This is a genomic window from Neobacillus sp. DZ-9 (genome assembly GCF_059587065.1).
This window is the reverse complement of the sequence record NZ_JCAIOL010000003.1, coordinates 634,048-691,718: the sequence shown is the minus strand read 5'-3', so window position 1 is coordinate 691,718 and position 57,671 is coordinate 634,048. Positions and strand designations below refer to the sequence as shown.

The window sequence follows — 57,671 nt, the reverse complement described above, 5'->3', positions numbered from 1 at the left end:
CGATTGCTAATGTTGAACTGGCAGCAAGACTGGCTCTGTCAGCGGGATATGTGTGTTTTCCGATGACAAGTTGTATGGGTGAGGAAAATGGCGGGCGATTCTTCATTTCGTATGAAACGACAGACGAGGCCAGTAATCAAACCAGTTGGGAACTTGCCGAGTTTGAGGGCACTCCGGCACTTCGTATACGTGCCCATGCCGACAAAATCGTTGCAGAGGCCCGGGAATTGATTCATGAATGGTTTCCATCAACTGGTGGAGAACAAGATACATGGACACAGCGATTTAATGCACTTAAAAGTTTGAATAAAGACATCAGCTCCAGGGCTCAGCTGGGGATGCAAGCTTTTGTTGAATCAAAATTCAGAAAAGTCAATCGGTTTAATATCTCTGAGAATTTAGCCTATCCTTCTGAGCTGTGGAATCGGTATTTAACTGAAAAGGGAAGCGGGTCTCCTTCCGTTACTTTATCCGTTACAGAAGATCAACCCATTTGGACCGCCCAATGGGAGGATTCAGGGGAATTGGCGGATATGGAAGCCTATTTGTTGGAAAACCTTGGACAACTCGATCACGAAGACAAGCGCCTGTCTATTGAAATCACGACAACGGTAAGTCGAGATAGTTTCCATAAGTGGAGTCATCAGTTAAAAACCATCCTTAACAACCGTTTGGGAATTCGAGCAGAGTTTATTTTTCGGGATGCCAATAAATCCGGCTTGCATTGGGCGATGGAAGAGGTACTTCATAAGCTAAAACAAGAAAAAGAGATTCATAGTATTGAAATCCAGGCCAGGGCCTTTCAGCCGGAGAAAAAGCACCTTGATCTTGTTCACCGATTTTTACAAGAGCTGTATCCGTTTGATGCGATTTTGTCTGCGGAATTGTCTTTGCCGTTAGAGAGAATTCAGCTGCACTTGAACGATGAGCGCTCAGCGCCAATGTTTCAAGTGGTTGCTAGAGACAAGCAAGGACGGGAACTGATTTCGTCTAGCTGGGAAGGGTGGGTGGAGAGCTGCCTTTATATGCTGAATCAGCCTGAACGTGGAAATGTGATGGTTCCTTTTGCTGGATGCCGGATCTATCAAAAAGAAGAGGACAAAATACTTGCCGGTCAATCCTTCCAAACCAATCCTTATCGATTCTGGATATGGTACCAGGAGAGTGTACTGCCGCAGTTAATCAAGAAAATTGGGAATCAAGAAGGGGTTCCTAAATTTTCCCGTCTTGAGTGCCACGTCGAAATGGATGCGGTAGATGTAAGGCTTCCGCACCTTGAAGAAGTTAGCTCGGTTTTGGAAGCGTTACATGAAGACATTTATTTCTTCACTCTCCATGCGTTACATGACCATGGGAAACGGGTAAGAGATCCAGGGTGGGATGCGCCTGGGGGCATTTTTCCCTTCATGCATGAAAAAATTGGCGGGAAGCCGAAAGCGGAGATTGCTTTATACGCAATGCCCGTTGAACATAAAGCGGTGCTTGTTTACGAAAATGGAGAACAACAGACGATCCAGCCGTATCCTCCGGATATTATGCAACAGGGGAGAGTTACGGCGGTAACGAAGTCTAGGGGAAAATTGTCCTTTTTATTTAGTGGATTACCCGATGCCGGGTTGGAAAAATCGTGTGGAGAGTGGCTGTCTCATGCAGTGCCGGGCTTTCAAAAGTCTACGAGATCTGCAGAAAGCTTGAACGAAAAGTCGCTCGACACCGATGTATTTGTGAACGAAGATATTGAAAAATGGCTAGAGGCACGGAAATCGCGGCTGCCTGGACAAGCTGTCCCGATTGATTTTTCATTTAATGGGCAATGGATTTGGCTTGTCGAGCTGTTTGCGAAGGGTAGAACAGGGGAAACGATCTCCTCCTTCCAAAAGCACAGTCTGTACAAACCGACATTTTTCCTTAATGCTAGGCACCATGCCAATGAGGTTTCAAGCACGAATGCCGCACTTCAATTCATTGAGCAACTGGCAGATGACCCAAAGCTATTAAACCGAATCAACCTTGTCGTTGTTCCGCTTGAAAATGTCGATGGAGCCGCGTTACATGCTGATATGGCAGCCGAGCATCCTTATTGGAAGCTGCATGCCGCCCGATATAATGCGTGCGGATTGGAGTATGCAAAGTATCGCTTCCAGCCGGATGCCCCGTTTGGCGAAGCAAGAGTTTATCCAATCGTATGGCAGCGCTGGGCGCCGGATGTTGTGCTCGACGACCATGGGATTCCATCCCATGAATGGATCCAGCCATTCAGCGGCTATAATAGCCCGCCAAGGTTTCCGGTCTCCTATTGGATTCCAATCAGTAGGATGTATACAATTTGGCGTGAATTGACGGACGCAGCCCCTCATCACCGTGAGGCCCATGCTTCTCTTCGTTCATTCGTAACGAAAAGACTGGATGAAGACCAAACCGTGGCAGAGGACAATGCCATGTGGGTAAGTACGTACAGACGTTGGGGGAACGATTTCGATGCTGTCCATTTCCCTGTGGAATTATCACATGGAAGTATTGCGTATACACGAGAAAGCCATTCAAATCAGGAATCGTATGATTTCATTGAACGATTCAGTCAGTGGGTAACTGCGGATTTAATGACTGAAGTGAATGACGAAACGGTATATGACAAAGAATTGGCTGCATGCAAGCATGCCCACCATGTCGTTCATCAGGCAATCCTTGACTGGATGAACGAAAGAGCGGTCACCATTCAGCTCCGAACTGAGCCATTAAAAAATGGAACAATCCGAATCGGGCTTGAACGAATTCGCCCGCTTTAGAGCCTATAGCAAGGAAAATAGTTTTAACAACAAGAAAAAATAATGCAGAGGAGTTGGAAAGATGGTTTTAATTGGAGTTGTCATCGTTATTATTGGTTTTATTATCCGTTTAAATCCTTTATTAGTTGTTACACTGGCAGGCCTTGTTACAGGCCTCGTTGCCCATCAGTCCCTTTATTCGATTATTACGCAATTTGGTCAGGCGTTTACGACCAATCGCTATATGGCAGTCTTTATTGTGACGCTTCCGATTATCGGGTTGTTGGAACGTAATGGTTTGCGTGATCAAGCTGAACATGTTGTGGCCAAAATAAAAGCAGCCACGACAGGACGCATTTTGACCGTTTACTTTATTATTCGTGAAGTGGCTGCAGCCGTTGGTCTTACTTCGATTGGCGGTCATGCTCAAATGGTTCGTCCGCTAGTTGCGCCAATGGCAGAAGGTGCTGCAGAGGCTAAATATGGAAAGGTTCCTGATGAAGTAAGGGACAAAATACGTGCCCATTCTGCAGCAGTAGACAATATCGGTGTCTTTTTCGGGGAAGATGTGTTTGTCGCCGTCGGTGCCATTTTATTGATGCAAGGATTCTTTGAACAAAACCATATTCATTCAGATCCATTGAAGATGGCCTTATGGGCGATCCCAACAGCGATTGCCGCATTAATCGTCCATGCCATTCGGTTATATCTATTGGATCGCTCACTCGATCGCACTCTTGGTAATAAAGCAAGCAAAAATACTCCGAAGAAAAAGGAGGCGTAATCCATGTTTATTTCTCTTGAAGATGTTTATATTTTTCTAGGAATCATCACAATCGCAGGAAGTATTTATACTTTTTTGGACCGTAAAAATTCCCGTCGTATCACATCAGGACTTTTCTATTGCCTATATGGGGTAACGCTGCTATTTGGAAAGGTCATTCCACCTTTTTATATGGGGCTCCTTGCAATCGGGCTTGTTTTAATTGCGGGCTTCGGCGGGTTAAAGATTGGCAGTTATAATGAGGCTAGTGTGGAAGAAAGACAGAATAACCGTAAACGCTTAGGCAATAAGCTCTTTATTCCTGCCCTATTAATTCCAATTTTAACGGTGGCGGGATCAGTAGGTTTAAAAGGAGTCAAAATAGGCGGCACATTTGTGCTTGATCAAACGAGTCTGACCCTTGTATCGTTAGGGGTTGCTGCTTTCATTGCGCTCATTGTCGGCTTGGTGATGACAAAAAGCAAACCTGGCACTGCTATTAAGGAGTCTAGGAGATTGATGGAGTCGATTGGCTGGGCTGCTGTACTTCCGCAATTGCTGGCTACGTTAGGAACTGTGTTTACAACGGCTGGTGTGGGAACCGTTGTTTCAAAGCTGGTAGGCAATGTGATTCCAACCCATTCTCTTTTCTGGGTCGTGTTTGCATATTGTATTGGAATGGCCTTGTTTACCATGATTATGGGGAACGCCTTTGCCGCCTTCCCGGTCATGACAGCCGGAATTGCCGTACCTCTACTGATCAATCAGTTTGGCGTGAACGCCAACCATGTGGCAGCAATCGGAATGTTTGCCGGTTATTGTGGAACCTTGATGACACCGATGGGTGCAAACTTTAATATTGTTCCGGCCGCCTTACTGGATTTAAAGGATAAATATCAAGTCATTAAGGTACAAGTTCCAACTGCACTGATTATTTTAGGAGTTAATATTCTGTTAATGTATTTATTCTCGCTATAATAAAATGAGATCGATTAAATAGAGGAGTAAGGGATGCAAAACAAAAATATAACAGTTGTGAAATCGATGGATGTGTTGAATCTTTTTTTACAACATTCGGAACTGTCATTAAATGAAATGGTCGACCTTTTGGGAGTGCCCAAAACATCTGTACATCGGATGGCCGGGTCGTTCGAAACGATGGGGTTTTTGCAAAAAAACAATGAGGGCAAATATTTGCTTGGGCTGCAATTTTTACAGTTTGGCCAATTAGTTGCCGATCGATTGGATATCCGGCAGCTCGCCCTGCCCATCATGAAAGAACTTAGGGATACGGAAAAAGAGGCTGTTAACTTGATTATCAAGGATGGAAATGATGCCATCTATATCGAAAAATTGGACACGCCGCATCCTGTCCGGCTGTATACAAAGGTTGGCCGAAGATCTCCGTTGTATGCAGGGGCTTGTTCGAGAATTATCCTTGCCTTTTTAACCGAAGAAGAACAAGAACACTATTTACAAGAAACGGAACTGGCGGCAATCGCCAATGGGACGATTACGGATATGGAACGAATGAAGCAGGTTTTGGCAGAAGCAAGAGAATCTGGGTATACCATCAGTTATTCGGAATTGGAAAATGATACGGTTTCCATAGCGGCACCGATTTTTGATCATACCGGCTTTCTTGCAGCCGGACTCAGCATTGCTGGTCCTGATTCACGCTTTGGGGCCGATCGCCTACCGGAATTAATTGACTCAATCAAGAATGCTGCAAGGGAAATATCTTCTCAATTGGGCTACCGGGAAGGAAACCAATAATCCTGCAATCAACAAAGAAAGAGGGAGAAGGATGAAAAGGGTATTAGTTACTGGCTTTGATCCGTTTGGTGGTGAAACTGTCAATCCAGCGTTAGAAGCTGTTAAAGAATTGGCAGGAACCGTTACGGAAAAATATGAAATATTAGTCTCTGAAATTCCTACGGTTTTCTATAAATCGCTTGATCATTTAGCAAGAACAATCGCAGAAACAAAGCCTGACATCGTCATTTGTGTCGGGCAAGCGGGTGGACGATCCGATATTACGGTCGAACGGGTGGCGATCAATGTCGATGACGCCCGCATTCCGGACAATGAAGGCAACCAGCCCCTTGGTACAGCGATCGTGGAGGATGGACCCGTTGGGTATTGGTCTACTTTACCGATCAATGCAATGGTAAAAGAGATGAAGGATAAAGGGATTCCTGCTTCCGTATCGCAAACAGCTGGAACGTTTGTGTGCAATCATTTGTTTTATGGGTTAATGCATCAGCTTGCCTCATTAAATCATGCCATTATTGGAGGATTCATTCACATACCGTTCCTTCCTGAGCAGGCGGTGAAATATCCGGGGCAGCCAAGTATGGCGTTAGAAACCATTGTAAATGGTTTAAAGGTAGCAATCGAGACAGCTGTAACTTTTGAAAAAGACATCGTTGCTCTTGGCGGTCAAATCAGCTAATAAATGAGGGGGATGCAAAAATCCTCTTTTTTTAGTTCATTCTATGCAACAGGACAAAGGAGGGGAATTGGATGGCTTTCGACCCATTTTGTCCGCTTGGAGATTCGGGAATTGTTGTCACGCTGGGCGATGGTATTGACAGTAGGACACATGAAAAAGTAATGGCATTATCAGGTTATTTAAAGGAACATCCTTTTGAGGGGCTGGTTGAAATTGTCCCCGGCTTTACGACGGTGGCCGTTTTTTATGACCCCATCCGGTTGTTTCACTTAGGGGTCTCGTTTCCGTATGAATGGGTCCTTGGAAAATTGAAGGAGATGGTCTCGCAATTCGCGGGCAGGAAGGCAGGAGAAGCGAGAAGGGTGGAGATTCCGGTTTGCTATGGTGGAGATTTCGGCCCGGATTTGGTGGAAGTCGCCAAACATAATGGTCTAACACCAGACGAAGTGATCCGCATTCATTCCGAGGCTGAATACCTTGTCTATATGATCGGCTTTGCTCCCGGATTCCCTTATTTAGGAGGCATGGACAAACGGATCAGTACACCCCGCCGTCGTTCGCCACGCTTAGCCATTCCTGAAGGAAGTGTGGGAATAGGCGGGGAACAGACAGGGATTTATCCCATTGAAAGTCCTGGCGGCTGGCAGCTAATCGGGAGAACCCCGTTGGGCCTATTTCAGCCAGATGAGAATCCGCCAAGCTTACTACGCGCCGGAGACATTGTTCGTTTCAGGCCGGTTACACGGGAAGAATACGTTGCATTGGGAGGGGCAGATTGATGAGTGTGGAAGTACTTCAATCAGGACTAATTACTACCGTTCAAGATGTGGGGAGATTCGGTCATCAACAGCATGGTGTCATCGTGAGCGGAGCGATGGACACACTGGCATTAAGGATTGCTAACCGCCTTGTCGGTAATCCTGAGAACGACGCTGCCCTGGAAATCACGCTTCTTGGACCGAAATTAAAATTTTATGAAGACCAGCTGATTGCCATATGCGGTGGGGTATTCTCCCCAACAATTGATGGAAAACCGGTCCCATCCTGGCGTCCTGTCTGGGTGAGAGGAGGAAGTGTCCTCGAGTTCGGTCAAGCGAAAAAAGGTTGTCGCGCCTATATTAGCTTTGCAGGCGGTATTGATGTTCCCCAAGTCCTTGGAAGCAGGAGCACGTATTTACGGGCAGAAATTGGCGGGTATAAAGGGCGTCCACTAAAAAAAGGCGATCACCTGCAAATGAACCAGCCTAATGACAACAGCATGCAGCTTATTGGGCTGCTAGCAAATAAACGTGACAGGATCCCGTTTGTGGCTGCAGACTGGTACATTGGTGAGACCCTGCTTCCTTCTTATGAAAAATCAACCGTTCGTGTCATTCGAGGACCACAGTTCGATCAATTCTCACAAGAAAGCAGACGCGCCTTTTTTGAACAAGAATTTCAAATTACACCGCAATCTGATCGAATGGGCTACAGGTTATCCGGCTCCAGGCTGGAATTGGAGCAGCCGATCGAACTCCTTTCTGAGGCTGTAACTGCAGGAACGATTCAGGTCCCGTCCGATGGCCAGCCAATCATCCTCATGGCAGACAGGCAAACCACGGGTGGTTATCCAAAGCTGGGTTTCGTTGCATCTGTTGATTTACCGATTTTAGCTCAGCGAAAACCTGGAACAACCATCAGATTTAAGGAAATTTCTTTGATGGAAGCACAACAAGAGATGCTGAAAGTAGAGGGAATGATTAAAACGTTCTCCCGTGGAATCGATTTGATCACCCGCAATGCGACTCGCTCGTGAATAGGAGACGCATTTTTGTATTTTAAGGCAGGCTTGGTGATTTTATTAAAGTATCAAGGCAGGGGGAAATAAAGATGTTTGTTGATTTAAATTGTGATCTGGGTGAAAGTTTTGGTACGTATCAAAAAGGAAATGACAAAGAAATTTTAAATTATGTAACGTCCGCCAACATTGCTTGCGGTTTTCATGCCGGAGACCCGTCAACGATGAGAGAGACGGTTAAGATGGCATTGGAAAAAGGCGTTGCGCTTGGTGCTCATCCTGGACTGCAGGATTTAATAGGATTTGGCCGCAGGAACATGGATATTTCTCCACAGGAAGCTTATGATATCGTTCTCTACCAAATCGGAGCTCTCCATGCTTTTGCCCGTGCAGAAGGGGGAAGCTTACGGCATGTCAAACCGCATGGGGCATTGTACAATATGGCAGCCAAAAATACGGAGCTAGCGGCGGCGATTGCTGAAGCTGTTTACAAGGCAGATCCAAGTTTAATCTTGTTTGGCCTTGCAGGTAGTGAGCTTGTCAAAGCCGGAGAAAAACTGGGGCTGCACACCTCCCATGAAGTATTTGCAGACAGGACGTACCAACCAGATGGGACATTGACGCCGAGAAGACAAGCCAATGCTTTACTGACCAATGACGAAGAGTCTGTCCAACAAATTATCCGTATGGTAAAAGAAGGCCTCGTCCGCTCAGTGCAAGGGGATGACGTCAAAGTACAAGCAGATACGATTTGCATTCATGGGGATGGACTGCATGCCCTTGAATTTGCCCGCAAAATACGTTCAGCACTCGTAACAGAGGGTATTGAAGTTCGTGCCCGGCAATCCTCGATGTATGTCGAAGGTTGATAGTTATTCTATGGAAATGTTGCTGAGTTAGAATTCTATCTTAATAAGAACAAGTAGGTAATCCTAGACAAATAAATAAATTAAAAACGTGACCATTTTTTCGAAAATGGTCTTTTTTATTAGATAATAAAGAATAATTGTATATTAAAAACTGACAAGAAAAATGCCTCTAGATATTATATAATTATGTAATGGTAAAAAACGTGGAGTTCCATGTTCATCCGTCTTCACCAATACATAGGCGTTTAATTAATCTTTATACAAAAAAGGAGGTACCGCCTTGGTATCATCGAAAGACGTCGCAAAACACGCAGGCGTATCCCAAACAACTGTTTCTCGTGTATTAAACACGCCAGAATTTGTTAAAAAACCTACCCTTGATAAAGTTATGAAAGCAATAGACGAGTTGAACTATATTCCTAATGCTCATGCGCGATCACTTGTCCAAAATAAAACAAATACAATTGCTCTTTTATCCGGACCTTTGCACAACCCATTTTTTGTTGATACAACATCCGCAATTATAAATTATGCTAATGAAATGGGGTACCGGGTAAACGTACAGTACGTAAACGATCATAAATTGCCTGAAGCATATGCGACTGCTTTTGAAAATAAAGTGGATGGTATCATTCTATCGTGTATTTTGATTGATGATCCAATATTCGAAAAGCTTAAACAAATGGATATTCCTTTCATTACATACAATCGAAAGCATAAAAAAAATGAAAACTTTGTTGAAATTGACAATTTTCAAGCTGGATATTTATCCGCAAAACACATGATTGAGCTAGGTCATAAAACCATTGCATGGGTTGGCGGACCTTTGACAGTCAGTTCATTTAACAACCGTTATTCTGGATTTCTTCAAGCAATCAAAGATTATAAACTACCATTGTCCGAACAATATATCTTCAACACTGATACTTCTAAACAAGAAATTTCAACTGCTTTTCACCGCTTAATGAAACTGGAGCATCGTCCTACCGCCATTTGTACTGGTGCGGATTCTTTGGCATTAATTTTAATAGACGATGCCATTCGTGAAGATTTCAAAGTACCGGATGACTTAAGTATTATTGGGATTGATAACGTAGACATTAGCCAGCATGGATTGATCCAACTGACGACTGTAGGCAGTATCTCACAGCAAAATCTAGGACTCTTGGCCATCTCTGAATTAATTGAAATGATAGAAAATAAAAAAAATTATTGCATTAAAATAACTGAACCTGTTAAAATATTCAACAGAAGAACAACTAGAAAAATAGAAAATGAACAATAAGGTTTGATTTTCTATTTTGCTTCAAAATGAATACGTAACCATTTTAAATGGTACATAACCTAATACTCTTTCAACCTTTCACTAAGGAGGAAAGATTGAAAGAATGAATTTACTTTTCTCAAAAATGGTTACGTATTCATAAGTGAATTTACAAAAGGGGTAGTATATTCACAGAGATTTGAAAGGGGTTACAACCAAAAGGGGGAGAAATGATTTATGAAATGGAAAAATCGTCGACATGGTGAAGAGTCACCATACATGGCAGCAGGTCCTTTTAAAATTAGGCTGCCTTTTATTCATTACCGGTTTGAATGGCCAGACTATGTTCAAGGTCTATTAATGTGTGCAGTTGACTTGGGAGCTATTACTCTATTAGGCCAATATTTACACATGCCATTTGAAGTAGCTTTAGCGGTTGTTGTATTAAACGGCCTGCTTTATTTATTTCACCATATATTGGGTGATCCCGTTATTCCAGGATGGATTACACCAGCGATTCCGCTGATTGTCTTGTTTGTTACTCAATTTCCTGAGGGACCGGATCGGGTATATGCCCTGATTGCGTTTCAGTTAACTTTAGGAATTTTATCTATTATTCTAGGAATAACGGGCTTAGCCAGTAAAGTAGTTTATATGGTTCCAAATGCAATTAAAACAGGAATCATTCTTGGAGCTGGTATTGGAGCCATTACTTCCGTTTTTGGTACAGGGGGACAATTTGAAAAATTCCCGTACACCATTTCAATCTGTATTGGATTTGCCTTTTTCCTTACATTTTCAAAGGCATTTGAACAACTTAGAAAAAAGAATAAAGGATTTTTATTTACGCTATTAGGAAATCTTGGCATTCTTCCAGCGATTTTTCTCGCAGTGATTGTTGCTCCGTTATTTGGTGAAGCAAACTGGCCTGATATTCAATGGGGATTTAGTAAACCAGATTTTGCGACCCTGTTTGCGAAGTACACTGTTTTCGGATTAGGATTTCCAGCGGTAGCCTTTTTTCTAAAAGCAATCCCTGCCGTGCTGGCTACATATCTAGTGGTATTCGGTGATGTTCTTAAAACGAAAGCATTACTTTCTGAATCTGATGCAGTTAGAACCGATGAAAAAGTGGATTACAATCCAAACCGGGCCCATTTAATTTTTGGTGGTAGAAACACACTGATGAGTATGATTGGTCCTGATATTACCATGTGTGGTCCAATGTGGGCCGCAATGCAGGTTGTCGCGATTGAACGCTTTAAAGAAGGAAAAAAAGCAATGCATTCCTTTTTTGGGGGAATTGGATCTTTCCGTTGGGGTACAAATACTGCCCTTTTGTTATTGCCAATCGTCAGCTTAGTTCAACCGATTCTAGGTGTAGCTTTAGCTTTGACATTGCTTGTCCAAGGTTATGTAAGTGTCCGGATTGGGATCATGCAGGCACGGAGTCAGCGTGACTTAGGAATCGCTGGAATTGTGGCTGCCCTCCTTGTCATCAAAGGTGCTTCATGGGCATTTGCAGTTGGTATCCTGCTTTGCTTCTTAATTTATGGTAAAGACTTCTTCAAAGGAGAAGTTGATGCTACATTCGTCAAAGATTCCTTGGATTCATCTAAAAAAGAAGAAATGAAAGAGGTAAGTTAAATGAAAAAGCAATATTACGTAAACGGTGATTGGAAGACTGCTGAGAAATTTGCAGATCTCCACTCCCCATACTCTAAAGAAGTAATTGCTCAAATTCCACAAGCAACACGTGAGGAAGTTGACCAAGCAATTGACATCGCCTACAACACGAGAAAACAAATGGAAGAACTGACTGCCTATGAGCGTGCAGCGATTTTAGAACATATTGCCCAACTATTCATTGAAAATCGACAAAGGGCCGCTGAAATTATCTCGTTAGAAGCAGCAAAACCGATGAAATTCGCCTTAGGGGAAATCGATAGGACAATTGAAACCTATAAATTTGCGGCAGAAGAAGCAAAACGGTTAACGGGAGAAATGATTCCAATGGATGCAGCGAAAAACGGGGCAAACCGCTTCGGTTACACGATCGAGCAGCCACTTGGAGTCATTGGGGCGATCACACCATTTAACTTTCCGCAAAACCTGGTGGCACATAAGGTGGGGCCTGCGATTGCAGCAGGAAATACGATTGTTCTTAAGCCTGCGTCACAAACACCTCTTTCAGCCCTGTTTTTAGCTGAATTAATTGATCAAACGGCTTTGCCTAAAGGTGCCTTTAACGTGATTACGGGTAGTGGCAGAACCGTGGGTGATACCTTGGTTACCAGTGACAAAGTAAAAATGATCACATTCACAGGCAGTCCTTCTGTTGGGATCGGGATCCGCAACAAAGCTGGCTTGAAAAAAGTGGCTCTTGAACTGGGTTCGAACGCAGGGGTAATTATCGACAAAAATGTTGATTTGTCCCAAATCGTTCCTAAATGTGTTGCTGGAGCTTTTTCAAACCAAGGTCAGGTTTGTATTTCATTGCAACGTACCTATGTAATGGATGAATTATTTGATGAATTTATTGAACAATTTACAGCTGCAGCGAAGCAGTTAGTCATGGGCAGCCCGCTTGCAGAAACAACGGATATTTCTGCCATGATCAATCCCGATGAACAAGAAAGGGCACTAAGCTGGGTACAAGAAGCTTCCCAGAACGGTGCTGAAATCGTAACAGGCGGCGAAATTGAAAATGGAGTCTTCCTGCCAACCATCTTAACGAACGTGGACGCCACTCTAAAAGTATCTTGCCAGGAAGTTTTTGCGCCAATTGTAGTGGTAAATCGTATCTCCTCTATTGAAGAAGGGATCGCAGCGATTAATGATTCGAATTATGGGCTGCAAGCAGGGATCTTCACAAATGACATTCAAACAGCATTCAAAGCTTCAAAAGAGTTTGAAGTAGGCGGTGTCATGATTAACGATATTCCAACTTACCGTGTAGACCAAATGCCGTACGGAGGCGTAAAAGAAAGCGGCACGGGTAAAGAAGGTTTAAAATATGCAATCCATGAAATGACAGAAACGAAACTTGTCGTTTGGAATCAAAATTAAGGAGTGACCAAAATTGTCCGAAAAAATTACCTTTACACCACTTAGTTATACTGGATGGGATTCTCTTCCTCACCTTTTAGATGAAGTAAAACGCTTTGATGTGAAAAAAATTCTTGTCATTACTGACCCGTTCCTATTTGATATCGGATTAACAAATAAAGTTGTCGATCCGCTTGAAGAGGCAGGTTATGTAACAGAAATTTATACCGATGTTGTACCCGAGCCTCCATTGGCAATCGGTGAAAAATTGGTTGCCTACACACGTGATCATCAATTCGACATGGTCATCGGAGTGGGTGGGGGAAGTGCGTTAGATTTAACGAAGCTTGCAGGAGTAATAGCTTCACATGAAGGTAAAGTAGAAGACTATTTAAACTTAACTGGTACGAAAAAGATTACAAAAAAAGGTCTTCCTAAAATCTTAATACCTACAACTTCAGGAACCGGTTCAGAAGTGACGAATATTTCCGTTTTATCACTAGAAACGACTAAAGATGTTGTAACGCATGACTACTTATTAGCTGATGTAGCGATTGTGGACCCTGCTTTAACGATTTCATTACCACCAAAAGTAACTGCTGCAACAGGCGTTGATGCACTTACACATGCGGTGGAAGCTTATATTTCTAAAAATGCGAGCGTTGTTTCTGATGCATTAGCATTGCAAGCGATCCGCCTAATCAGCAACTCGATTCGTACAGCTGTATCGAACGGTCAAGACAAACAAGCTCGTACGGATATGAGCTATGGAAGTTATCTTGCAGGTCTTGCCTTCTTCAATGCAGGGGTTGCTGGTGTTCACGCATTAGCGTACCCTCTCGGAGGCCAATTCCACATTGCACATGGTGACTCAAATGCCGTATTGCTTCCATATGTATTTGGCTATATTCGCCAAAGTTGCGAAAAACGGATGAAAGATATATACGATGCAATGGGCTTTAGTTCTGCAAATCTTTCACAAGAGGAAGCATCATATAGATGTGTAGCCGAATTAAAACGATTAGTAGAAGATGTAAATATTCCATCTTCTTTAAAAGGATTTAACATTTCTGAGGATGCACTTGAAAGTTTAACGAATGATGCGGTTGAGCAAAAACGTATTTTAGCTCGTAGTCCAATGCCTTTATTAAAAGAAGATATCTATACCATTTATAAAGCTGCATTTGATGGCGTAGTTGTTGAAAAATCGAGAGATAGTAAGATCGCAGTCCATAATTGAAGACTAGTGTGTCAAATCCACCAAATTCTTGAAAGAAGGGTGGATTTTTTTAAGGATGGAGAAGTCTTTGAGCAATTTATGAAAGGTTATACTAAGGGACTTGCAAATGAAAATCTTAAATAGCTAATTAGGAATTAAAAACACGACAAGGGATTAACTTGTCGTGTTTTTTGTTTAACTTAGTTTTTAAGAGTAGCTTCCCAATCTGCAGCAAATTTTTCGATACCTTGATTAGTAAGTGGATGTTTTGAAATTTGCTCAATGACTGAAAATGGAATCGTTGCAATATGTGCACCTGCCATTGCTACACGAGTTACATGATCCGGGTGACGAACAGATGCTGCAATAATTTGTGAGTCAAAATTATGAATGCGGAACAGTTCAGCTATTTTTGATACTAATTGTACGCCATCTTCGGAAATATCATCTAAGCGTCCTAAAAATGGCGATACATAAGTTGCACCTGCACGAGCTGCTAATAGTGCTTGGTTTACTGTAAAGATAAGTGTGACATTTGTTTTAACACCTTTATCGGCAAGATAACGGCAAGCCTCTAAACCGTCTAAAGTCATAGGAAGCTTGATTGTAATTTTCTCATCTCCGCCGTTAATTTTAATTAGCTCTTCAGCTTGAGCAATCATTTCATCAGCTGTAACGGCATCTGGAGTTACTTCAGCGGAAACCGATTCTACCCGTGGAACTGCCTGGCAGATTTCTGCAATTCGGTCTTCGAATTTTACGCCTTCTTTCGCAACTAGCGAAGGATTTGTTGTAACACCAGATAAGACGCCGATTCTATAAGCCTTTTTAATATCAACAAGATTAGCAGTATCAATAAATAATTTCATCGTATATTTCCTCCATTTTAAGATTATAGTAGACTTTTAGCCGTCCGAACCACATTTTCCGCCGTAAATCCAAAAAGCTCCATAACTGCAGCGCCCGTTCCTGAAGCACCGAATGTTTCGATGGATAATACTTTGCCTTCTAATCCTACATAGCGTTCCCATCCAAGGGAGATACCCATTTCTAGTGCCACACGGTTCTTAACAGAAGCAGGCAGAACAAGCTCTTTATACTCCTTCGGTTGGCGATCGAACAGTTCCCAGCTTGGCATAGCGACAACACGAACAGATACATTTTCTTTTTCGAGTTCAACTTTTGCGTTAATGGCTAATGACACTTCCGAACCGGTAGCGATCAAGATAACCTCTGGTTGGTCATTTGTTTGCGTTAATACGTAAGCTCCTTTAGAAAGGTTGTCTAAATTGGCTTGTGTTTCTTGGAATACAGGCAGGTTTTGACGGCTCAACACCAGGGCAACCGGACCATCTGTTTGTTTTAGTGCGTAAGCCCAAGCACTTGCCGTTTCGTTTGCATCTGATGGACGAATCACTGTTAGCCCTGGAATCGCACGAAGAGATGCTAACTGCTCAATTGGCTCATGAGTTGGACCATCTTCTCCAACCGCAATCGAATCATGGGTAAATACATATGTGACTGGAAGCTTTTGCAAGGCTGCCAGACGAATTGACGGTCTGAGATAATCATTGAAAACAAAGAATGTGCTAACAAATGGCTTTACCCCTCCATGAAGAGCCAAACCATTGCCAGCCGCTCCCATTGCGTGTTCCCGAACACCAAAGTAGATATTTCGTCCGCTAAATGATTCTACTGCGAATCCTGCGTCTTCCTTTATATCTGTCATTGTGGAGTGAGAAAGATCCGCACTTCCCCCAAAAATAGAAGGAACTGATTTTACAAAATGGTTAATGGCTTCTCCGCTGGCTACACGAGTTGAAATTGTTTTACCTGTATCAAATGTCAGGATGCCTTCCGTATTGATTAAAACTTCACCCGTGATGGCATTTTGCAGTTCCTTCGCTAATTCAGGATTTGTCTCTTGATAAGACTGAATTAATGCATTCCATTGTTGTTCATGACTAATACCTCTTTGTTTTAGCTCTTCAAAATGGGCTTTCACTTCTTCCGGTACAAAGAAATCCTCTTCATAGTGCCAGTCATATACCTGCTTTGTTGCACGAGCTTCTTCTGCACCAAGGGGATTTCCATGTGCCTTGTTTGTTCCTGCAACTTTGGGACTTCCATAGCCGATAGTGGTTCTAATTTCAATCAAGGTTGGTTGGTTTGTATTTTGTTTTGCTAATGTAATAGCTTTTGAGATTTCAGCTACATCATTGCCATCTTCTACTCGTAAATATTGCCAATGAGCAGATTCTGTTCGTTTTTGAACGTCCTCTGAAAATGAAAGATTTAATTCACCGTCCAAGGAAATATCATTTGAGTCATATAAAGCAATTAATTTTCCTAGTTTCATATGACCGGCCATAGACATGGCTTCATAAGATATGCCTTCCATTAAATCTCCATCGCCAACCAAAGCATATGTATAATGGTCAATTACTGGGTATCCATCCCGATTGAATTTTGCAGCTAAATGCGCTTCAGCCATCGCCATTCCTACTGCATTTGCAATTCCTTGCCCTAAAGGCCCAGTGGTTGCTTCAACACCATCTGTGTGACCAAATTCTGGATGACCAGGTGTTTTGCTATTTAGCTTTCTAAAACTTTTTAAATCTTCTAGAGATACATTGTACCCAGCTAAGTGAAGCAAACTATACAACAAGCTAGAGCCATGTCCGGCAGAAAGAATAAATCGATCTCGATTAAACCATTTTGCATTTGCAGAATTATGATTTAGATGATGCGCCCAGAGTGCATAAGCCATTGGAGCAGCCCCCATTGGAAGGCCTGGATGACCGGAATTAGCACTATTGATTGCGTCAATTGATAAGGTGCGAATCGTATTTACAGCAAGTGTTTCAATACTATGATTCATCTTTTTTTCCTCCTCTTTATTCATATCATATTAAATTAGTTTGGTTTCTTGCCTCGTATAATTTCTTGTTTTTGCATTTTAAAGCAAGTTTTTTCGTGTTTTGAGTATATTTTATCTTTATAAATAAGAAAAAACAAGAATAATTTTGCCGGTTTTTATAAAAAATTGGTGAATTTAAGAAAAAATAATATAATATAAGAAAAAACATGCAAAAACACGGAGGCTGATCATTGTTATGCTAAGAAAAGAACGACAAAGCATAATTTTACAAATACTAGAGAAAGAAGGGAAAGTCGTTGCTAAAGAATTAAGCATAAAATGGGATGTTTCCGAGGACACAATTAGACGGGATTTAAGGGAAATGGATTCATTAGGACTGCTCAAAAGAGTACACGGCGGGGCATTTCCTATTTCTGCGAGCGCTTTAACCTTTTCTGAAAGAACGGAAGAAAATATAGATGCAAAAAAAGAATTGGCATTAAAAGCAGTGAAAATAATTAAAGATGGACAAGTCCTTTTAATAGATGGAAGTACAACAAATCTTTTTCTGGCTCAAGAAATTCCAATGGAGTTTAAAGGGACTATTATTACGAATAGTCCCTCTATTAGTTTGGCATTATCAAAACATCCAAATACAGATATCATTCTTTTGGGCGGAACCTTCTTCAAGGAATCTTTTGTGACTGTCGGATTGGATGTAATTGAAGTGCTTAAAAATATTAGAGCAGATCTTTGTTTTTTAGGAGTGTATTCCCTGCACCCTGACTTTGGTATCAGCATCCCTCATATAGAAGAGTCTCATGTTAAACGTCAGATGATTAAAAGTTCAAATAAAATCGCAACCCTTGTAACAAGAAGTAAACTTAATACCATTTCCAATTACTTGGTTGGTCCCGTTTCAGAACTTGATTACTTAATTACGGAAGACGGTCCACTAAGTCATAATTTTAACAAGTATATGGAATTCGATATTGAAATCATTTGACTATAGTTTAAGCCTCCAATTGTTTTTAATGGATTTCTAGTGGAAGGGGGATGGAAAAACTGAAAAAACTAATTTCGTTTACACCCCCTTATGGCTCATCCACATTAGAAATATCGCTCAACATCCGCTTGATTAATATTTTAATCTTGAATAATCAATAATAAGCCATAGTCCCAAACTCAGGGGCTTTGGCTTTTATTAATTATTCAACTAATAAAATAATTTTAAATATATTGACAATTCTGAATTGTGTTTATAAAATACTCTTAAGTTATCATATCATATGAAGAGTTAAGGACGGATGGAAAACATGGTAATAAAACGTAAATCCCTAGTCGATGATGTGGTTGATGTCTTTTTAAAAGATGTGGAAAACGGAGTGTATACATATGGTGATAAATTGCCTTCTCAGAAGGAATTGGCAAGCCGTTATCAGGTCAGCTTAATCGTTATTAGAGAAGCACTGACCAAATTATCTGCAGTAGGGATTATTAGTTTTCATCAAGGAAAAGGTACTTACCTAAATAAATCGGAAGAAGGAACATTTGTTGCTCCTGAATTTTCATCATTAATTTTCCATAATATCAATAACCTTCTTGAAATAGTGGAAGCGAGACAAATCGTTGAGAGTGAAACAAGCTCATTAGCGGCGAAACGAAGAACAAATAACAATCTTTTAGAAATTGAAAAAACGATCGATGGAATGAAGGAAAGCTTAAACGATTATGAACATTTTGCTAAGTGGGATGTTGAATTTCACATTGCTGTAGCAAAGGCTTCAAATAATCAAGTACTGCAAAAAATTACTACGCTTCTTATTGATAGTTATCGTTCGGAAATATCAAAATTTTTTCAAGTTCCAGGTGTAATTGAAAAGATATTAATGGAGCATGAAAGCATCTATTATCAAATATTAAATGGAGATAGCAGGCAGGCTTCTTTAATTATGCGTAACCATCTTGAATTACCAGAAAAGGTCTTTTCCGCAAAAATAGATGAATCTGAAAATTAATATGGATTTGTCCTCAATCCAATCCTTTTGTGTAAGCGCTTTATTTTAGTTTGATTGGATCATGTCACACTCATTTAAATGAAAGATTATATCAATTAATAAGAGGTGGAAAATATGACTAACTATCAGATTGCTGTTATCCCTGGGGATGGAATCGGCCCGGAGGTAGTGAATGAAGCAGTTAAAGTACTTGAACTGCTCAAAAAGATGGACCCTTCATTGCAAATCGAAATTGATACATTTGATTGGAGCAGTGAGTATTATCTTAGGAATGGAAAAATGATGCCCGAAGACGCACTTGATACATTAAAAAAATATGATGCTATTTTATTCGGAGCGATAGGTGATAAGAGGGTGCCTGATGATGTGACGGTATGGGAGCTAATCATGCCAATACGGAAAAATTTCAACCAGTACATTAATTTACGCCCGGTTAAATTATTGAAGGGAGTGCCGAGCCGGTATACAGGTGAAAGTATCGATTTTGTCATTGTCAGGGAAAACGCTGAAGGTGAGTACTCCAATAGCGGCGGCAGATTGTATTTAGGCACGGAACAGGAGATTGCCGTCCAAAATACTATTATTACGCGCACAGGTACGAAAAAAGTTGCAAGATTTGCTTTTGAATATGCTGAAAAACTTGGTAAAAGGACGGTTACAAGCGCGACAAAATCGAATGCGATCATCCATTCCATGAAACTGTGGGATGAAGCTGTAAATGAGGTGGGCCAAGACTTTCCGGCTATTAATCTGCAAAGCTATTATATTGATGCTCTAGCAGCCTATTTTGTTTCTAGGCCGGAGGATTTCGAAGTAGTTGTTGCTTCCAATTTGTTTGGGGATATTTTAAGTGATTTAGGCTCCGCAGTTGTTGGAGGGCTTGGGCTTTCCCCTTCTGCAAACTTAAATCCGGAAGGAGACTTCCCTTCCATGTTTGAGCCGGTTCATGGCTCTGCTCCTGATATTGCGGGCGAAGGGATCGCCAATCCAATTGCACAAATTTGGTCGGCAGCACTGATGCTTGAGCATTTGGGGAGGAAGGACTTAGCGGCAGTCATTTTGGAATCAATTGAACTGGTACTTGTACAAAAAGAAGTACAAACACCTGATTTAGGCGGCCATTCAACAACCAGTGAGATGGGCTCAGCGATACGGGATGCTATACAACAATTACTTTTTGTTAAAGAGGGGCGATAAAGTTGAGATTGGAAAATGAAGTGTTTGTTGTTACAGGTGCACAGGGAGGCATGGGGAAAGAAACTGTTAAACGATTTTTAGAAGAAGGAGCGTTTGTTGTCGCTGTTGATCTAAATGTGGACGGAGTAGAGGAAAGCGCTCATCTACTGCCGATTGCTGCGGATTTAACAAAGGAAGAGGAAGTGGCGAATGTATTTTCATCTGCATTTGAGAAATTTGAGCGTATTGACGGTCTTGTTAATATTGCAGGTATCGCCCAGCCAGCAACACCGATTGAAGAAGTGAGCTTAGCAGATTGGGAGAAAATTATGCGTGTAAACGCAACTGCTCCCTTTTTAACTTGCCGTGCTGCTGTACCTTATATGAAAAACAATGGTGCTGGAGTGATTGTCAACATCGCGTCTATATCCATGGTGAGACCTAGGCCCGGCTTAAATGCTTATATCGCTTCAAAGGGAGCCGCTGTTTCATTTTCGCAAGCATTGGCCATTGAATTAGCCGATTACGGGATTCGAGTAAATGTTGTGAACCCAGGTCCGGCAGATACGAAAATGCTTGGGGAATTTACAGCGAAGAATAAAGATATTGAGGCAACAAAGGAAAGTGTTTTTAAGAAAAGTGTTCCATTGGGAAGGCTGATTCATCCTAGTGATATTGCTAATTCCCTTGTGTATTTATGTTCAAAGGAATCGTCTATTGTGACAGGTTCTGTCTTAAACGTAGATGGTGGAAGGGGGATTTAACTAGTGAAGGCAGTCGATGTACAAATTAAAGGATGTTACATAGACGGAGAATGGATAGTCCCTAAAAAAGAGAGATTAATAGAAGTGAAAAATCCAGGGGACGGTTCAACTTTAGCTTTTGTTCCAAGAGGGGACAAGGAAGAAATTTTCCTTGCAGTAAAAGCAGCAAAAAAAGCATTTCATTCAAAAGAATGGAAGACTTTTAGTCCATATAATCGGGGGAAGCTTCTTTATCAGGTAGCGGAAATCATTCGCGAGAATAAAGAAGAATTAGCAAAATTAGAGACGTTAGATGTCGGAAAGCCACTGAATCAATCTGCTGTGGATGTTGAGATTGCTGCACGTTATTTTGAATATTACGCAGGTATCGCAGATAAAATTCTTGGAGAAACGATTCCAGTTGAGCCAGGAATCATCGATTACACTGTTCGTGAACCGATTGGGATTGTCGGACATATTATTCCGTGGAATTATCCTTTGCAAATTGCAGCAAGAAGCATTTCTGTCTCCATTGCAACCGGGAACGCTGCTGTCTTGAAGCCAGCAGAGGATACACCGTTAACGACTCTTAAACTGGTTGAATTAATGGAGCCATTAGAGCTGCCAAAAGGTATTTTGAATGTTGTAACTGGATACGGCCATGAGGCTGGTGCCGCGCTTTCAGGTCACCCTGATATAAACCATATTACTTTTACGGGTTCGGTAGAGACGGGGAAAAGGGTTATGGAGTCAGCGGCACAAAATATCATTCCCGTTACCCTTGAGCTTGGAGGAAAATCCCCAAATATTGTCTTTGCAGATTGTAATGAAGAAGAAGCTCTTAAGTGGGTGCTTAATTCCATTGTGCAAAATGCAGGCCAGACTTGTTCTGCAGGCTCCCGTTTAGTAATTGAAAAATCCATAAAAGAAAATTTCATAAGGAAGCTTGCAGCAGCTATGGAGAAGCTTTCAATCGGTCCTGGAATGGATAATCATGATCTAGGACCAGTGCTCTCTGAAAAGCAATTTAATCGTATCAAAAGTTTTATTGATTTGGCTAAACAAGATGGAATTAGGATTGTAACAGGTGGAGAGCGTAAGTTGATTGAAGGGCACCAATTAGGCTACTACCTTCAACCAACAATCTTGGATAACGTTCCTGCAAGCCATTATCTTGCTCAGGAGGAAATCTTTGGCCCTGTATTGACAGTTACCACCTTCCAAACAGAAGAAGAAGCAATCGAAATTGCAAATGGCACACCGTACGGACTTGTTGCTGGCATATGGACGGAAAACGGCGGGCGCGCTCACCGTATTGCCAGCCAGCTCCAATGCGGCCAAGTATTCATCAATCACTATGGGGCAGGGGGAGGCATCGCCCAGCCATTCGGCGGATACAAAAAAAGCGGCTTTGGCCGGGAGAAAGGGCTAGAGGCACTCCGAAATTATACTCAAGTAAAAAACGTGGCGCTGAAATATTAAGGGCATATAGGTCTTAGGTTTGACAGTAATGACGGGATACTGTTTCAGTAGCATACTAGCAATATTAAGCAATTCGAATAGCCGATATTTCTAAATATTAAAAAAATGAAGGGGGAATAAAATGGAGCCCATTATTCGTTTAGAAAATGTTTCTTTTTCATACAAAATCAATGAAAAAACAAAAGTATCCGTTCTTAAGAATATCTCCTTTTCCATCTTTCCTGGAGAATATGTAGCCATAATTGGCCACAATGGATCTGGAAAATCTACCTTATCCAAACACCTTAATGGGATTCTGACTCCAGACAGCGGGGATGTTTGGGTTCACGGGCATAACACAAAGGAAGTCATGAAGAAACGATCTATTCGTCAAGCGGTTGGCACGGTATTCCAGCATCCAGATAACCAAATTGTTGCGACGATTGTGGAGGAAGATGTTGCATTTGGACTTGAGAATATTGGAGTGCCAAGAGAAGAAATGAAAAAGAGAGTTGATGAGGCTTTAGAAGTTGTCAAAATGTCTCAGTTTCGCCACAGACCGCCGCATCACCTTTCAGGGGGACAGAAGCAAAGAGTCGCGATTGCCGGGGTGCTGGCTATGAAGCCAGATTGCATTGTTTTTGATGAAGCAACAAGTATGCTGGACAGTTTTGGCCGGAAAGAAGTTCTTCAGGTGATGAGGAAAATGAACAACATGGGAATGACGATTATTACCGTTACACACCATATGTCGGAAGCAGCGGAAGCTGACCGGATTATCGTCATTGAAGGCGGGCAGATTGTCATGGATGGTCCGCCGCGTGAAATTTTTAAACATAAGCTGGAATTAGAGAATCTGCAATTAGAAGTGCCTTCAGTGAGCAAAATGGCCGAAGTGATTCACAGTCAATTTACCACTTTTTCAAAGGACATCATTCAAGAAAATGAGTTTATTGAAGAAGTGGAGAAATTCCACAAAGAGGAGGTGGGAACATGACGGGCAGGCCAATCATCGAAATAGAAAATCTTACCCATACGTATATGAAGGGGACCCCGATGGAGCATGTTGCCTTAAAAGGAGCCAACCTTTATGCAGAAGAAGGTGAATGTATAGCCATCATTGGTCATACAGGGTCGGGAAAGTCGACTCTAATCCAGCACTTTAATGGACTGATGCGTCCGGAATCCGGAAAAGTCATCATTGATGGGGAAGATTTATCGAAGAAAAAGGTGGATTTGAAAACACTGCGGCAGAAAGTGGGACTTGTTTTTCAAAATCCGGAGGATCAGATTTTTGAAAAAATTATAGGTGATGACATTGCCTATGGGCCCTTTAAATTAGGCCTTCCACTTAAGGAGGTGAGGGAGCGGGTCAAATGGGCGATGGACGTGGTTGGTTTAGATTTTGAGGAAATGAAGGACAGACAGACCTTTGCGTTAAGCGGCGGACAGAAACGGAAGGTAGCCCTAGCAGGGATTCTTGCCTTAAAACCGAAGATATTAGTTCTTGATGAACCGACAGCTGGTCTGGATCCGAAGTCAAGAAAGGAATTGCTGGATAAAATTAAACGGTTAAACAAGGAAGAAAAATTAACGGTCGTTTTTGTGTCACACAATATGGAAGAGGTCGCCATGCTGGCAGACCGAGTATATGTGATGGCTGGTGGAACCGACGTGTTAACAGGCACACCGAAAGAAATTTTTACGGATAAAGAAAAACTGCAGCATCATCAAATTGGGACCCCCGAAACGGTACAGGTTCTTTATAAATTAACTGATCTTGGATACCAGGTAAATACGGAAGCTTTTTCCGTCACGGAAGCAGCAGAGGAAATTATAAAGGTTCTTGCCGGGAAGAAGGAGGGTTCAGAACATGTCCAGCGAATTTGAAATATCCCGTAGTATTACAATCGGTCAATACGTACCAACAGGCTCATTTATTCATCGATTAGACCCAAGAATAAAGCTTCTTGTTTTTGTCATTCTCGTGGTGGCGATTGCCTTTAATACGAGTTATTTCGGAAATGCCATTGGTCTAGTTTTATCTCTTTATTTATTCTGGGCGTCCAAAATCCCAATCAGCTACGGGTTATCTGGTGTGAAACCAGCCATTCCATTTATTGTGATCTTAGCCGTTTTACAGCTGCTTTTTCAAGGACAGCTCTTTTCAGATGGCAGAGTGTATGTGGATTATGGCTTTATCTTAATCACCAGCGAAAGCATTCGTTTGGTGGTTGTATCTGCCGTCCGATTTATTGAAATTATCTTCTTAAGCAGTGTACTCACCTTATCAACTTCCACCACAGAATTAACACATTCCATTCAAAGCTTATTGAGTCCGTTAAAGAAAATTAAATTCCCTGTCCACGAAATCTCATTGATTACAACGATTGCGATTCGTTTCGTCCCAACCTTCGCTATCGAGATGGAAAAAATGATGAAAGCCCAAGCTTCAAGGGGAGCCGACTTTGGTACCGGCGGATGGTGGAGAATTGTTCAAAGAACGAAAGAAATGTTTCCAATTATTATCCCTTTATTTAATATCGCCTTATCAAGGGCAGAGGATTTGATTCTTGCAATGGAATCACGCTGCTATACCCCTGGAGGCGAAAGGAGTTCCTACTCTGTGTATAAAGCCATTGCCAAGGATTATCTTGTCTTACTGGTTGGACTATTTTTCTCATTATTATTACTTTTTTATCCGTTTCCGTTTTAAAAAAATTCAAAAACCAAAGGGGAGTATTTGAATGAAAAAATCTTTAACAGTTCGTGATATCGTCATCGCTGGGGTGTTAGGTGCAGTAGCCATTTTATTAGGGGTAACACGATTGGGTTATATTCCAGTTCCAACAGCAGCTGGGAATGCCACAATCATGCACATTCCCGCTATTATAGGAGGGATTATGCAGGGGCCTGTGGTCGGCTTAATTGTTGGGGCGATTTTTGGAATATCCTCTTTCCTTAACGCCACGGTCCCACTCTTTAAGGATCCATTAGTAGCGATTTTACCACGGCTTTTTATCGGAGTGGTTTCATGGCTAATATATGTTGGACTCCGCCGCAAAAGTGAATACTTGGCGGTTGGTGCTGCCGCATTTTTCGGGACATTAACAAATACTGTACTTGTGTTAACAATGGCTGTAGTTCGCCATTATTTAACTGCGGGAGTAGCCTGGACAGTCGGAATCACAAACGGAATTCCTGAAGCCATTGTCGGTACTATTGTTACATTAGCGGTTGTATTAGCTTGGAAACAGATTGGCAAAACACAGAAATCAAAAATTTCTAAGGATTTGTAAGGGATGCATAATCAAATTACAGATGTACCGGGAGTAAAAGTTGGCAATAAAGAAATTCAACAGGCATTGACCGGTTGTACCGCTATTCTTTTTGAAGGGGGTGCGGTAGCAGGGGTGGATGTAAGAGGGTCTGCTCCCGGAACCCGGGAAACCGATCTTTTGAACCCGGTTAATTTAGTTGATAAAGTTCATGCCATCTGTTTAAGCGGCGGGAGTGCATTTGGTTTGGATGCTGCTTCTGGCGTAATGCAATTCTTAGAGGAAAAAGAGATCGGCTTAGATGTGGGTGTCGCAAAGGTTCCAATTGTTCCAGCAGCAGTGTTGTTTGATCTACCGTACGGCGACCCCCAAATTCGACCGGATAAACAGATGGGTTACGAGGCTGCAAAAGCGGCAACAACAGAGAGGTTTAGCACAGGAAATTATGGGGCCGGGTGCGGGGCTACGCTTGGTAAATTGGCTGGTCCTGGCTTTTGTATGAAGGGCGGCCTCGGCAGTGCATCGTTTCGCTTAGAAAATGGTGTGGTGATAGGTGCGATTGTGGCTGTCAATCCTGCCGGTGATGTCCGCGACTCTTCCACAGGAGAAATTTTGGCAGGGCCTTATAAAAATGGGAAGCTTGTTGATAGTATCAAGCTTCTTGAACAAAACTATCAACCCACTATTCCTGTTGGGACCAATACCACCATTGGAGTGATTGCTGTAAATGCAGATTTAACAAAGGCTGAGGCAACAAAAGTAGCACAAATGGCTCAGGATGGGTATGCAAGAACGATTTATCCAGCTCATACCCTGTTTGATGGTGACACCATTTTTGCTGTGGCTACCGGAGGAGAAAGGGTTCCAGTAGATGTGATTGGCGGGCTTGCAGCAAAGGTCATGGAGATGGCGATAATAAACGCGGTTAAATCAGCAGAAAGTATTGAAGGAATTATCGCTTATAAAGATTTATTTAATAATCATCAATCAGAGCGGTAATAAGTGGATGTAAATAACCATTGGAATGATACGGAATTAATTTAGGGTTTTTACATTGTAAAGATAAGAGTGCAATGATAAATATCCAATCCGAACAAATATGAAGGAGTGAAACTTTGTGACATTTGTTATGAGCTGGAATGAATGGTCTAACCTTGATGCCATAGGCCTCGCCGATTTGGTACGAAAAGGAGAGATTACCCCGAGAGAGGTGGCCCAACAGGTTTCACTCGCCATCGACACTCTAAATCCTTCGGTCAACGCCGTCATCGAGGTCTTCGATGATGCGGTCAATGACCCCATGAAAGATGGAACGAACCCAGCCGGGGTCTTTGCGGGAGTACCTTTTCTGATGAAGGATCTAGGACCAACCTTAAAAGGGCGCCTGCAGGAGATGGGTTCACTTCTGATGCAAGGGAATCGTTCTACAGCCGATAGCTTTCTAACAAAGCGCATCCGCCAAGCTGGTCTCAACATTATCGGACGAACGACAACACCAGAGTTTGGGCTCTGCAGTTCAGCCGAGAATCCGGATGTCTATGTTACGCGAAATCCGTGGAATCTTGACTATACAACCTGCGGCTCTTCTGCGGGCACGGCAGCTTCGGTCGCGGCTGGAATCATTCCAATCGGACATGCAACTGATGGCGGCGGCTCAATTCGAATTCCTGCGGGTGTGAACGGCAACATCGGTTTGAAGCCGTCCCGCGGCGTCTTTTCGGTTGGCCCCTACAGTTCGGACTTGATGGGTGTAGTATCAGCTCAGGGCTGTCACTCACGCACCATCCGTGACACCGCAGCCTTTGTAGACAGTTGCAGAGGGGGAGCACCCGGCGAGTTCATGCCCTATTGGATGCCGCAGCAGCCTTATTCCGAACTGATACGTCGAGATCCGAAAAAACTTCGTATCGCTGTTTCACATGAGTGGGGTGATTACCAGGCCACACCGCACATTGCTGCCCAATTGGAGCAGGCGGCTGGCTTCCTCGAGGCACTTGGCCATCACGTGGAGTGGGTTATCCCTAACATTGACTTTCATGCCGCCTACGAGGCACAAACCGAGTGCTATATCATGAATTTTACTCAAACAATTCAGGGTCTATTGGAGCAAAAAGGCTTGGAACGTCCACCTGCCGATCTTATTGAACCAATGTGCATACGGGTCTGGGAAGAAGGCCGTTTTGCCTCTTATACTCAACGTGCCAAGATGCAGGCGAAGTTTAATGATATTTCCCGCAGTGTAGCCGCCTTTTTTGAAGACTGGGACATCATCCTTACTCCTACGATGGCCCTGCCCACACCATTGGTTGGAACGAAGGAGTATCTGACAATCAGCGATAATCCTTCAGTCTACGACTGGTTCGAGAACCTTTGGCGCATATTCTCTTATACTTCGATCGCCAACCTTTGTGGCCTGCCGGGCATCTCGTTGCCAATGGCTGAGCTTGAGAACGGGATGCCGCTTGGAATTCATGCGCTCACACGGCAAGGAGATGATGGATTGCTTCTGCAATTGGGAGCCCAAATCGAGCGCGCTCTTCATGGAAAATGGAACCAGGGTCGACGTCCCGATGTGCATGTAACTTCAATTGATGCAGTTCCGCAACAACATTCGTCTTATACAGAATCCAAGTGACAACTGTAGGAAACATTCTTTTCAAGCACATTCCTTGTCTTTAAAAACATTTTCGAACCCCTTTTTGTTTCTGAAAAATTGATGAATATTACAACATATTTTCTCAAACAATATAGAAAAAAGGTGGTTATGACATTGTTTGACTTGTATTTTATTTTGGCTGGTTTGGTATTGTTAATATTGGTAGGAGGACTAATATATACTCTAACAACTGGAAGATTTGTGACTGCAAGGCAAAGCGAGTTTGATGCCGAAATCAATGAAAAGACTCAAAGACATCCTATTTTGCTAAATCCAATATTTTTTGCTTATATTATTGGGATTGCGCTTGTAATTTTATATATTTTATATCATGCTTCTAGGATTTGAAAACGTTGGAAAAAAGGTGTAAAGCACTGTCTTACACCTTTTTATTTTTATTTTATTTAAAGCAGCTATGATGATAACTTAAATCTTTCTAGAGGATAATCCTACACATAGCAGGCCAAGATTTCCACCATCTTAGCGAGATTTTTTCGGAACCTTAATGATCATATGAAATGTTTTTATAAACAAAAGTGTTGAACCCAATCATAAGATGTGATATAGTCATTTTATCAAAAATGACTAAAATACTAAAGTGGTCAACTGGTAGTGAAAATTTTTTTTAGAATCGAATGACCAAATGAGAGTATTAGTCACTTGTGCAAAAAAAGACTTAATTTAGGGGTGAATAACATGAAAGCTTTTGCAAATATGAAAAGCGAATTTCTGAAAATTATTCGTACGCGCAAATTGCTTATCGCCATAATCGGTGTGATGATGATTCCTGTGCTATACAGCGCAACATACCTATGGGCATTTTGGGATCCATATGCCCATTTAGACAGAATGCCTGTGGCGATTGTCAATAATGACAAGGGTGCCAAATACAATGGAGAGCAGTTGACCATTGGCAAGGATTTAGTTGATAACTTGAAAGAGAAGAAAACATTTAATTGGGACTTTGTCAGCGAAAGTAAAGCAAAGCATGGCTTGAAGAATCAAGATTATTATTTGATGATTGAAATTCCTAAAGATTTTTCAAAAAATGCAACGACGTTACAAAGCAACAATCCACAGAAACTAAATCTGGTCTATACCGTAAATGAAGGCAATAACTATCTATCATCGAAAATTGGTGATTCAGCCATTGAAAAAATTAAGGAGGAAGTGGCGGCCTCGGTTACGAAGACATATGCGGAATCCATGTTTGATAGTTTAAAAGATGTAGCTGGTGGGTTGAAAAAAGCAAGTGACGGTGCAGGTGAACTTTCTAACGGAATCGCTGAAACCAAAGATGGTACAGGCAGGCTAGCAGATGGAATTGCTTCTGCAGACAGCGGTGCGGAAAAGTTAGCAAATGGCGCTAAATCAGTTGATTCCGGCGCCAAGGCAATCAAGCAAAATCTTGAAACATTGGCAGCTAAATCGGTTGCTTTTTCAGATGGCGTAGTATCTGCTTCAAACGGTTCAGAGCAGGTTAATAGCGGTTTAAAGCAATTTAATACTGTCCTCACTCAATTTAAAGACAAGAACACCCAGCTGTTAGCAGGTGCAAACCAAGCGGAAGCTGGCCAAAAGCAATTGTATGATGGCTTAGCAGCAGCTGCAGGAAGTCTGCCTGAACTTGAGAAAGGATCAAACCAGATTGCGGAAGGTTCTTCTAAGATGTCTGCTTCCTTACAACAATGGGAGGCAGGAGCAGTTAATGCAAAGTCCGGTGCCGATTCAGTAGGCCTTGGTCTGAAGCAAGTGCTTGACCAAGTAACAGCGATGTCAGATAGTTCGATTGATCCAACCGAGAAAGAAAAACTGATTAATAGCTTGACCCAATTATCGGAAGGAAACCAGCAGGTCGTTTCTGGTGTAGGTGACTTGGCAAAGAGCGCCGGGGAAATAAAGCAAGGCTCTGATTCATTAGCAAACGGTGCTAATCAGTTAAATCAAGGACAGCAGAAATTGGCTAATGGTATCAATCAATTATCTGACGTTGCGGAACAGGTATTGAATGGCCAAAAACAGGTAACTCAAGGTCTTGCCCAGTATGGATCAAAACTGGATGAAGCACAAAAAGGGTTTAGTCAAATTGCAAGTGGCTCAAGCAGCCTTACATCCGGGTTAGGGCAATTGGCATCGAGCTCTGTTCTTTTGCAAGATGGAACGAATAAGCTGGCACAGGGAGCGACACAATTAACCACAGGTACCACTTCCCTTTATACGGGTGAAAAAGACTTAAAGAACGGTATGACCAGCCTTGCAAGTGGTTCGACGGATTTAATGGACGGAATGGCTAAACTTACAGATGGCTCGAAGGAATTGAGCACTCAATTAAGTGACGGGGCAAAAGATGCCAGTGATGTAAAAGCCAACAACAGCGTATATGATATGTTTGCAAAGCCAGTCAATGTTAAAGATTACAAAATGAATCAAGTTCCAAACTACGGAAGCGGATTGGCGCCTTATTTCTTGGCACTAAGTCTATTTGTTGGAGCTTTGATGCTTTCCGTTATTTTTCCAATGTATAAACCAGTCACAGAACCTAAGAGTGGAATTAGCTGGTTTCTCGGAAAAGCCGGAGTGATTTTAGCAGTAGGAATTGCTCAGGCATTAATCGCGGATGCGGTGCTGCTCATGTTACTGGGGCTCGAAGTGAAGAGTGTTCCTTACTTTATTATGTTCAGTATCTTTACTAGCTGGACATTCATGGCCATAATTCATTTCCTTGTTGCGGCTCTTGATAATCCTGGACGCTTTATCGCTGTAATTATCTTGATTTTACAATTAACATCCAGTGCAGGAACGTTCCCGATAGAACTTAGTCCAAAATTCCTGCAAACGATCAATCATTACTTGCCGATGAGCTATTCGGTTTCTGGTTTTAGGGCGATTATTTCAACAGGAGACTTCGGTTTTATGTGGGAGAACATTGCGCATATTGCTATATTCCTTGTTTTATCCCTGGCTGCTACATTAACATTTTTTATTGCGAAATTTAAACGGCAGCAAGGGCAGCTGCATTTACAGGAACAATAACTTTAAATTTTTTGAGGCAGGACCATTGGCGGTCCGCCTCATTTTTATGGGTAAAGTATATGTGTAATTGAAATGACAAACCTTAACAAAATATTAGAAGGTTTGATTTTGATATAAAACTGTTGTAAATTTTCAAAAAAAAATAGTATGTTAACTTTCTAGATTATATGGTATAGTTATAAAAAATTTAATAAATACTTTAAATAAGTGCTCACATTTGTGAGGTAAAAGGGAAACTAGTGAAAATCTAGTACAGCCCCCGCTACTGTAAGAGCTGATGAAATTACAATGCCACTGAGAAATCGGGAAGGTGTAAGAGTAAAAAGAAGCTTAAGTCAGGAAACCTGCTTATTTAAACGACACTTGCTTTTCGGAGGGAGAAGTATAGGCGGGACAATTATTCTTATTGTTTTTGTGTTTCAGTATGCTTAATTTATACTGCTATTTCACATCATGCCTGTATTCCTTTTAAAAGGAGTGCAGGCATTTTTTATTTGGAGGTAAGTCTATGAAAAAGGGAAAAATTTTTGTTGTTGGCTTTGGTCCAGGTGATCGTGAGCACATTACAAAACGAGCTGTAGATGCCTTGCAGCAAAGTGATTGTATTATTGGCTATAAAACATACGTGGAGCTAATTGAACCTTTCATAACAGCAAAATCCATCGTCAGTACGGGGATGACAGAAGAAGTGTCACGTGCACAGGATGCAGTAAAGAAAGCTGAAGCTGGCAATATTGTCTCAGTCATTTCCAGCGGAGATTCAGGCGTTTATGGTATGGCTGGATTAGTTTATGAAGTGCTGATTGAAAAGGGCTGGACTGAAAAAGAAGGAATTGCTGTAGAAATTGTTCCAGGTATTTCAGCCATTAATTCTTGTGCGAGTATATTGGGTGCGCCAGTCATGCATGATTCCTGCACGATCAGCCTAAGTGATCATTTGACGCCTTGGACTGTAATAGAAAAGCGCATTGAAGCAGCTGCAATGGCGGACTTCGTTATAGCTTTATATAATCCAAAAAGCGGTAGACGGACACGCCAAATTGTAGAGGCGCAAAATATTCTATTAAAATATCGTTCACCTGAAACACCAGTGGGACTTGTGAAGAGTGCTTATCGTGAAAATCAAAATGTAGTGCTGACAACACTGTCTGAAATGCTAGAACATGATATCGGAATGCTGACAACGGTTATTATCGGGAATTCTTCTACTTTCTTTTATGATAATAAAATCATTACCCCTCGAGGTTATCAGCGTAAATATACGTTAGGTGAAGAAAAACAAAGCTTAAAACCGCATCAGCGTTTGAAAAAGGAAGCCGAACCATGGGCATTAAATCAAGAAACAGGGGAAGCGCAAGCTGGTTATGAGCAAATTGAACGAAAAAAACAAGAAGTTAGCTCATTAGATTTGGCTTTAAAGGCTTTATCTATGGTGACTAAAACTGAAATAGTAAATCCATTGATAGTACAACAAGCAGTCGAAGATATATTTGAATTTGCTGTTTCACCTGGTGTTGCCAATAAATTTATTAAGCCAGACCAAATGCGCGTATTGGCAGAAACTATTGGCGAGACAGGCACCATGGAATATACACCGGATCATCGGTTTTTATTAAAGATTCCAACAGATCAGCCTGAATCGATTATTAAAAAACTTAAACAAAATGATTTAATTGTCATGCCAGTGGGCGATGTTTTAAATGTAAAAGCTTGTGATTTTTGCAACGGTGAAAAAGCAGAATCGATCCCATATGCAGAAGAAATAGCAGCAAAATTGGGGGGCTTAAAGCTTCCAAAAGAATTACATATTGGTTTCAACGGCTGCGGTATGGCTTGTTATCGGGCAGTATTCGATGATATCGGGATCGTTTACCGCAAGAAAAGATTTGATTTATTTATTGGCGCAAAGCCGGTTGGCCGTACAGCTCATGCTGCTCAGCCAGTAGCAGAAGGGATTGAACCAGATGATCTGCTGCCGTTATTAACAAAAATTATAGAAGAGTACAAACAAAATGGCCATCCAAATGAACGCCTTTTTAAATATTTTAAAAGAGTGAAAAAAATACAGTATTTTAACTATCAGGATATGAGCTCCAAAATTGAAGTCGAACCGGCACCATGTGGAGATTAGGAGGAACACATGATTTTATTTTTAGCAGGCACAAGTGATGCGAGAGCATTAGCCATTCAATTGCAAAATCAAGGCTATCCTTTATTAGCAACAGTTGTCACAGAATCTGCAGCCGAAAGCTTAAATGCCCACCATATTCCTTATCAAGTAGGGCGGTTATCAGTTGATGACATGCTGGCGCTTATTCAGAAGCAAAAGATGACCTGTGTCATCGATGCGAGCCATCCATATGCGGAAGAAGCGTCGAAAACCGCAATGGCAGCAGCACAAGCATTTAATATTCCCTATATTCGTTATGAAAGGCCAGAAGAACAGTTTATTTCTCCACTAATTACAGAAGTTGAAAGTTATGAAGAAGCAGCTAAATTAGCTCAATCTCATAAAGGAACGATTATGCTGACAACAGGCAGCAAAACGTTGGAAATATTTACGAAATATTTAATGCGTGATGAAATTCGGCTTATTTGTAGAATGCTTCCAAATATAGGGAACATGGAAAAGTGCCATAGGTTAGGCATTAAACAAAAGGACATAATTGCGATGCAGGGTCCATTTTCGGAATCAGTAAATAAAGCACTATGTGAGCAATATAATGTGACTCTAATGATTACAAAAGAAAGCGGCAAAGTGGGATCTGTAGATGAAAAAATGACAGCTGCTCTGCAATTAGGGATTCCTGTCATTTTAATAAAGCGGCCAGCGATTGAATATGAAAATTTTTGTACTTCTTTCGAAGAAGTAACTCAACTATTGGGAGGTTTTATTCATGGCAAACATGAACTTTAATACAAAATTTATTCCTGTAACGGTCGATCCAGACAAGATTTATGATCATAGTTTCGCCATTATCAAGCAAGAGATGGGCGAACATTCATTTACAGATGAGCAATGGTTAGTTGTTCGGCGGGTGATTCACGCTTCAGCAGATTTTGAGTTAGGCCGCAGCATGATTTTTACGCCTGATGCCATTGAGGCAGGGATTCAATCCATTTTAGCGGGCCGTCATGTAGTGGCGGATGTACAAATGATTGAAAGTGGTTCTGGCCGCAAGCGATTCCAAAAGCATGGCGGTGACTTGCATTGTTATATTGCAGATGAAGATGTCTCAAAGGAAGCAAAGGCTCAAGGAACAACACGGGCTATTATTTCCATGCAAAAAGCAACGCGTTTACAAGAAGGAGGAATTTATGCCATTGGCAATGCGCCAACCGCGTTGCTAGAGTTAATTCGTTTAATTAAAGAAGGTGAGGCAAAACCGGATTTAATTATTGGAATGCCAGTTGGCTTCGTATCAGCAGCAGAGTCAAAAGAGGAGTTAGCATTGCTGGAAGGAATTCCATTTATTACGAACGCAGGGAGAAAGGGTGGCAGTACAGTGACAGTCGCTGCACTTAATGCCATTTCGATTATGGCGGATGAACGAGCAAAAGAAACGAAATAAAAAAGACCCTTCACAAATGCGCCACGGCTATACGACAGGAGCTTGTGCAACAGCGATGACAAAGGCAGCATTGCAAGCTCTTGTCGTAGGAAAGGTACCAGATGAAGTCACGATTTATTTACCGGCTGGCCAGTATGCAACATTTAAAGTATCCGCATTTCAAGTGTCAGAAGACAGGATAATGTGCGAAACGATCAAAGATGCCGGGGACGATCCTGATGCTACGCATCAAGCACGAATTCAGAGTACCGTTCGTTATTCAAAAGAAAAAGGCATTCATTTAGATGGCGGGGTTGGTGTAGGGCGAGTGACAAAAGCGGGACTACCTGTACCAGTCGGTCAAGCAGCGATAAACCCCGTACCACGTAAAATGATATATGGGGTCGTACAAGAAGCAATTGAAAACTTTAAATTGGATTGCGGAATTGAAGTAATCATTTCTGTACCAGATGGTGTAGAAATTGCTGAAAAAACATTGAATGGGCGGTTAGGCATTATCGGCGGAATTTCGATATTAGGGACACGGGGAACAGTGGTTCCATTTTCAAGTTCTGCTTATATGGCAAGTATCGTACAAGCGATAAATGTGGCAAAAGAATCAGGATGTGAGCATTTAGTCATTACAACAGGTGGGCGCAGTGAAAAATATGCGATGCAGCAATATCCTCATTTACCAGAAGAAGCATTTATAGAAATGGGCGATTTTGTTGGTTTTACGTTAAAAAATATTGCACGGAAGAAGATTCCGAGAGTCTCGTTAGTAGGGATGATGGGGAAGTTCTCAAAAGTTGCCCAAGGCGTTATGATGGTTCACTCAAAAAGTGCACCTATTAGCTTTGAGTTTTTAGCAGGTATTGCCAATAAAGCAGGTGTTGATGAGGAGACGCAGCGAGAAATTTTACAGGCGAATACAGCTTCACAGGTTGGAGATATGCTTCAGGGAAACGAGGCATTCTTTGCAGCACTTTGCAAAAACTGCTGCTACTATGCTTTGAATCATATGAATACTGACATCAAAGTGTCGACAACCTTGTATGCCATGAATGGAGACTGTTTAGGAAAGGCTGAGAATATTGACAAATTGGATGAAGATGATTGGTATAGGGGATAATGGCGCGGAAGGATTGCTCCCCCAATATGCTGAGTGGATCAATGAATGTGATGTACTTGTAGGCGGGGAGCGTCATTTGCAATTTTTCCCGGAATTTAAAAAAGAGAAAAAAGTAATCAAAGGCGGTTTGTCAGCATTAACAGCTGAATTACAGCAAGAAACACGAAATGTCGTTATTTTAGTGTCCGGTGATCCGCTATTTTATGGACTTGGCGGTGTACTTGCGAAGAAGCTTCCATTAACAATTTATCCTTATACCAGCTCGGTACAGCTCGCTTTTTCTAAAATGCAGGAAAGCTGGCAGGATGCGTATATTGTCAGCTTACATGGTCGTTCCATTAAAGGGTTTGCACAAAGAATTGATGGACGTAAAAAAATTGCTGTTTTAACAGATGAAACGAATTCACCGCAGGTAATTGCAACGTATTTAAAGCGTTTTGGCATGACAGAATATGATGCCTTCGTTGCTGAAAATCTACAAGGTGAAAACGAGCGCTGCCGCTGTTTCACATTGGACGAAATGGAGCAATCCTCCTTTTTTCCATTGAATGTTGTGATTTTAAAACAGCGTGAGGTGGTGGAACGTTCTTCTCTTGGAATTCCGGATGATGCATTTCTTCAGCGAAAGCCAGATAAAGGATTGATTACTAAAAGAGAAATTCGGATTCTTTGTCTACAGGAGTTAGGACTTAAGGAAAATAGCATTGTTTGGGATATAGGAACCTGCACAGGATCTGTTGCAATTGAAGCAGCGAAAATGGCTCGGGAAGGTGCCGTGTATGCAATTGAAAAAAATGATGGTGACCTTGAAAACTGCCTGGAAAATCAATTAAAACATCGTACAGATTTTGTTGCATTGCTGGGGAAGGCACCTGACCGTCTAGATGAATTTCCAGATCCACATGCGATTTTTATTGGCGGTAACGGTGGAAATATGGAGCATTTATTGCAAACATGTATTTCACGCTTACAGCCAAATGGACGCCTAGTTATGAATATTGCAACGATCGAAAATTTGGCAGAAGCGCTGCAGCATCTAAAAATATTAGGCTGTGAAGTATCGATATTACAGGCACAAATTTCAAAAAGTAAGCCAATCTTAAATTTAACACGTTTTGAACCGTTAAATCCAATCTATATAGTGACAGCAAAGAAAGGAAAAGAATCATGAGAATAGGAACCTTATTTGGATTAGGTGTTGGGCCAGGAGATCCAGAATTAATCACAGTAAAAGCATTTCGCAGATTGCAGGAAAGCCCGGTCATTGCTTATCCCAAAAAATTAAAGGGCAGTAAATCTTATGCCCATCGTATTGTTGAAGTTTATATTAACCCGGCAGAAAAAGAGATGCTTGGTTTGGTATTCCCCATGACAAAAGATGAAGATACTCTGCGTACTGAGTGGACAAAATCTGTTGAAACTATTTATAGCTATTTAAGTCAAGGAAAAGATGTAGCTTTTGTGACTGAAGGGGATCCGATGCTGTTTAGCACATTTATACATTTAATGAACTTAATGAAATCAATGTACCCTGATGTTCCAATTGAAACGGTAGCTGGCATTTCGTCGTTTAATGGTTCTGTTAATCGCTTAGGGATTGCATTGGCTGATGGTGATGACCATGTCGCCATGATTCCTGCTACGGAGGATATGGAAGAAATGCGCCGAGTAATTGAAAACCACGATGCGATCGTCTTTATCAAAGTAGCAAAAGTTATAGACGCAATGCTCCATCTACTGAAGGAAATGAATTTATTAGAAAAAACACATGTCGTTACAAAAGTTACATCTGATGAAGAGGTAATTTGGAAGATCAATGAACTACGGGGTGCAGAATTAAACTACTTGTCATGTATGGTGGTGCGCAAATAATGAAGAAAATATGGATTATTGGAGCAGGTCCGGGAGATCCGGATTTAATCACAGTGAAAGGCTTAAAGCTATTAAAAGAAGCGGATGTTGTGATGTATACTGATTCTCTCGTAAGCGAAACGTTAGTAGCGGAAGCAAAGGAGTCGGCAGAAATTATCCGCACAGCAGGGATGCATCTTCAGGAAATGGTGGATTGTATTGTCGAGAGTGTCAATGCAGGCAAAAAGGTTGTACGTTTACATACAGGCGACCCGGCGATGTACGGTGCAACGATGGAGCAAGTGGCACTGCTGAAGCAACATGATATTAGCTATGAAGTTGTTCCAGGTGTAAGTTCTGTTTTTGCATCTGCAGCAGCAGTTGGTGCAGAGCTGACGATTCCTGATTTAACTCAAACGCTCATTTTAACGCGGGCTGAAGGGCGTACACCTGTGCCAGAACTAGAAAAATTACAGGCACTGGCAAGCCATCACTGTACGATTGCCATGTTTTTAAGTGCGACATTAACAAAGAAAATTACCAAAGAATTACAGGAAGCAGGCTGGGCAGATGATACACCAGTTGCTGTTGTGCAGCGTGCTTCGTGGCCTGACCAAAAAATTGTGCGGACAACACTGGCTGAATTAGATGAAGCAATGCGTGTCAACGGCATTCGCAAGCATGCGATGATTCTAGCAGGCTGGGCATTGGACCCGCATATCCATGAAAAAAATTATCGTTCGAAGCTCTATGATAAAACCTTTACTCATGGCTTCCGCAAAGGTGTGAAGGCAAATGATTAGTTTATTTGAAGGTGAAATTCCTGTTATTGTAAAGCGAAAACGATATGCCCTCGTTGCCATAACGAAACATGGGGTGGAACATGCAAGAAGCTACGCGGAAAAATTTCCGTATGTGGACCTTTATTATATGAAGAAATTCGAGCAGGGTGACGAAGAAACGCGCCAAATTCAGTTATTTGATGGTACAGTTCGCCTACTATTGCCCGCATTGTTCCAGCGGTATAAAGGAATCATTTGCATCATTTCCCTCGGTGCTGTCGTTCGCATGATTTCCCCGCTTTTGATTGATAAAAAGAAAGATCCTGCCGTGCTAGTGGTGGATGATAAAGGTCAGTATGTCGTCAGCGTATTATCGGGGCATATGGGCGGTGCCAATGCCTTAACCCATGAATTTGCAAAAGCGATTGATGCTGAACCAGTTGTAACAACAGCTTCAGATGTTCAAAAAACGATTCCTGTGGATTTATTTGGCGCCCAATTTGGGTGGATGTGGGATAGTGAAGAAAAATTAACACCTGTTAGTGCATCGGTTGTCAATGAAGAGCATGTTGCGATCGTGCAGGAAACGGGTGAAAAAAATTGGTGGATGTACGATCGCTCAATGCCTGACAATTTAAAAATTTATCCAACGATAGATGAAGCGATCATGGCAAAGCCACAAGCGGCACTGCTTATTACAGATCGTTTAATTGAGGCACATGAAAAGGTGCTGCTCGAGAACGGAGTTGTGTATCGTCCAAAATCAATTGTACTTGGCATTGGCTGTAATCGTGGTACGGCAATGGCAGAAATTGAACAAGTCATAGATGAAACATTAGCTGAGCTGTGTTTAAGTAAAAAAAGTGTCAAAGCAGTTGCAACCATCGACTTAAAGAAAAACGAAACAGGCCTGCTTGAATTAACTGCAAAACATAACTGGCCGTTTGTAACTTACACACCTGACCAGCTAAATGAAATACCGATGCAAAACCCATCAGAAACAGTCTTTAAATATACAGGTGCATATGGGGTCAGTGAGCCGGCTGCATTGCATTATGCGAATGCGAAAGAGTTACTGCTGGAGAAAAAGAAAAGCGGAAATGTGACTATATCGATTGCACGTGTCAATTTTGAGGAGGAAGGACGATGAATCGATTTGTTCTAGCCGGCACAGGAAGCGGTGTCGGAAAAACAACATTCACAATCGGCATCATGCGTACGCTTATGAAGCGTGGATTAACAGTCCAGGGCTTTAAATGCGGCCCGGACTATATTGACCCAACGTATCATACAGCAGTCACAAAACGCCCTTCTCGTAATATTGATAGTTTCATGATGTCCCATGATACAGTCCGTGCAATTGTCGCAAGAGCGAGCCAAGATGCAGATGCAGCTATTATTGAAGGAGTGATGGGCTTTTATGATGGCAAATCCCCATTATCAAATGAAGGATCTGCTGCTCATATTAGTGAGATTACAAAAAGTCCCGTCATTTTAATTGTCAATGCAGCAAGTATGGCAAGAAGTGCGGCTGCGATTGTCAAAGGATTTCAAATATTAGATGAAAGCTCCAATATTGTTGGTATTATTGCCAATCAATTAGGGAGTAAAAGCCATTTTGAAATTGTCAAAGCAGCAATAGAACAAGAATGTGGAATTCCCGTCATTGGTTATTTGCCGAAAGGAGCTGTACCAATGATGCCAAGCCGTCATCTTGGTTTAGTACCAGCCATAGAACGTGGTGATTTAGATACATATTTTGATAGTCTTGCAGAAGCAATCGAAGAAACAGTGGATGTTGAACAACTGTTGGAAATTACAAAAACACAATCATTAGACGTTTCTGAATCTATCTTTGATGCACAGCCGCAAAGACAAGAAGTACATATTGCAGTTGCAAAGGATGCCGCCTTTAACTTCTATTATGAAGAAAATCTAGAATTACTCCGTACATATGGTGCCACATTGCATTACTTCTCTCCTTTACAAAATGAGGAAGTTCCAGAAAATGCGCAGGGGCTGTATATCGGCGGTGGTTTCCCGGAAGAGTTTGCTAAGATCTTGGCGAAAAATGAGGAAACGAAGCAATCAATAAGAGCCGCGCTTGAGCGAGGGGTGCCAACATTAGCGGAATGCGGCGGTTTTATGTATTTAACAGAGGAAATTGTGGATAGTCAAGGACAGGTATTCCCGATGCTCGGGATCATTCCAGGACGTGTGCGGATGCAAGATAAATTAGCGGCACTTGGATACAGGGAAATTACGGGCGTTCCAGGCAACTTTCTAATCAATGCTGAGGAGCAGGCAAAAGGGCATGAGTTCCATTACTCAACCTTTGAAGGGGAGCATACATCACCAGCTTATTTTAGTAAAGGCCGTTTTCGTGCTCAGAAGGAAGGTTATCTAGATAAAAATATTGTTGCAGGCTATACACACTTTCATTTTGCTTCGAATCCACAGCTTGTGAAAAATTGGCTGACAGCATGTTTGGAGGTAAACAATGAATTATTTCCCACTATTAATGAATATTGACTATAAAAAGGTTGTTATTGTTGGGGGCGGACATGTAGCTCGTCAAAAGATAGAAGCGCTGCTGCCAACAAAGGCACTAGTAACAGTGATAAGCCCAGCTGTAACCGAAAAATTGCAGCAATACATCAATGAAGGGCTTGTGACATGGAAAGAAAAAGCATTTGTACCTGCTGATTTAGATGATGCAGCACTGATTTTCGCCGTTACAGATGACGAAGAGGTAAATAATGCAGTGGAAGAAGCGGCACAGCATTGGCAATTACTCAGCCGTGCGGATGCAAAAGGACGTGTTGATTTCATCAATCCAGCAGTCGTTCGCCGTGGTGATTTCGTATTGACTGTATCGACGTCCGGAGCAAGTCCTGGCCTGACACGCCAAGTAAAGACGGATTTAGAAGAGCAATTTGGAGTACATTACGCGCAGTATGTTTCATTTTTAAAGGAAGCGCGTCAGCGAATTTTACAATTGTTTTCGGGCGATGCGAAAAAACAGCTATTAGCAGAGCCCCTGGATCCACAGTTATTACAATGGATGGAGCAAGGTGAAAAACAAAAATGTGAAGCGTGGCTGCAGCAGCGTATAGGAGAAAATCGGTGAGGATGCTGAGGAGAAAATTAAATGATAAAATGTTCCCCTTTACAATTTGATTTTGAAAAGCTGTGGAAAGAAGGCATGTTAGACTGGCATGGCAAGATGCCAGAAAGAATGATCGATGATGTGCTGGAAGAAGCATATTGGGCTCAGTCCATGAAGAAAAAAACATACCAGCAAACAGATAACTATGCAAAAAAAATTTACGAAAAAATGAAACAACATATCCCTCAAAATTCAACTTGTATTGAAATTGGGCCGGGATGGGGGAACTACACCTTCCAACTCCATCAAGATGTCAAAAGTTTAACTTTAGTGGATGGTTCTGAAAGTGTGCTTGCTTATTTAAAACAATACTTTGAAAACGATACAAATGTTCAGTTCGTTCATAGTAAATGGGAAGAAGCGCAAATTGAGCAGCATGATTTTGTTATTGGGGTGAACTGCTTTTATCGTATGTATGAAATGAATGCGGCGCTGAAAAAAATGAACAGTCTTGCCAAAAAGCGCGCCATCATTGGTTTAACAACAGGACCTATTCAACCGCATTACGTTATTTTAGATGAGCAGTTTGGCTATGACATTAAACATCCTCGCCGTGATTATATTACCATCGTCAATATGCTGTATCAGTTAGGGATTTATGCAAATTGTGAAATGCTTAAGCTGGAGCGTGAGTATCGTTATGATACATTGCAGCAATTATATGAAGCACAGAGCAAAAAAATCTTATCACCTCGGTTTGATTTGGCACATGTGAAAGCATCACTCGCACGCTTTATAGCAATGGAGGATGGCCAGTATGTATACCGTTACCCATTCTATGCTGCGATCATTAGTTGGGAGCCTGTGAAGTTACATGACTAAGTTTCATTTTGACATTACTAAAAGGGGCTTTAATCGGGGGCACTGTTGATAAAACAAATAGACATAGTGGTTACAAGATGATGGGAGAGGGGAGGTCGCTTTATGACAACATGGAATTTAACGCAAATGCAGCGTCATTTACTCATTTGCAATGGGGCAACCTGTATGGGAGCAGGCGCTGAGGAGGTCACGCAGCAAATTCGAGACGAAATCCGAAAAAACCGATTAGATGAGCATATTCATACATCGCGTACACGATGTAACGGCCGCTGTAAAGATAAATGCGTCGTAATTGATTACCCAAAAGGGACATGGTATTCGGTTCAACATGAAGAAACTGCACGTGATATTGTTCATGATGAAGTTAAAGAAGATGCGATCATTTATTCAATGGAGCACGGTGTGCGGAAACGCAGCGAAGATCGCATAAAAGGAATTGAAAAATACAAGAAAGGTAATGGACCGATGAAAAAAGCTGTATTATTTGTTGGACATGGCAGCAGGCGGGAGACAGGGAATATAGAAGTTCGCGAATTTGTCGGGCAAATGAAAGAATACATTGATCCAGCCCTTTTAGTAGAAACATGTTTTTTAGAATTTGCATCACCAAATATTGAGGATGGGATTCAGTTGTGTGTTGAAAAAGGTGCAGATGAAATCCATGTAATTCCCATCATATTATTACATGCAGGACACTCAAAACTACACATTCCTGCAGAGATCGAACATGCTAAAGAGCATTTCCCAGATGTTCGATTTACTTATGGCCAAACGATAGGTGTTCATGAGGAAGTTTTTGAAATTTTAAAAACAAGACTTGCTGAAGCAGGTTTTGATGTAGATCAAAAACATGAGGATACGGCTATTTTATTAATTGGACGTGGCGGCAGCGATCCATATGCTAATGGTGATTTTTATAAAATCAGCAGATTATTGTGGGAGAAATTAAATGTACCTATCGTTGAAAGTGCCTTTATGGGGGTAACGACGCCAACTGTGCAGGATGGGATGGAACGCTGTATAAAATTAGGCGCAAAAAAAATTATCATGCTCCCGTATTTTTTATTTACGGGAATTTTAATGGAAAGAATGAATAAAATGGCCAATCAGTTTAAAGAGACTTATCCGCATGTAACAATTGATATAGCTCAGTATTTTGGCTATCATCCAAAGTTAAGAACAGTACTGTTAGAACGTATGAATCAGGCCATAAACGGTACATCCACTGGAATGCAAGATTTAGAAAATTTCCGTAAATATGCTGAAGAAAATGGGTATGAACATCATCATCACCATAATTAGAGAATAGACTGGTCGAAAATTAAATCAAGAAATGTAAGGAGTTCAAAGAAAATGGCTAAAGCTCTTCCACTTATGTTTCAAGGTACGAATTCGGATGTCGGCAAAAGTGTAGTCGTGACCGCCTTTTGCCGGATTTTCGCTCAGGACGGATATAAAACGGTTCCGTTTAAATCACAAAATATGGCGTTAAATTCCTATATTACAGTAGATGGAAAAGAAATCGGCAGAGCACAGGGAGTTCAGGCCGAAGCCGCAGGGATTCAGGCAACCACCGATATGAACCCGATTCTACTAAAGCCGAACCGCGATAACCAATCCCAAATTGTCGTCCACGGTAAACCATATAAGAATATGGAAGCAGGAAGGTACCGCAGGGAATTCTTTCAAGCGGGATTGGAACTGATTCAACAATCACTATCCACCCTATCCCAAAATTATGAACGAATTGTCATTGAAGGGGCTGGCAGTCCGGCCGAGATTAATCTGAATGACCGGGAAATAGTTAATATGCGGGTCGCCAAAATGGCGGATGCCCCAGTGATCTTAATTGGGGATATCGAAAAAGGCGGAGTGTTTGCTAGTTTAGTAGGAACCCTTCAGCTGATGGAACCAGAAGACCGCGACCGAGTGATTGGCGTAATCATCAATAAATTCCGCGGTGATATCCGCCTGCTAGAATCCGGATTAACGTGGTTTGAGGAGTATACAGGTAAACCCGTTCTCGGCGTGATCCCTTACTTGAAGAATCTAAATATTGATGCAGAGGATTCCGTGATTTTAAATCAATATACAGCCACTCAAAATACCGAAAAAGAATTGGATATCGCGGTGATCCAGTATCCGAAAATCTCCAATTTCACCGATGTTGACCCGTTTTTTGCCGAGCCGGATTGTCATGTCCGTTTTATTACCAGAGCGGATCAATTACACCAACCAGATTTAGTCATTCTCCCCGGCAGTAAGAATACAATTGAAGATTTGCTATTTTTAAGAAAGAGCGGCATAGCTCAAAAAATAGCTGAATTACAGAAAAAGAAACAAACTGTTCTATTCGGGATCTGCGGCGGCTATCAAATGCTCGGTGATAAAATTGAGGATCCGTTAGCGATCGAGTCGCTCCATCAAGAAAGCGAAGGCCTTCAGTTACTGCCAATTGAAACGACCATTACGAAAGAAAAGACGACGACCTTATCCAATGGGATGTTGCATCTTTTTGGAAAAACCTTTCATGTGACAGGTTACGAGATTCATATGGGGGAAACCTTGGCGACAGGAGCGTCCCAAGGGCTTATTTTTAAAAATGAAAAATGGGATGGCTTTCATTCTTTAGACGAAACCATCATTGGTACTTATTTTCATGGGATATTCCATAATGATGAATTTCGTGAGGAATTGCTTAATCAGCTCCGCCGTAAAAAGGGATTGGAGCCCATCCACAAGCGCCCATCTTTTAATCAATTACGGGAAGAAGCGTTTGACCGGCTGGCAGAACATGTAAGGGGACACGTTAAACTGGATGTCATTGAACACTTGATAAAGGATTACCAAAAAAGGGGGATCACCCAATGAATAGCGTAAAAACAGCAATCCAGCCTCTTGATAAAGAAATGGGACAGCAAGTTCGTGCGTATATCGATACGTTAACCAAACCTCCGGGCAGCTTGGGGAGATTAGAGGAATTAGCCATTCAATTGTCGGAAATGACATCTGATGCCTTTCCTGTCGTGTCACCGCCCGGTGTGATCGTGTTTGCCGCTGATCATGGCGTGGTCGAAGAAGGGGTGTCCGCTTTCCCGCAGGAAGTAACCGTGCAAATGGTCATGAACTTTTTAAACAGCGGTGCGGCCATCAATGTCTTTAGCCGGCAAATCGGAGCCATGTTTGAAGTCGTCGATATCGGTGTGGCAGCAGATATTGAAGCAGACGGGTTTGTGAATCGGAAAATTCGCTATGGAACCAACAATTTTTGCCACCAGGATGCAATGACAAGAGAAGAGGCCGAACAAGCCATCGCCGTTGGCTATGAACGAGCGGAACAGATGATTCAACAGGGAATCAAATGCCTAATTGTTGGTGAAATGGGGATCGGCAATACGACGCCAAGCAGTGCAATCGCAGCAATTTTAAGCGGACAGGACATCGGTACTCTAGTCGGCCGCGGAACAGGGATTGCACAAGAAAAAGTTCGTCATAAACAAGAGGTTATCACACGGGCACTAAAGGAAAGAAACCCTGACCAGAAGGATCCCATCGATATCCTAGCTAAAATTGGCGGTTTGGAAATTGCCGGGATGACAGGTGCCATGCTTTCCGCCGCTCGAAACCGGATTCCGATATTGGTAGATGGGTTTATTTGCACGATTGCAGCTCTTTTGGCAAGAGAAATCTGTGAGACAGCAGCGGAGTATATGATTGTCGGCCATCGTTCCGTCGAGCCTGGACATGAAATTGCGCTGCAGTTATTAGGCAAGAAGCCACTACTTGATTTAGATTTGCGGCTAGGCGAAGGAAGCGGGGCAGCAGTGGCCTTTCCGATCTTACAATCAGCGACCTTAATGCTGAAAGAAATGGCCACCTTTGCATCGGCTGGGATTTCAAATGAGTAATGTAGGAAGGGAGCGAGATGATGACAAATGGAAAAGTGAATCTTGTTGGGGCTGGACCGGGAGACCCTAAGCTGATTACCGTTTATGGGATGGAGTGTATCCAACAGGCGGATGTGATTTTATATGACCGTTTAGTAAATGAGGAACTGCTGAAATATGCAAAGCCGGAGGCAGAGCTGATATTTTGCGGAAAACTGCCAGGAAAACATCAGATCATTCAAGATCAAATTCACCAGCTGTTAATTGAAAAAGCAAGTCAGGGTAAGATGGTCACCCGATTAAAAGGAGGCGATCCCTGTATTTTCGGCCGTGTCGGTGAAGAAGCGGAAATTCTTGCGGAACATGGGATCCGCTTTGAAATGGTGCCGGGGATTACATCAGGTATTGCAGCGCCTGCTTATGCTGGAATTCCCGTTACCCACCGTGATTATGCTTCCTCCTTCGCGATCGTCACTGGCCACGGCCGAGCGGAAAAGGATGAGGATCAACTAAATTGGCCAGCCCTCGCTCAAGGAATTGATACGATTGCCTTTTATATGGGAATTGGGAATTTACCCTATATTGTTTCGAAATTAATCGAAAATGGAAAAAGCCCTGATACGAAAGCTGCCATCATCCAATGGGGAACGACGGCCAATCAAAAGACGGTTACCGGAAGTTTAAAGGATATCGAAGTCAGGGCCTTTGAAGCCGGGATTACTCATCCGGCGATTGTTCTGGTGGGCGATGTAGTCGGCCTGCGCGAGAAATTACGCTGGTTTCAAGAAGCAGAAGAAAAGCAAGAAGTAGGAATTGGGAGGGACTAAGTTGTCGATTATAGCGGAAATCAAAAATCGAAGAGCGATCCGTGATTATGCGGCTCGAGAGGTCGAAGACGAAAAGATTCACACCTTATTAGAAGCAGCGACTTGGGCACCGAATGACCGGATGCGTGAACCATGGAGCTTTTATGTGATTAAAGGCGAAGCAAAAAAACGTTATGAAGCGTTGGCCCATGAATATCTTCAGGAACGCTTTCCAACCAAACCAAATTTAATCGAAAGCTCCTTAAAGGTACTAAAAACCACACCGGTCCATATTGTCGTTACCGCTGACATCGTTCCAGAAGATGAAGAGGCCTCTGCTGATAATGAATATGCCGTATGCTGTGCGATCCATTCGATGTGGCTTGCTGCCAAAGAATTGGGATTAGGTCTGGTCTGGAGGACAAGGGGCGTCGGACTTGTTCGCGACCAACGAATGTATGAGTTTATTGGCTCACCACAAAACAAGAAAATAATCGGAAATTTGTTTATCGGTTATCCCGATCCAGAAGTAATAAAAAAGGCGAAGGTCCCAGCCCGGACATCCTATGAAGAAAAAACAGTCTGGCTGTAACGAGGAGTGAAGAAGATGGAAGAGGTAACAGAAAACAAAGCAAAGAGCGGTCTTACATTAGTTTATACCGGTGATGGAAAAGGAAAAACGACGGCAGCCCTTGGACTTGCTGTCCGAGCCGCCGGACGAGGGAAACGTGTGCTGATGATTCAATTTATCAAATCGCCTGATCGAACGTATGGGGAAAAAATTACGTTCGAAAAATTAGGGATTGAAATCGTGCAGACAGGAGTCGGCTTTACGTGGACGAAAACACCGGAGGAACATCGGGAAGCCCTAAAAACAGCGTGGGCTTTTACAAAAGAAAAGGTGCAGTTTGGCGGCTATGATGTTGTCATTTTAGATGAACTAAATAATGCCCTCGCAATTGATAAATTCCCGATAGACGATGTCCTTCCGTTAACAGAAGTAATAGAGTTGATTCAGCAGCGCCCAAAGGGGATGCATTTGGTGATTACCGGACGGTCAGCACAAGAGGAAATCATCGCTTGTGCGGATTTAGTAACCGAAATGAGGCCCGTTAAGCATTATTATAACGATGGAATTCCTGCCGTGAAGGGAATTGAGTTTTAATGGTCTATATTGAAAAATTTGGACATGGCGGCGATTTACTGACGGCAGCCTAAACAATGAAACTAGGAAAAGGAAGCTGTAATGGTACATTTGGAGAATTGGTCCAAGGAATCATGGAAGAGCGCCCGTTTTTAATCACTTTGCCAATCCCGAGTTTACGAAGTGAGGCTAGATTTGTTCCAGACACATCCGTTTCCCGGGTAAGGGGCGTAAATTCCAAAATGAAAGCGAAGGAAGCGGGGGAATTGTTACTCCAACTTTTTGGGATAAGAGGAGGCGGATACCTCGAAATACATTCCAATATCCCTGCCGGCAAGGGGATGGCTAGCAGTTCGGCGGATATTGTTGCTTCATTAAGAGCAATAGCTGACAGCTATAGTATTCCGCTCACAAATGAAATGATCTCGATGATTGCCGCAAAAGTGGAACCTACCGATGGGGTAATGTATGAGGAAGTCGTGGTCTATGAATATATTCACGGTCAGCTGATTGCAAGTTTTGGGGCCTTACCCCCATTCATCCTTGTTGGGATCGACCTTGGGGGTATGATCAACACAATAGAATTTAATGAAGTTCCGAAAGAGTACAGCCAGGACGATCAACAGCAATTTATTGAAGCTTTTGATCTGGTTACAAAAGGGTTTAAGGAAAAAAATATTGCTTATATTGCGGAGGGGGCAACCCTCAGTGCACGGGTGAATCAAAAAATATTGCCAAAGCCTGTTTTTCCTCTATTAGATCAGTTGGCACATCGCTATCATGGCGGAATCGTTGTCGCCCACAGTGGAACGGTCGCGGGAATTATACTAGATGGAAATCTTCCAAACAGTGAATTGGTGGTTTCACACTTAATTAGGGAAATGTCTCTCGCTTACAATGGTGTTCCTATAAATTTATTTCATTATGAAAGCAAGGAATAGATAATGATTTGAAAGATTCACAAAGTTTGATTTCAAAAAGGGGTTAACATGTTTATTCAAGAGGAACGAGAAGTGTTTTACGATGCCTTTTATAAAAGGGAGGAATTTTTAGATGGAAACTGTATCACTGTTTTTACTTGTTTTTGTATTGGGGCTTCGACATGGGTTGGATGCGGATCATCTTGCCTTTATTGATGGACAAACCCGTTTTAATTGGCGAATGGGCAGTTCGTTTGCACGTTGGGTAGGTACATTATTCTCATTAGGTCACGGAGGAATGGTAGCTGTAACCGCTGGTATATTAGGAATGGTGATAGGGCATTTTTCATTTCCAGCTTATTTTGATAATATTGCATCATGGGTGTCGATTATTTCTTTATTCCTTATTGGAACGCTAAATACGTATAATCTGATACGCACTAGAAACAATCACGAAGAGTTTCAACTTAGCGGACTTAAGGGAAAGTTTATTCCAAAAATTGCGAAGGGGACGACAAATCCTTTTCTTATTATTTTAGTAGGGGCTTTGTTTGCCTTGGCTGCCGAGACAGTAAGTCAAACGGCCGTCTGGTCTTTGGCGGCAGGAAATGCAGGTAAATATACTCCTTTATTTTTAGGACTAGTTTTTATGTTTGGCATGATGATTACAGATACAATTGATTCGTTGATTGTCTATAAAATGGTGAACCAGTCCAGCAAAATCGGTCAAGCTGCATCAAGACTAATGGGTTGGGTGATTGTCGTCTTGGCCTACGGGGTTTCCTTCTATCTGGCATTTACTTTCTTCAACCCTTGGGCAGAACTAGATTTCGAATTCGTGGGAGTCATTCTTTTCCTTTTCTTAGTCGCTTCATTTATCTTTATAAGCTTTTACTCTAAGAGTCAAAAACATGAAATAAATACTACGAATTAACTAAAAAAGCTCTGACAATTATATGGTGTCAGAGCTCTTTTTCCCTGATATCGCATTTATGTTCACGAGTTTTGATTGACTTTATCTAAGAAGAGCAGTGTTTAGTAATAAATTTATGCTAATATCTTATTCAGCTGACTTTGCTTTGGCACGAGAAGCATCGAGTTGCTTATTGATATCTTCGACGTCTTTATCTGAAAGAGGGTAAAGAGCCATAACAATCATCGAAACGATAGCAAGCGCTGCTGGAATCCAGATAGCTGTTATATTGATACCTGAAAGAGCACTAGCTGTTTGCTTCGCCGCATTTCCATTGAAACCGTAGGCAGCAAGGAACCAGAGCGGAACGGCACCACCAAGAGTGAAGCCGATCTTGAAGAAGAGACCCATGATAGCGTTGATGATTGCAGCGTTACGTTTTCCTGATTTCATTTCACCATAAGAGACAACTTCAGGAACGAGTGCCCACATGAAACCAGTTGCTGAAGTGAGACCCCATTGTTTGATGAAGGTTGAAACATAAGCAAGGAAGAGTGAATCGTGCATGCCATCTAACGACCATACCCAAGTAAGGATTTCACCAACGACAAACATACCAAGGAAGAAATGGAAGAATCCCTTTTTACCAAAGATTTTCTTCAATTTTGGCCAGAAGACTGGGAAAGCGATACCAGGGATGGAGGCGATGAGACCTATTGCACCCATCCAGTCTGAGTGGTTGACCGTATATTGGTTAAAGAAGCCATTCACTGTGTTCATGAAGAACATGAAGGTGAAAGCAAGCATAAAGAAGAAACCCAGAATAACAAGTGGTTTGTTGTTCTTTAATTCAATGAACAGGTCGAAAGCTTTCACTTCTGCAGATTGTTCCGCAGTTGCGACAACGCGTTCTTTTGTGAGACGGTAGCAGAAGAACAAAGCCACAGCTCCAAGTACCATGTAAACCATGTAAACCCCAAACCAAGCGTGACTTGCAGATGCATCCGTATAAGTACCCATGTTGAGCTTGAGACCAAAGAGACCTGTGTCTTTAAGTGAGCGGTCTTTTGGGGCTGCCAATTGGACAAACATTGGAAACAGTGTGTAAACCAAGAGGTTAGCAATGTTAGCCAGCATCATACGAGTAGTTGTGATTTTATCCACGGATTTAGGGTCACGTGTCAGTGAAGCATTCAACGAACCGTAAGGAATATTGACGACAGAATAAACCAAGTCGAGCAAGAAGTAAGTGATAAAGGCTATTGGCACTGAACCACGAATGGCTGGAATTGGAACAAAGAGCATCGCTGATAAGATAACAAGTGGAATACCTGCAATCAGAAGCCAAGGACGATATTTTCCGTTCTTGAACGTATGTCTATCGACGAAGGTACCAACCATCGGATCCCATAATACGTTGACGATACGGACAAACAAGAAGATGAATCCAGCTGCTGCTGTACCAATGGCATTAACAGTAGTAAGATAGAGAGCCAGAAATCCTCCGACTGTACCAAATACGAGGTTTTGGGCAAAGTCCCCAAGACCGTAACCGATACGTTCAGAAAGGCTTAGCTTATGATATTCATTTTGTTGAATGTTTTGTGTGTTTTCGTTCATTTGTTGAACTGTTGATTCCCTTAAAGCCATATCATACATCTCCTTTTCAGTTGAATTTCAAATTGATTTATCCGCTTACATTTTAGACATTGGTAAAATCGTCTATTTGAAAAAATGAGCTTCTCGATTTTTTATGGACAAAAAATTAGGGGTAACCGTTTTCAGCGATGGTAAAAAAAATAGAACCCCTTTAAGCCAACCCAGTAAAAATAGGTAAATACTTTATAAAGTGTATTGTTGCATTCATTGCCTAACTAAAAATATTCCCATATAAGGAATCTCTTATTTCTGAAAAATTATCATTTGCTCACTTAGTTTGTTTTCGTAAATAAACTAACAATATGTTTAATGCTAAATTTAAAATATCCTGAACAAAACTTAAAATCATGAACACTGTAAATATATTGCGTTTAAAGCTATTTTCACCTCTTTAACTAGTAATTTTTTAATTTGAAAACGTCGACATTTTATCGTTTAAAAATCAAAACCATTCTAAACTTAGTTTGTTGATAGGACAAACTAAGTTATGACTAAATGCTAACACATATTTTTAAAATGAACAATATATAAGTATATAAATTTTTTCGATATAATAAATAACAATCAAATAAAGGAATAGGTACTTTAATTCCTTGTGGATTCCAAGATTTTCAATTAATGAAAGATGGATTTGAGACCTCCACTTTCAGGCAAACAGTGTAAGTAATAAAGACCTTGGAGGCTACATTTAATTCTTCTACCATTCGTCCTAACGCCGGTTCTGATGGACCAGGACCCTCAGCATCAGGAATAATTTTATGAAAATTAGAAAACGGAAGTTCAATTAGAAGATTAAAATCTCTAAATGAATTTCCGTTTTTTTAATTGAAATGAAAATATAAATTTTGACTTCGAGAATTGTCCAGCTCCAGCGCCTAGCCCCTCGAGGTTTCTTGTCGGGGCTGACCAAGGCGCTTTCGCTTTTCTTAATCTGTAATGATTAAGTTGGTATTTGTCTTTTCGAATTCATTGATCCAGCTTTTATCCAGGTTACAGTCGGAAATAATGTAATCCACTTTTTCAAGCGGTGCAATACTCACGGTGACATCTTTTCCGAACTTGGTACTGTCTGCGGCAACATAGATTTCTTTCGCTAATTCAATGATTTTTTTTCTGGTGATGGCTTCCTCTAAATTATAGTCTGAAATTCCTTTTTCAATTGTGATACCGCCTGCGCAAATAAATGCTTTTACTATATTTAATTCACTAAAGTTAAAGATATAATCATAGGCCACAACGGACTGCTCGCTATGCCTTACTTTCCCGCCTATAATAATGATTTCAATATCGCTATTCAATAGTTCACTGATCACAGGAATGGAATTCGTAATCACAGTAATGTTCTTCTTATTTTTAATATAGTTTGCAATTTGAAAGGTGGTTGATCCGCTATCGATAAAAATGCAATCACCATCATTAATGAATTCACTGCATACTTGTCCGATTTTTCTTTTTTCTTCTAATTGACCTGCCATGCGATCTGACATCTCGGACTCACCAAAAGTAGTATCTACTATCTTCACTCCCCCGTAGATTTTTTTAATTTTCCCCTCCTTGGCCAGTAAGTTCAGATCCCTGCGAAGAGTTTCAATGGAAATATCGAGTTTTTCCGTAAGCTCAGATAGTTTTAGGACTTTTTTTATCTTTAACAAGTCCATTATTTTTTTTTGCCTTTCAACTGGAAGCATATCTATTCACCCATTCAAAGTTGTCATTTGTCATTGTATTACATTGAATCAATTGTATTTTACTAATTATGGTAGTTAGATTCAATGAATTTTTTGTAAAGTTTTCTATAAACTTTTTTAAATGTGGTCAAAAGTTGTTAATGAATTATATATAAAGTGTTCAAAATTTACATTAGATTTACATAAATCCATATTGGAATTTACAAACAAAATTTATACTGAATTTGTGCTTGAGGAGGTGGAAAGTTTGCTGAAACTACAAAATATTAGCAAACACTTTAATGGGAAAGTTGTATTAGAAGATATAAATCTTGACATACAAGCTGGAGAAATCGTGTCGTTACTAGGTCCAAGCGGAAGCGGGAAAACGACTCTATTAAATATCATCCTTGGATTAACACAAATGGACCAAGGAAGAATCTTCTTTGATGGAACGGATATCAGCAAGCTTCAGATGAAGAAACGCGGCTTTAATATAGTATTCCAAGATTATGCCCTCTTTCCTAACTTAAATGCGTACGAAAACATTGTGTATGGTTTAAGAAACAAGAAGGGATCGATATCGAAACAAGAGTTACAGGAATATATTGATTTCTTAGAATTAAATCCGCATTTAACAAAGAGAATTGGTGAGTTATCTGGGGGGCAAAAACAGAGGGTGGCTCTTGCTCGAACGCTGGTAATGAAGCCGAAAATATTATTATTAGATGAACCTTTAAGTGCATTGGATGGGGTGATTAAAGAGTCCATCAAGGATCGAATTAAATCGATTGCAAGGGAGTATCAACTTACGACCATTATCGTGACACATGATCCGGAAGAAGCACTGACCTTATCCGATAAAATCCTAATTATTAATCAAGGAACTATTTCTCAATTTGGAACACCGCAAGAAATCATCAGTCAGCCGAATAACGATTTTGTTGAGCAATTTATCCTTAATCAGCTGCACATCAAGAGAAACAATATCTATAAATTATTTGGTGAAAAATATGCCTAAAGTAAAACCAGAAATGCGAGCCATCCTTGTCATTATATTTTTGTTATTCACTGTCTTTCTATTATTGCCACTAGCTGTTTTATTGGTGCGTTCCTTTGAAACGAGTCATGGGTTGGGTCTGGCAAATTATCAGTCCATGTTTTCAAATAAAGACTTATTTGAAGCGATTCTAAATAGTATTCGTGTTTCAACAATGACTGCTATCATCACAACGATTTTGTCCTATACACTTGCCTATACGATCAATTGCACAAACCTTTATCGTCCAATAAAAGCTGTGATTAAAACGGGAATTCTAGTTCCGATGCTTCTGCCTACCATCACCTATGGATTTGCGATTATGTACTCTTTTGGGCAGCAAGGGTTACTGACAAAATTATTTGGAAGAACTTTATTCGAGATTTATGGATTTAACGGATTATTAATTGGTTATGTGATTTATACATTGCCTGCTTCGTACCTTCTGATGAATAATTCCTTCCAGTACATAGATAAAAAAATGACAATTGTATCTAAGTTAATGGGGGATCGGGCAATTAAAAGCTTTATCAATACATCGGTACGTCCTTTAGTAGGAACGATCGGCGGTGCCTTTGTTCTTTCCTTCATTATGAGTTTTACAGATTTCGGGATACCTGCTTCATTAGGAGGGACCTATAACGTAGTTGCCACTCAACTGTATCAAGTCATGTTAGGAGCGCTACCTAATTTTAATCATGGAGCGGTCATCGCTGTTTTGATGTTGGTACCTGCCATGATTGGGGTTATCCTATTAAACTATCTTGAAAAATTTAATTTTCATTACGACAAGATGAGCCAGATCGAGCAGATTCCGCATAAATACAGGGATATTGGAATGGGAATCGTTTCTTCACTCGTTGTATTATGCATGCTTTCCGTTTTTGCCGTGATGTTTATGGCGCCATTTGTGAACAGTTATCCTTATAATCTAACATTTACCTTTCAGCACTTTATTGATGTCTTCCAATCTAGTGATTTAACGCGGGTCTATCAAAATTCAATATGGATTGCGGTATTGACTGCGTTATTTGGAACGATCATCGCGTATGGATCAGCCATACTGAATGTCCGTTCCACCATGAAAAAACAAACGAAATTAGGGATTGATATCCTTTCGATGATTACGAACACCGTACCTGGAATGGTCTTAGGCTTATCTTATTTACTGTTTTTTAATGAAAGCAGTTTAAAAGGAACATTCACCATCATCGTTTTATGTAATATTGTTCATTTATTTACAACGCCATATTTAATGGCGAAAAACGCTCTCGCCAAAATGAACCCTGCATGGGAAACGACAGGTGAGTTGATGGGAGATAGTTGGATCAAGACGGTTTATCGCGTCATTCTCCCCAATTCGGCATCCACCGTAATGGAGATGCTGAGCTACTATTTTATTAATTCCATGGTGACAATCAGCGGGATCATCTTTTTGGTTACAGCCGAGAGCTCATTAGTCGCCAGCAAAATAAAAGATTTGCAGCATTTTCAAAAATACAATGAAATCTTTGTTTTATCTTTACTGATATTCTTTAGCAATTTATTCATCAAGCTCCTATGTGATTTTTTTCAAAAAAACAGATCCAAACATCGTGATAAACGATGGTTGAATAAAAAAATAAGTCAAAGAGAGGAAGTATTATGATGAAACATGCAAAAAAAATGTTGTTGGCCCTTTTAGCTTTAACCCTGCTATTTTCTTTAGCAGCGTGTAGTAGTAACAAAGCAAATGCTGGAGAAAAAGTTGTTATTTATACAAATGGTGACGATGCCGCGGTCCAAGCGATGGAAAAAGCCTTAAAAAATGCTGGCTATGATGGGAAATATGTTTTTCAAACGTTCGGGACTTCTGAACTCGGCGGAAAGCTGATGGCTGAAGGGGATCATATTGAGGCCAATTTAGTCACCATGAGTTCATACTTTATCGATAGTGCCCAAGCAAAAAACGACATGTTCAAAAATTTAACGTTTAAAACGAATGCAATAGAAACATACCCAGCCTATTACACACCCATTTTAGCGAATACAGGTGCGATTTTTGTCAATACGAAAGTCATGAAAGAAAAAGGCTTACCGATGCCAACTTCTATTAAAGATTTAACGAAGCCTGAATTTAAAGGCCTGGTTTCCATTCCAAATATCATGGATTCTTCCACAGGCTGGCTATTAGTTCAAGCGATCATTAGCCAATATGGAGAAGAAGAGGGCAAACAAATTCTTCATGATTTAGTTGCCAATTGCGGTCCACACCTCGAAAGTTCAGGTTCAGGTCCTATCAAGAAAGTGGAAGCAGGTGAAGTGGCAGCTGGTTTTGGGTTGCGTTATCAAGCCGTATTAGATAAGAAGTCTGGTTTACCGATTGATTATGTGGATCCAACTGAAGGTAACTTCTCTCTTACAGAATCCGTTGCTGTGGTGAAAAAAGATGATGCTGTAACGAAGCTGGCGATGAAAATGGCAGAAGTGATTATTAAAGATGCTAGAAAAGATTTAATTGCAGATTATCCAGTGGCTCTTTATCAAGGTGAAACCGTTAGTGATATTCATAAGCCAGCAAACACCAAGAAATTTGATAAACCTCTGACAGTCGACTTATTAGAGAAACACCAGCAATTTTTCAATTCAGCAAAATAGTTAAGCGGGGAGAGATGAAAAATGAATCATTATAAGCTATTAACACCTGGACCATTGACAACCACCAGAACGGTTAAAGAGGAAATGCTCTTTGACCGTTGTACATGGGATCAGGATTATAAACAAATTACACAAAAGATTCGAGCACAGCTTCTTGAGTTGGCCTTTGCGACGGAACAGGAATATACAACTGTCCTCATGCAGGGAAGCGGCACATTCGCTGTTGAATCGGTGATGACTACTGCTATTTCAGCTAAGGATAAAGTTCTCATTATAACGAACGGTGCCTATGGTGAGCGAATTGTAA

General features: G+C 41.4%; 52 protein-coding genes and 1 riboswitch (2 of these 53 only partly in view). Of the genes, 48 read left to right on the top strand and 4 right to left on the bottom strand.

Going from position 1 to position 57,671, the window contains the following annotated elements; all coding sequences use genetic code 11:
* The 12 genes from AC59HZ_RS11700 to AC59HZ_RS11645 all read left to right on the top strand — a co-directional run.
* On the top strand, positions 1 to 2,786 hold the 3' portion of the coding sequence (locus AC59HZ_RS11700; RefSeq protein WP_496545964.1) for a M14 family metallopeptidase. Its footprint begins 670 nt before the window's first position; only the last 2,786 of its 3,456 coding nucleotides appear in the window; the start codon falls outside the window, past its left edge; the stop codon is at positions 2,784 to 2,786.
* A gap of 61 nt (positions 2,787 to 2,847) precedes the next feature.
* On the top strand, positions 2,848 to 3,549 hold the full coding sequence (locus tag AC59HZ_RS11695) for a DUF969 domain-containing protein (protein WP_496545963.1): 702 nt from the start codon (positions 2,848 to 2,850) through the stop codon (positions 3,547 to 3,549).
* Positions 3,550 to 3,552: 3 nt separating this feature from the next.
* Positions 3,553 to 4,506 (top strand): DUF979 domain-containing protein, encoded by a 954-nt coding sequence (locus tag AC59HZ_RS11690; RefSeq protein ID WP_496545962.1) that lies wholly within the window; start codon positions 3,553 to 3,555, stop codon positions 4,504 to 4,506.
* A gap of 33 nt (positions 4,507 to 4,539) precedes the next feature.
* Entirely contained in the window at positions 4,540 to 5,304 is a 765-nt protein-coding gene (locus AC59HZ_RS11685) for an IclR family transcriptional regulator (RefSeq protein ID WP_496545961.1), read from the top strand.
* Positions 5,305 to 5,335: 31 nt separating this feature from the next.
* Complete coding sequence (gene pcp, locus AC59HZ_RS11680) at positions 5,336 to 5,983, top strand: pyroglutamyl-peptidase I (RefSeq protein WP_496545960.1); 648 nt, start codon at positions 5,336 to 5,338, stop codon at positions 5,981 to 5,983.
* A gap of 71 nt (positions 5,984 to 6,054) precedes the next feature.
* Entirely contained in the window at positions 6,055 to 6,762 is a 708-nt protein-coding gene (gene pxpB, locus AC59HZ_RS11675) for a 5-oxoprolinase subunit PxpB (RefSeq protein ID WP_496545959.1), read from the top strand.
* Positions 6,762 to 7,778 (top strand): 5-oxoprolinase subunit C family protein, encoded by a 1,017-nt coding sequence (locus tag AC59HZ_RS11670; RefSeq protein ID WP_496545958.1) that lies wholly within the window; start codon positions 6,762 to 6,764, stop codon positions 7,776 to 7,778. The genes pxpB and AC59HZ_RS11670 overlap by 1 nt, the downstream gene beginning before the upstream one ends.
* Before the next feature lie 74 nt (positions 7,779 to 7,852).
* Entirely contained in the window at positions 7,853 to 8,629 is a 777-nt protein-coding gene (locus tag AC59HZ_RS11665; RefSeq protein ID WP_496545957.1) for a LamB/YcsF family protein, read from the top strand.
* A gap of 280 nt (positions 8,630 to 8,909) precedes the next feature.
* Positions 8,910 to 9,914, top strand: a complete 1,005-nt coding sequence (locus AC59HZ_RS11660; protein ID WP_496545956.1) for a LacI family DNA-binding transcriptional regulator — start codon at positions 8,910 to 8,912, stop codon at positions 9,912 to 9,914.
* 216 nt (positions 9,915 to 10,130) lie between these two features.
* A complete protein-coding gene (locus AC59HZ_RS11655; protein ID WP_496545955.1) occupies positions 10,131 to 11,540 on the top strand; it encodes a hypothetical protein in 1,410 nt (469 codons plus the stop codon).
* Complete coding sequence (locus AC59HZ_RS11650) at positions 11,541 to 12,962, top strand: aldehyde dehydrogenase family protein (protein WP_496545954.1); 1,422 nt, start codon at positions 11,541 to 11,543, stop codon at positions 12,960 to 12,962.
* 13 nt (positions 12,963 to 12,975) lie between these two features.
* Positions 12,976 to 14,181 (top strand): iron-containing alcohol dehydrogenase, encoded by a 1,206-nt coding sequence (locus tag AC59HZ_RS11645; protein WP_496545953.1) that lies wholly within the window; start codon positions 12,976 to 12,978, stop codon positions 14,179 to 14,181.
* A gap of 179 nt (positions 14,182 to 14,360) precedes the next feature.
* Here the strand turns inward: AC59HZ_RS11645 and fsa are convergent, their stop codons facing one another.
* Both fsa and tkt read right to left on the bottom strand, forming a co-directional pair.
* Positions 14,361 to 15,029 carry a fructose-6-phosphate aldolase gene (fsa, locus tag AC59HZ_RS11640; protein ID WP_496545952.1) on the bottom strand — a complete coding sequence of 223 codons (669 nt, stop codon included), beginning with the start codon at positions 15,027 to 15,029 and terminating at the stop codon, positions 14,361 to 14,363.
* A 23-nt stretch (positions 15,030 to 15,052) separates the two neighbouring features.
* Positions 15,053 to 17,041: a transketolase gene (gene tkt / locus AC59HZ_RS11635; RefSeq protein ID WP_496545951.1), complete on the bottom strand. Its 1,989-nt coding sequence runs from the start codon at positions 17,039 to 17,041 to the stop codon at positions 15,053 to 15,055.
* A gap of 235 nt (positions 17,042 to 17,276) precedes the next feature.
* Between tkt and AC59HZ_RS11630 the strand changes: the two genes are divergently transcribed.
* From AC59HZ_RS11630 to AC59HZ_RS11475, 32 genes are all read left to right on the top strand, one after another.
* Entirely contained in the window at positions 17,277 to 18,026 is a 750-nt protein-coding gene (locus tag AC59HZ_RS11630; RefSeq protein ID WP_496545950.1) for a DeoR/GlpR family DNA-binding transcription regulator, read from the top strand.
* 310 nt (positions 18,027 to 18,336) lie between these two features.
* On the top strand, positions 18,337 to 19,038 hold the full coding sequence (locus AC59HZ_RS11625) for a FadR/GntR family transcriptional regulator (RefSeq protein ID WP_496545949.1): 702 nt from the start codon (positions 18,337 to 18,339) through the stop codon (positions 19,036 to 19,038).
* 114 nt (positions 19,039 to 19,152) lie between these two features.
* Positions 19,153 to 20,235 (top strand): tartrate dehydrogenase, encoded by a 1,083-nt coding sequence (locus AC59HZ_RS11620; protein WP_496545948.1) that lies wholly within the window; start codon positions 19,153 to 19,155, stop codon positions 20,233 to 20,235.
* A 2-nt stretch (positions 20,236 to 20,237) separates the two neighbouring features.
* Positions 20,238 to 20,978, top strand: a complete 741-nt coding sequence (locus tag AC59HZ_RS11615) for an SDR family NAD(P)-dependent oxidoreductase (protein WP_496545947.1) — start codon at positions 20,238 to 20,240, stop codon at positions 20,976 to 20,978.
* A gap of 3 nt (positions 20,979 to 20,981) precedes the next feature.
* Complete coding sequence (locus AC59HZ_RS11610; protein ID WP_496545946.1) at positions 20,982 to 22,439, top strand: aldehyde dehydrogenase family protein; 1,458 nt, start codon at positions 20,982 to 20,984, stop codon at positions 22,437 to 22,439.
* Positions 22,440 to 22,560: 121 nt separating this feature from the next.
* Positions 22,561 to 23,415, top strand: coding sequence for an energy-coupling factor transporter ATPase (locus AC59HZ_RS11605; RefSeq protein ID WP_496545945.1), 855 nt, complete (start codon positions 22,561 to 22,563; stop codon positions 23,413 to 23,415).
* A complete protein-coding gene (locus AC59HZ_RS11600) occupies positions 23,412 to 24,308 on the top strand; it encodes an energy-coupling factor transporter ATPase (protein WP_496545944.1) in 897 nt (298 codons plus the stop codon). Before AC59HZ_RS11605 ends, AC59HZ_RS11600 begins: the two co-directional genes overlap by 4 nt.
* Positions 24,292 to 25,134 (top strand): energy-coupling factor transporter transmembrane component T family protein, encoded by an 843-nt coding sequence (locus AC59HZ_RS11595; RefSeq protein ID WP_496545943.1) that lies wholly within the window; start codon positions 24,292 to 24,294, stop codon positions 25,132 to 25,134. The genes AC59HZ_RS11600 and AC59HZ_RS11595 overlap by 17 nt, the downstream gene beginning before the upstream one ends.
* A gap of 31 nt (positions 25,135 to 25,165) precedes the next feature.
* Positions 25,166 to 25,717 carry an ECF transporter S component gene (locus AC59HZ_RS11590; RefSeq protein WP_496545942.1) on the top strand — a complete coding sequence of 184 codons (552 nt, stop codon included), beginning with the start codon at positions 25,166 to 25,168 and terminating at the stop codon, positions 25,715 to 25,717.
* Between the two features lie 3 nt (positions 25,718 to 25,720).
* On the top strand, positions 25,721 to 26,695 hold the full coding sequence (locus tag AC59HZ_RS11585; RefSeq protein WP_496545941.1) for a P1 family peptidase: 975 nt from the start codon (positions 25,721 to 25,723) through the stop codon (positions 26,693 to 26,695).
* 118 nt (positions 26,696 to 26,813) lie between these two features.
* Positions 26,814 to 28,331 carry an amidase gene (locus tag AC59HZ_RS11580; RefSeq protein WP_496545940.1) on the top strand — a complete coding sequence of 506 codons (1,518 nt, stop codon included), beginning with the start codon at positions 26,814 to 26,816 and terminating at the stop codon, positions 28,329 to 28,331.
* 81 nt (positions 28,332 to 28,412) lie between these two features.
* Positions 28,413 to 28,700: a hypothetical protein gene (locus AC59HZ_RS11575; RefSeq protein WP_496545939.1), complete on the top strand. Its 288-nt coding sequence runs from the start codon at positions 28,413 to 28,415 to the stop codon at positions 28,698 to 28,700.
* A 348-nt stretch (positions 28,701 to 29,048) separates the two neighbouring features.
* Positions 29,049 to 31,385 carry a YhgE/Pip family protein gene (locus AC59HZ_RS11570; protein WP_496545938.1) on the top strand — a complete coding sequence of 779 codons (2,337 nt, stop codon included), beginning with the start codon at positions 29,049 to 29,051 and terminating at the stop codon, positions 31,383 to 31,385.
* Positions 31,386 to 31,573: 188 nt separating this feature from the next.
* A riboswitch (cobalamin riboswitch) is annotated at positions 31,574 to 31,751 on the top strand.
* Between the two features lie 142 nt (positions 31,752 to 31,893).
* Positions 31,894 to 33,516 (top strand): precorrin-3B C(17)-methyltransferase, encoded by a 1,623-nt coding sequence (gene cobJ / locus AC59HZ_RS11565; RefSeq protein WP_496545937.1) that lies wholly within the window; start codon positions 31,894 to 31,896, stop codon positions 33,514 to 33,516.
* 9 nt (positions 33,517 to 33,525) lie between these two features.
* Positions 33,526 to 34,302, top strand: coding sequence for a precorrin-6A reductase (gene cobK, locus AC59HZ_RS11560; RefSeq protein ID WP_496545936.1), 777 nt, complete (start codon positions 33,526 to 33,528; stop codon positions 34,300 to 34,302).
* A complete protein-coding gene (locus AC59HZ_RS11555) occupies positions 34,283 to 34,957 on the top strand; it encodes a precorrin-8X methylmutase (protein ID WP_496545935.1) in 675 nt (224 codons plus the stop codon). Before cobK ends, AC59HZ_RS11555 begins: the two co-directional genes overlap by 20 nt.
* Positions 34,932 to 36,068: a cobalt-precorrin-5B (C(1))-methyltransferase gene (locus tag AC59HZ_RS11550; protein WP_496546049.1), complete on the top strand. Its 1,137-nt coding sequence runs from the start codon at positions 34,932 to 34,934 to the stop codon at positions 36,066 to 36,068. Before AC59HZ_RS11555 ends, AC59HZ_RS11550 begins: the two co-directional genes overlap by 26 nt.
* Positions 36,043 to 37,239: a precorrin-6y C5,15-methyltransferase (decarboxylating) subunit CbiE gene (gene cbiE / locus AC59HZ_RS11545; RefSeq protein ID WP_496545934.1), complete on the top strand. Its 1,197-nt coding sequence runs from the start codon at positions 36,043 to 36,045 to the stop codon at positions 37,237 to 37,239. The genes AC59HZ_RS11550 and cbiE overlap by 26 nt, the downstream gene beginning before the upstream one ends.
* A complete protein-coding gene (gene cobI / locus AC59HZ_RS11540) occupies positions 37,236 to 37,940 on the top strand; it encodes a precorrin-2 C(20)-methyltransferase (protein WP_496545933.1) in 705 nt (234 codons plus the stop codon). Before cbiE ends, cobI begins: the two co-directional genes overlap by 4 nt.
* On the top strand, positions 37,940 to 38,722 hold the full coding sequence (cobM, locus tag AC59HZ_RS11535; RefSeq protein WP_496545932.1) for a precorrin-4 C(11)-methyltransferase: 783 nt from the start codon (positions 37,940 to 37,942) through the stop codon (positions 38,720 to 38,722). Before cobI ends, cobM begins: the two co-directional genes overlap by 1 nt.
* On the top strand, positions 38,715 to 39,851 hold the full coding sequence (locus tag AC59HZ_RS11530; protein ID WP_496545931.1) for a cobalt-precorrin 5A hydrolase: 1,137 nt from the start codon (positions 38,715 to 38,717) through the stop codon (positions 39,849 to 39,851). The genes cobM and AC59HZ_RS11530 overlap by 8 nt, the downstream gene beginning before the upstream one ends.
* Positions 39,848 to 41,233, top strand: a complete 1,386-nt coding sequence (locus AC59HZ_RS11525) for a cobyrinic acid a,c-diamide synthase CobB (protein WP_496545930.1) — start codon at positions 39,848 to 39,850, stop codon at positions 41,231 to 41,233. The genes AC59HZ_RS11530 and AC59HZ_RS11525 overlap by 4 nt, the downstream gene beginning before the upstream one ends.
* A complete protein-coding gene (locus tag AC59HZ_RS11520) occupies positions 41,202 to 41,831 on the top strand; it encodes a precorrin-2 dehydrogenase/sirohydrochlorin ferrochelatase family protein (protein WP_496545929.1) in 630 nt (209 codons plus the stop codon). The genes AC59HZ_RS11525 and AC59HZ_RS11520 overlap by 32 nt, the downstream gene beginning before the upstream one ends.
* 21 nt (positions 41,832 to 41,852) lie before the next feature.
* Entirely contained in the window at positions 41,853 to 42,692 is an 840-nt protein-coding gene (locus tag AC59HZ_RS11515; protein ID WP_496545928.1) for a methyltransferase domain-containing protein, read from the top strand.
* Between the two features lie 102 nt (positions 42,693 to 42,794).
* The gene (locus AC59HZ_RS11510) at positions 42,795 to 43,994 is read left to right on the top strand and encodes a CbiX/SirB N-terminal domain-containing protein (RefSeq protein ID WP_496545927.1); all 1,200 of its coding nucleotides are present in this window, start codon (positions 42,795 to 42,797) and stop codon (positions 43,992 to 43,994) included.
* Between the two features lie 51 nt (positions 43,995 to 44,045).
* On the top strand, positions 44,046 to 45,563 hold the full coding sequence (locus AC59HZ_RS11505; protein WP_496545926.1) for a cobyric acid synthase: 1,518 nt from the start codon (positions 44,046 to 44,048) through the stop codon (positions 45,561 to 45,563).
* Entirely contained in the window at positions 45,560 to 46,600 is a 1,041-nt protein-coding gene (cobT, locus tag AC59HZ_RS11500) for a nicotinate-nucleotide--dimethylbenzimidazole phosphoribosyltransferase (protein WP_496545925.1), read from the top strand. The genes AC59HZ_RS11505 and cobT overlap by 4 nt, the downstream gene beginning before the upstream one ends.
* A 20-nt stretch (positions 46,601 to 46,620) precedes the next feature.
* Entirely contained in the window at positions 46,621 to 47,406 is a 786-nt protein-coding gene (gene cobA, locus AC59HZ_RS11495; protein ID WP_496546048.1) for a uroporphyrinogen-III C-methyltransferase, read from the top strand.
* A gap of 1 nt (position 47,407) precedes the next feature.
* Complete coding sequence (locus AC59HZ_RS11490) at positions 47,408 to 47,977, top strand: nitroreductase family protein (RefSeq protein ID WP_496545924.1); 570 nt, start codon at positions 47,408 to 47,410, stop codon at positions 47,975 to 47,977.
* A 15-nt stretch (positions 47,978 to 47,992) separates the two neighbouring features.
* Positions 47,993 to 48,550 (top strand): cob(I)yrinic acid a,c-diamide adenosyltransferase, encoded by a 558-nt coding sequence (cobO, locus tag AC59HZ_RS11485; protein ID WP_496545923.1) that lies wholly within the window; start codon positions 47,993 to 47,995, stop codon positions 48,548 to 48,550.
* A 56-nt stretch (positions 48,551 to 48,606) separates the two neighbouring features.
* Positions 48,607 to 49,470 (top strand): GHMP family kinase ATP-binding protein, encoded by an 864-nt coding sequence (locus AC59HZ_RS11480; protein WP_496545922.1) that lies wholly within the window; start codon positions 48,607 to 48,609, stop codon positions 49,468 to 49,470.
* A 112-nt stretch (positions 49,471 to 49,582) separates the two neighbouring features.
* Complete coding sequence (locus AC59HZ_RS11475) at positions 49,583 to 50,383, top strand: HoxN/HupN/NixA family nickel/cobalt transporter (RefSeq protein WP_496545921.1); 801 nt, start codon at positions 49,583 to 49,585, stop codon at positions 50,381 to 50,383.
* Positions 50,384 to 50,509: 126 nt separating this feature from the next.
* On the opposite strand, the gene AC59HZ_RS11470 is transcribed toward AC59HZ_RS11475, so the two are convergent.
* A complete protein-coding gene (locus AC59HZ_RS11470) occupies positions 50,510 to 52,012 on the bottom strand; it encodes an MFS transporter (protein ID WP_496545920.1) in 1,503 nt (500 codons plus the stop codon).
* Positions 52,013 to 52,947: 935 nt separating this feature from the next.
* Positions 52,948 to 53,709, bottom strand: coding sequence for a DeoR/GlpR family DNA-binding transcription regulator (locus AC59HZ_RS11465; protein WP_496545919.1), 762 nt, complete (start codon positions 53,707 to 53,709; stop codon positions 52,948 to 52,950).
* Positions 53,710 to 53,956: 247 nt separating this feature from the next.
* Between AC59HZ_RS11465 and AC59HZ_RS11460 the strand changes: the two genes are divergently transcribed.
* The 4 genes in view from AC59HZ_RS11460 to phnW are tightly spaced (at most 21 nt apart) and all read left to right on the top strand, a layout consistent with a single transcriptional unit that may run on beyond the window.
* Entirely contained in the window at positions 53,957 to 54,709 is a 753-nt protein-coding gene (locus AC59HZ_RS11460; RefSeq protein WP_496545918.1) for an ABC transporter ATP-binding protein, read from the top strand.
* Positions 54,702 to 56,375: an ABC transporter permease subunit gene (locus AC59HZ_RS11455; protein ID WP_496545917.1), complete on the top strand. Its 1,674-nt coding sequence runs from the start codon at positions 54,702 to 54,704 to the stop codon at positions 56,373 to 56,375. The genes AC59HZ_RS11460 and AC59HZ_RS11455 overlap by 8 nt, the downstream gene beginning before the upstream one ends.
* Positions 56,375 to 57,364, top strand: coding sequence for an extracellular solute-binding protein (locus AC59HZ_RS11450; RefSeq protein ID WP_496546047.1), 990 nt, complete (start codon positions 56,375 to 56,377; stop codon positions 57,362 to 57,364). Before AC59HZ_RS11455 ends, AC59HZ_RS11450 begins: the two co-directional genes overlap by 1 nt.
* A 21-nt stretch (positions 57,365 to 57,385) precedes the next feature.
* On the top strand, positions 57,386 to 57,671 hold the 5' portion of the coding sequence (phnW, locus tag AC59HZ_RS11445; RefSeq protein WP_496545916.1) for a 2-aminoethylphosphonate--pyruvate transaminase. It continues 809 nt past the right edge of the window; the window shows 286 of its 1,095 coding nt (coding positions 1–286); it begins with the start codon at positions 57,386 to 57,388; its stop codon lies beyond the right edge, outside the window.

Bases quoted from the DNA above. Each gene is read 5' to 3' on its own strand.
- AC59HZ_RS11695 (WP_496545963.1), top strand. From the start codon at position 2,848: ATGGTTTTAATTGGAGTTGTCATCGTTATTATTGGTTTTATTATCCGT.
- AC59HZ_RS11690 (WP_496545962.1), top strand. From the start codon at position 3,553: ATGTTTATTTCTCTTGAAGATGTTTATATTTTTCTAGGAATCATCACA.
- AC59HZ_RS11685 (WP_496545961.1), top strand. From the start codon at position 4,540: ATGCAAAACAAAAATATAACAGTTGTGAAATCGATGGATGTGTTGAAT.
- pcp (WP_496545960.1), top strand. From the start codon at position 5,336: ATGAAAAGGGTATTAGTTACTGGCTTTGATCCGTTTGGTGGTGAAACT.
- pxpB (WP_496545959.1), top strand. From the start codon at position 6,055: ATGGCTTTCGACCCATTTTGTCCGCTTGGAGATTCGGGAATTGTTGTC.
- AC59HZ_RS11670 (WP_496545958.1), top strand. From the start codon at position 6,762: ATGAGTGTGGAAGTACTTCAATCAGGACTAATTACTACCGTTCAAGAT.
- AC59HZ_RS11665 (WP_496545957.1), top strand. From the start codon at position 7,853: ATGTTTGTTGATTTAAATTGTGATCTGGGTGAAAGTTTTGGTACGTAT.
- AC59HZ_RS11655 (WP_496545955.1), top strand. From the start codon at position 10,131: ATGAAATGGAAAAATCGTCGACATGGTGAAGAGTCACCATACATGGCA.
- AC59HZ_RS11650 (WP_496545954.1), top strand. From the start codon at position 11,541: ATGAAAAAGCAATATTACGTAAACGGTGATTGGAAGACTGCTGAGAAA.
- fsa (WP_496545952.1), bottom strand. From the start codon at position 15,029: ATGAAATTATTTATTGATACTGCTAATCTTGTTGATATTAAAAAGGCT.
- tkt (WP_496545951.1), bottom strand. From the start codon at position 17,041: ATGAATCATAGTATTGAAACACTTGCTGTAAATACGATTCGCACCTTA.
- AC59HZ_RS11630 (WP_496545950.1), top strand. From the start codon at position 17,277: ATGCTAAGAAAAGAACGACAAAGCATAATTTTACAAATACTAGAGAAA.
- AC59HZ_RS11625 (WP_496545949.1), top strand. From the start codon at position 18,337: ATGGTAATAAAACGTAAATCCCTAGTCGATGATGTGGTTGATGTCTTT.
- AC59HZ_RS11620 (WP_496545948.1), top strand. From the start codon at position 19,153: ATGACTAACTATCAGATTGCTGTTATCCCTGGGGATGGAATCGGCCCG.
- AC59HZ_RS11605 (WP_496545945.1), top strand. From the start codon at position 22,561: ATGGAGCCCATTATTCGTTTAGAAAATGTTTCTTTTTCATACAAAATC.
- AC59HZ_RS11600 (WP_496545944.1), top strand. From the start codon at position 23,412: ATGACGGGCAGGCCAATCATCGAAATAGAAAATCTTACCCATACGTAT.
- AC59HZ_RS11595 (WP_496545943.1), top strand. From the start codon at position 24,292: ATGTCCAGCGAATTTGAAATATCCCGTAGTATTACAATCGGTCAATAC.
- AC59HZ_RS11590 (WP_496545942.1), top strand. From the start codon at position 25,166: ATGAAAAAATCTTTAACAGTTCGTGATATCGTCATCGCTGGGGTGTTA.
- AC59HZ_RS11585 (WP_496545941.1), top strand. From the start codon at position 25,721: ATGCATAATCAAATTACAGATGTACCGGGAGTAAAAGTTGGCAATAAA.
- AC59HZ_RS11575 (WP_496545939.1), top strand. From the start codon at position 28,413: ATGAATATTACAACATATTTTCTCAAACAATATAGAAAAAAGGTGGTT.
- AC59HZ_RS11570 (WP_496545938.1), top strand. From the start codon at position 29,049: ATGAAAGCTTTTGCAAATATGAAAAGCGAATTTCTGAAAATTATTCGT.
- cobJ (WP_496545937.1), top strand. From the start codon at position 31,894: ATGAAAAAGGGAAAAATTTTTGTTGTTGGCTTTGGTCCAGGTGATCGT.
- cobK (WP_496545936.1), top strand. From the start codon at position 33,526: ATGATTTTATTTTTAGCAGGCACAAGTGATGCGAGAGCATTAGCCATT.
- AC59HZ_RS11555 (WP_496545935.1), top strand. From the start codon at position 34,283: ATGGCAAACATGAACTTTAATACAAAATTTATTCCTGTAACGGTCGAT.
- AC59HZ_RS11550 (WP_496546049.1), top strand. From the start codon at position 34,932: ATGAACGAGCAAAAGAAACGAAATAAAAAAGACCCTTCACAAATGCGC.
- cbiE (WP_496545934.1), top strand. From the start codon at position 36,043: ATGAAGATGATTGGTATAGGGGATAATGGCGCGGAAGGATTGCTCCCC.
- cobI (WP_496545933.1), top strand. From the start codon at position 37,236: ATGAGAATAGGAACCTTATTTGGATTAGGTGTTGGGCCAGGAGATCCA.
- cobM (WP_496545932.1), top strand. From the start codon at position 37,940: ATGAAGAAAATATGGATTATTGGAGCAGGTCCGGGAGATCCGGATTTA.
- AC59HZ_RS11530 (WP_496545931.1), top strand. From the start codon at position 38,715: ATGATTAGTTTATTTGAAGGTGAAATTCCTGTTATTGTAAAGCGAAAA.
- AC59HZ_RS11525 (WP_496545930.1), top strand. From the start codon at position 39,848: ATGAATCGATTTGTTCTAGCCGGCACAGGAAGCGGTGTCGGAAAAACA.
- AC59HZ_RS11520 (WP_496545929.1), top strand. From the start codon at position 41,202: ATGAATTATTTCCCACTATTAATGAATATTGACTATAAAAAGGTTGTT.
- AC59HZ_RS11515 (WP_496545928.1), top strand. From the start codon at position 41,853: ATGATAAAATGTTCCCCTTTACAATTTGATTTTGAAAAGCTGTGGAAA.
- AC59HZ_RS11510 (WP_496545927.1), top strand. From the start codon at position 42,795: ATGACAACATGGAATTTAACGCAAATGCAGCGTCATTTACTCATTTGC.
- AC59HZ_RS11505 (WP_496545926.1), top strand. From the start codon at position 44,046: ATGGCTAAAGCTCTTCCACTTATGTTTCAAGGTACGAATTCGGATGTC.
- cobT (WP_496545925.1), top strand. From the start codon at position 45,560: ATGAATAGCGTAAAAACAGCAATCCAGCCTCTTGATAAAGAAATGGGA.
- cobA (WP_496546048.1), top strand. From the start codon at position 46,621: ATGACAAATGGAAAAGTGAATCTTGTTGGGGCTGGACCGGGAGACCCT.
- cobO (WP_496545923.1), top strand. From the start codon at position 47,993: ATGGAAGAGGTAACAGAAAACAAAGCAAAGAGCGGTCTTACATTAGTT.
- AC59HZ_RS11480 (WP_496545922.1), top strand. From the start codon at position 48,607: ATGAAACTAGGAAAAGGAAGCTGTAATGGTACATTTGGAGAATTGGTC.
- AC59HZ_RS11475 (WP_496545921.1), top strand. From the start codon at position 49,583: ATGGAAACTGTATCACTGTTTTTACTTGTTTTTGTATTGGGGCTTCGA.
- AC59HZ_RS11470 (WP_496545920.1), bottom strand. From the start codon at position 52,012: ATGGCTTTAAGGGAATCAACAGTTCAACAAATGAACGAAAACACACAA.
- AC59HZ_RS11465 (WP_496545919.1), bottom strand. From the start codon at position 53,709: ATGCTTCCAGTTGAAAGGCAAAAAAAAATAATGGACTTGTTAAAGATA.
- AC59HZ_RS11455 (WP_496545917.1), top strand. From the start codon at position 54,702: ATGCCTAAAGTAAAACCAGAAATGCGAGCCATCCTTGTCATTATATTT.
- AC59HZ_RS11450 (WP_496546047.1), top strand. From the start codon at position 56,375: ATGAAACATGCAAAAAAAATGTTGTTGGCCCTTTTAGCTTTAACCCTG.